This window comes from Pseudomonas sp. yb_5 (genome assembly GCF_043103865.1).
Lineage (GTDB): Bacteria > Pseudomonadota > Gammaproteobacteria > Pseudomonadales > Pseudomonadaceae > Aquipseudomonas > Aquipseudomonas putida_Y.
Map to the genome: position 1 here is coordinate 1 of NZ_JBICKE010000034.1, position 57,671 is coordinate 57,671.

Consider the following 57,671-nt stretch of genomic DNA (forward strand, 5'->3'; position numbering starts at 1 on the left):
CAGGAAAAACATCAAAAAAAACCCCGGCGCAGAGGCCGGGGTTTTCGTGAAACAGGCAGCAGTTTCAGCGAGCGTAGGTCATCAGCACGTCCGCAGCAGTCTGGCTGTCCACACCCATCATCACGCTCAGGGCAGTAACGGTGAGGATGGAGAAGCCGAACACCTTGCGGGCCCACTTGCTGTCGTCCTCGGCCTTGTAACCACCCCAGGCCATGTACAGCCAGTACAGGCCCATGGCTGCTGCCACGGCCAGGTAGCCGAGGCCGGCGTAACCGCCGAGGGTAAGCATCAGGGTGGCGAGCACGAAGGCCAGCACGTACAGCACGATCTGCTTTTTCGCCGCGAGGATGCCACGTGCCACCGGCAGAACCGGAATGTTGGCAGCGCTGTAATCCTTGAAGCGGAAGATCGCGATGGCAAAGCTGTGCGGCATTTGCCAAAGGCTGAACATCACCAGCAGGGTTACCGCAGCCAGGTCGAAGCTGTTGCTCACGGCGCAGTAGCCGATCACCGGAGGCATGGCACCCGACAGGCTGCCGACCAAGGTGCCGTGCACCGACTTACGCTTCAGCCACAGGCTGTAGAAACCGACGTAGACGACAAAGCCAATCAGTGCGCAGAACGCAGACAGCGGGTTGGCCTGGACATACAGCAGGCTGAAACCCGCCACCCCGAGCAGGGTGGCGTAGATCAGCGCGAGGGGCAGCGACATGCCGCCCTGAACCATGACACGGTTCTTGGTGCGCTCCATCTTGTGGTCGATGTCACGGTCGATGCAGTTGTTGAACACGCATCCGGACGCAACCACCAGAGAAGTACCGATCACCACCGCCAGGAACAGGGCGAAATCCACATGGCCCTTCGAGGCAAGGAAGAAACCGCCTGCCACGGAAAGCACGTTACCGAAAATGATCCCCGGTTTGGTGATTTGGATAAAGTGCTTAACGGACATGCAGTCTTACCTCACTTGGCCAACATTTCGAAGTGGATGCTGAACATGATCCACAGCGACAGGCCGACAAGCAGAGCGATCACCAGGGTGGTGAACAGGAACGTCGAAACGTTGTTGCGTTGCTCTTTCGAGCGGTCCATGTGCAGGAAGTAAACCAGGTGAACAACCACCTGGATCACGGCCATGGCAACAATGATCAGAACGGTCAGGTTCTTCGGCAGGCTGGCGGTCATGGCCAGGCCGAACGGGATCGCAGTCAGGATGATCGACAGTACAAAACCGATCATGTACGACTTGACGCTGCCGTGATTACCTTCGTGATGAGTGTCGTGTGCGTTAGCCATTACAGAACCCCCAGCAGGTAAACGACGGTGAATACGCAGATCCAGACCACGTCCAGGAAGTGCCAGAACAGGCTCAGGCAGCTCATGCGGGTCTTGGCGGTCGGCGTGATGCCGTGCTTGTTGATCTGGTACATCATGATTGCCATCCAGATCAGACCAGCAGTCACGTGCAGACCGTGGGTACCTACCAGGGCGAAGAAGCCCGACAGGAAGCCACTGCGCTGCGGGCCGAAGCCCTCGCTGATCAGGTGATGGAACTCATAGATTTCCATCGCGATGAAGCCTGCACCGAACAGGAAGGTCACAGCCAACCAGCCCAGTACGCCAGCTTTCTTGCCATCGAACATCTTCAGCATGGCGAAGCCGAAGGTGATCGAGGACAGCAGCAGGAGCAGCGTTTCAACAGCTACGAAATCGAGCTGGAAGATGTCATGACCCGACGGGCCGCCGGCAAAACTGCCGGACAGCACCGCGTAGGTGGCGAAGAGCGACGCAAACAGGATGCAGTCGGTCATCAGGTACAGCCAGAAGCCCAGTACGGTCATCTGGCCCGAGTCGTGGTGGTGGTCGTCGTGCCCATGGTCGTGACCATGAGCAGCGCCGTGCATTACTTGACTGGACATTGATTACACCCGCTCAAACGATTCGACACGTGCGCCGGCAGGCAGAGCACCTGCTTTGGCCAGCGCTTTCATACGCTCGCCTTCGATGCGCGCCACTTCTTCGGCCGGAACCATGTAGCCCTGGTCGTCACGTGCAGCGTGGCGAACGAAGACAGCGATGGTTGCAACCAGGCTCGCGCCAACCAGCCACCAGATGTGCCAGATGAAGGCGAAGCCGAAGACGGTCAGGAACAGGCCCATGAACAGACCGGTAGCGGTGTTGCTCGGCATGTGAATGGCTTCGTACTTGGCCGGAGCCTTGTACGCAACGCCTGCTTCCTTGGCTTCGTGCCAGCAGTCCAGGCCAACTTTCTCAGGCATGTGAGCGAAGTTGTAGAACGGAGGTGGCGAAGAAGTCGACCATTCCAGGGTACGGCCGCCCCATGGGTCGCCGGTCACGTCCAGGTTCTGGTTGCGGTCGCGGACCGAAACGACGATCTGGATCAGCTGGCAAGCGATACCGAACAGGATCAGCACGGCGCCGACAACGGCTACGTACAGGTAGGGTTCCCATAGTGGGTTGTCGGAGTGGTTCAGACGACGGGTCATGCCCATGAAGCCCAGGGCGTACAGCGGCATGAACGCAACGTAGAAGCCCGACAGCCAGAACCAGAAGGCAGCTTTGCCCCACTTCTCGTTCAGGGTGAAGCCGAAGGCTTTCGGGAACCAGAAGGCGAAACCGGCGATGTAGCCGAATACCGCGCCACCGATGATCACGTTGTGGAAGTGCGCAATTACGAACAGGCTGTTGTGCAGGACGAAGTCAGCACCCGGAACAGCCAGCAGTACGCCGGTCATGCCACCGATGGAGAAGGTGACCATGAAGCCCAGGGTCCAGAGCATCGGTGCGGTGAAGCGCACACGGCCTTGGTACATGGTGAACAGCCAGTTGAACAGCTTCACACCGGTCGGAATGGAGATCAGCATCGTCGCCAGGCCGAAGAAGGTGTTGACGCTGGCGCCGGCACCCATGGTGAAGAAGTGGTGCAGCCATACAGCAAAGCCGAGGATGGCGATCGCGCCCGATGCGTAAATCATCGAGTGGTGGCCGAACAGGCGTTTGCCAGAGAACGTCGAAGTTACTTCCGAGAACACGCCGAAGGCCGGCAGGATCAGGATGTAAACCTCAGGGTGACCCCACGCCCAGAACAGGTTGACGTACATCATCGGGTTCCCACCAAGCTCGTTGGTGAAGATGTGGAAGTCCAGATAACGGTCAACAGTCAGCAGAGCGAGTGCAGCAGTCAGGATCGGGAACGAAGCGACGATCAGTACGTTGGCCCAGGTGCAGGTCCAGGTGAAGATCGGCATGTCCATCAGCTTCATGCCAGGTGCGCGCATCTTCATCACGGTGACGAGGAAGTTCACGCCGGTAAGTGTCGTACCCAATCCGGATAGCTGTAGCGCCCAGATGTAGTAGTCGACACCCACCCCAGGGCTGTACTGAATGCCCGCGAGCGGCGGATAGGCAACCCAGCCGGTCTTGGCGAATTCACCAACGCCCAGCGAGATGTTGACCAGCAGCACGCCTGCCAGCAGCAGGTAGAAGCTCAGGGAGTTCAGGAACGGGAAGGCAACGTCACGTGCACCGATCTGCAGAGGAACCGCCAGGTTCATCAGGCCGGTGAAGAACGGCATCGCCATGAAGATGATCATGATCACACCGTGAGCGGTGAAGATCTGGTCATAGTGTTCAGGCGGCAGGTAGCCTTCGGAGCCGCCGGTTGCGGCAGCCAGCTGGGTACGCATCATGATGGCGTCGGCGAAGCCGCGCAGCAGCATGACCATCGCGACGATGATGTACATCACGCCGATCTTTTTGTGGTCGACAGTAGTCAGCCACTCGCTCCACAAGTAGGTCCACTTGCGGAAATAGGTGATAAGACCGACGACAGCGATACCGCCGAGCGCGATCATGGCAAGCGTCACCATGACTATCGGCTCGTGATAGGGTATCGCCTCCAGGCTTAGTTTACCGAACATCTCTTACTCCTCTGCACCGGCAGCTGGTTGCATACTCGATTCCACACCCTTGGTTGTGGCCAGATCTGTGCTGCCTGCTTCTTCGTGGCTACGACCGCGGTTCATGCCTTCGTACTTGTCGACGATCAGCTGGAACTGCTCAGGCGAAGCCTCGCTGTACAGCGCGACCGGGTTGTTTTCGCTTGGTTTGGCCAAGGCGGCATATTCGGCCTTGTCCAGCTTCTTCGGCGACTGCTTGACTTCAGCGACCCACTTGTCGAAGTCTTCCTGAGAGGTGGCAGTAGCCTTGAATTTCATGCCGGTGAAGCCAGCACCGCTGTAGTTGGCGCTGATACCGTCGAATTCGCCATTTTCGTTGGCGATCAGGTGCAGCTTGGTGGTCATGCCGGCCATGGCGTAGATCTGGCCGCCCAGGCCCGGGATGAAGAACGAGTTCATCACGGCGTCGGAAGTGACGCGGAAGTTGACCGGGGTATTAGCCGGGAAGACGATCTTGTTGACCGTGGCAATGCCCTGCTCCGGGTAGATGAACAGCCACTTCCAATCCAGCGCGACCACGTCGATCTGAACCGGCTTCACGTCCGAATCCAGCGGACGATAAGGGTCCAGCTTGTGGGTGGAGTGGTAGGTGACGTAACCCAGGGCGATGATGATCAGGATCGGGATGATCCACACCGCGGCCTCGATCTTGGTCGAGTGCGACCAGTCCGGGGTGTAGGTGGCTGCCTTGTTGGAAGCACGGTACTTCCAGGCGAACGCCAGGGTCATGATGATGACAGGAATTACCACCAGCAGCATCAGGCCGGTAGCGATCAGGATCAGGTTCTTTTGCTCAATGCCGACCTGGCCCTTCGGGTCGAGCAGGGTCCAGTTGCACCCACTGAGTAAAAGCATGCCTAAAAAGGGCAATATGCCAAACAGTCTGGGGTAACGCTTTTTACTCATCTCACGACCTCTAGATCAGCTTGCTTCAATGCAATTTGTGTTTTGGTAGCCAACACTTCGTCCTGCCAAGTGAGGCATTTCGCGCCCGTACTCACTCCTGCCTGGGGTCCGACTGCAGGACCTTGGCTTCAAGCGGGTTAGCGGTGCTTATGGTTTCGTAGGCAACAGGCCTGTACTTCAGACCAAGTCCATTTGGTGCGGGAAAACGCGGAGGGGTGTCCGCCCGGTATCGCCGTTGGGCGAAACTTGACGAAGTCAGCAAAAAGGAGCGCTGAGGCTTCCTTCAATCCTGCGACTCGCAAGCAGTGCCGAACGGAAATTGGGGGCGATTGTAGATAGGTCGCCAACCCTTGACTATGACTTATTGAGCAACAGTCTTTTACAGAATCCGTAACAATGCTGCTCAAGAATTCAACTTCGCGACAGTTTGTCGCACCCCGCTTGCCAGGCCTCAAAGCCGCATTCTGCAAGGCTTAGGGATTGATCTGGATCAAGCGGTGCGCAACTTTTCCCTCTCCTCATGCGGTGCAAAAGACCCCATGCAATTCGGGACTTTTGTCTAAACCTGGCGTCGGTTGCGGTAGATACCGAGCGGAACCAGGACGGCGGTCAGCACGAACGCCACAAGTGCCCATTGCGCCAGCGACAGACCGAGGATCGGCGGGTAGGGCGTGCTGCAGAAGCCGTCGACCTGAAATGCCAGTGGCCACAGCTTTGCCAGTGGCAGGTCATCCACGATCGGCTGCAAGGTATCGATACCGCAACTGACCATGGGGTTGGCGAGTATATACACATGGTTGCCGGCCGCAACGATTCCGCCAATTGCACTGATCACCACCAGCGCTTCGAAGAAGGTCAGGCTGCGGCGCCCGGGCATCGCCGCCGCGATGAAGGCAAACACGGCAATGAACAGCAGTGCATAACGTTGCAGGATGCACAACGGGCAAGGTGCCTCGCCCAGCACCACTTGCATGTAGAGGGCACCGCCGATCAGCGAGAGGCAGATCAGGCCCAACAGCACCAGAAAGCGCCGTTCCCGATTTAGGCGCGATGTTTGTTCGTTCATTGCCGGTTCCTTCGATGGATAGTGGCAGCGTGGTCCGCCTGCCTGGGCGCAAGTCTACACGCTGGGCAGGGCCTGTGAGCGTGCCGAGGAAGCGGTGCGATAGCACTGCGCAGGACTATCCGGTGTGGCTGAGACCGGCCGCAACGACGTCGGTTCAACGCCAGGCGGCAAAAAACGGCTGCCCAGGTGCCGCGCAGGGGCAAGCCCCTCGACACCCGGGAGTGAAGGATAACGTGATTAAAGGACGATTAAGGATGAAAGCTGCGCAGGTGTTTTCATCTCTTCTTTATATATAGGCAGAGAGGTGTGCTGCAGCGGGGGACGAGTACTCTATAGGCCTGTACCGGCCCTTTCGCGGGTAAACCCGCTCCTACAGACGGCACCACATTCAAGACCGGTGCAATACCTGTGGGAGCGGGCTTGCCCGCGAAGAGGCCGGCACAGGCGCTACATCACTCCAGCGCTGCCGCCGGCCCGAAGAACTCGTAGCGGCTCTGCTGCTCCGGCACGCCCAAGCCCTTCAACTGACGCTTGACCGCCGCCATGAAGCCCTTGGGCCCGAGGAAGTAGGCATCCACGTCACGTTCCCGCGGCAGCCACTCTGCCAGCAGGTCTTCACTCAGCAAACCCACCGCATCGGCTGCAGCGCCCCCTTCCGGCTCGGCATAGCAGTAGAAGCGCTTGAGCTGTGGATGACGCGCCGCCAAGCCATCGATCCAGTCGCGGAAGGCATGCACCGCGCCGTTACGCGCACAGTGGATGAAATGCACCTCGCGCCGGGTTTGCAGTGCTGCCTGCAGCATTGCCAGGGTCGGGGTAATGCCCACCCCTCCACTGATCAGCACCAGCGGCTTGTCGCTGGCTGCCAGGGTAAAGTCCCCCGCAGGCGGGAACAGTTGCAGGGTATCGCCCACCACCAGCTTATCGTGCAGGTAGCTGGAGACCTTGCCGCCCGCCTCGCGCTTGACGCTAATGCGGTATTCCTTGCCGTCGCACAGCGCCGACAGGGAATAGTTACGGCGCTGCTCGACACCGTCAATGTCAAGCTTCAGGCCGATGTACTGGCCAGGTTCTGCCTTGAGCACCGGCATGCCGTCCACCGGGGCGAAGTAGAACGAAACGATCTCGCTGCTTTCCTGCTCACGGCGTACCAGGCGGAATTCACGTGTACCGCGCCAGCCACCCTCGGCCTCTTCCTTCTCTTTATAAAGGTTTTCTTCAGCGCCAATCAGAATGTCGGCCAGCTGGCCATAGGCCGCGCCCCAGGCGTCGATCACCGCAGGGGTGGCAATGTCCTTGCCCAGCACTTCTTCGATGGCGCGCAGCAGGCAGCTTCCGACAATCGGGTAGTGCTGCGGCAGAATCTGCAGGGCAACATGCTTGTTGATGATCTGCCCGACCAGGCCGCCCAGTTGCTCCAGTTGGTCGATATGGCGGGCATACATCAACACGCCGTTAGCCAGCGCACGCGGCTGATCGCCGCTGGCCTGGTGGGCCTGGTTGAACAGCGGCCGTACCTCGGGGTACTCGCTGAGCATCATCTTGTAGAAGTGGGTGGTCAGTGCTTCGCCGCCGCTTTCCAGCAGGGGTACAGTGGCCTTGATGATTACACGTTGTTCGGCATTGAGCATTGCAACAACTCCTGAGCCTGTGGCTTCAAATGACTGCCCATGCCATTACAGCAATCGTGCCAACTTTTAACGCCAGCAAAATCAGGGGCTTGATGCAGGTCATGTCAAAAAGACCTTCCCCCGCGTATAGTCATATCGACCCATAGGAGTCCATATGACTACAAAGCCACTGCTCACCGCCCTGCTGCCTCTGGTCAGCGACCTGTCCCGCGATTTGCCCGACCAGGAACGCTACCGCCGCCTGTTGCAAGCCATGCGTGGCCTGCTGCCGTGCGATGCCGCAGCACTGCTGCGACTGGATGGCGAATGGCTGGTACCGCTGGCAGTGGATGGCCTTAGCCCCGACACCCTCGGCCGGCGCTTTCGGGTCAGCGAACACCCGCGTTTCCAGATACTGCTCAGCCGCCCGGAGCCCACCCGTTTCGCCAGCGATTCCGAACTGCCCGACCCCTACGATGGTTTGGTCCACGCCCCCGATGCGGACCTCGAAGTGCACGACTGCATGGGCTGCCCGTTGATGGTCGATGAGCGCCCATGGGGCCTGCTCACCCTCGACGCCCTCACCCCCGGGCAGTTCCAGAGCCTGGAACTGGATGCCCTGCAGGCTTTTGCCAGCTTGGCGGCCGCCACCGTTACCGTGGCCGAGCGTATCGAGCACCTGGCCCTGCGCGCCGAGAACGAGCACCATCGCGCCGAGCTCTACCGCCAGGCCAGCAGCCAGAATAGAGAGCTGATTGGCCAGAGCCCCGCGCACAAACGCCTTGTGGAAGAAATTCGTCTGGTCGGCAGCAGCGACCTGACCGTGCTGATTACCGGCGAGACCGGCGTCGGCAAGGAGCTGGTGGCCCAGGCCCTGCACCAGGCCAGTAGCCGCTCCGACAAGCCGCTGATCAGCCTCAACTGTGCCGCCCTGCCCGACACCTTGGTGGAAAGCGAACTGTTCGGCCATGTGCGCGGCGCCTTCACCGGTGCGCATGGCGAGCGCCGCGGCAAGTTCGAGCTGGCCAACGGCGGAACACTGTTCCTCGACGAAGTGGGCGAACTGCCGCTGACGGTGCAGGCGAAGCTGTTACGCGTGCTACAAAGCGGCCAACTGCAGCGCCTGGGTTCGGACCGCGAGCACCGGGTCGACGTGCGTCTGATCGCAGCGACCAACCGCGACCTGGCTGCCGAGGTGCGTACGGGCAACTTCCGCGCCGACTTCTATCACCGCCTCAGCGTATACCCGCTGCACGTGCCACCGTTGCGCGAACGTGGGCGAGACGTGCTGCTATTGGCGGGCTACTTCCTCGAACAGAACCGTTCACGGCTGGGCCTGAACAGCCTGCGCCTGAGCCATGAGGCCCAAGCCGCGTTGATCGACTACGACTGGCCAGGCAATGTGCGCGAACTGGAACACCTGATCGGCCGCTCGGCCCTCAAGGCGCTGGGCCAGCACCCTGACCGGCCACGTATCCTCACCCTAGACGCCATCGACCTGGACCTGCGCGTGTCGGCAGCGACGCCAGGCACGCTGCCCTCCCCCGCTGCACCGCTGCAAGTGGTCACCCCGCCTGAAGGCGGCTTACGTGAAGCCGTCGATATTTACCAGCGACAGGTGATCGAAGCCTGCCTGCAGCGGCATCAGGACAACTGGGCAGCAGCGGCCCGCGAACTCGGTCTGGACCGCGCAAACCTGAGCCGTTTGGCCCGCAGGCTTGGGCTTCGCTGAGGCTTTTCTACCAAAGGATTAACCCAGAAAGCCATCTGGTTGCTTGCCCCCCGGCTGCTATATCTCCCTAACCACCCATTTGTCGACTGCCTGGTCGAGGCTGTGCGTAAAAACCCTGAGAGGGCTCTGTTACGTCGGTCGTGGCCCAAATGTCGGGCCGGGGGATCCGGATATCAGCAGGGAGCATCCATGGACAACATCGTCGTCGCCGATAAGCAATCCGAAGTCGCCACTCAGAGCGCCTGGGGCAATATCAATCTCAAAGCACCAAGCGTCGTTCAGATACCGGTATCTCCCGACAAAGTGGCCACCGTTACCCAACGCGGGCAGGACCTGATCGTCACCCTGAAGTCGGGTGAAAAAGTCACCATCGGTAACTTCTTCGCCGTGGACCAGGCCGGCGTCGGCAGCGATATGGTCTTCGTCGGCGAAGACGGCACCCTGTGGCATGCCCAGTACGATGCGGCAGCGTTCACCGGTTTCACCTTCGAAGAAGTGGCCTCGCTGGACGAACTGGTTGCGGGCATCGGTACTGCAGGCAGCGCCATGCCAACTTGGGCGATTGCCGGGCTCAGCCTGCTCGGCGTGGGCGGCGCGGCAGCAGCGGCGGACAATGGAGGCGGGGGCAGCAGCGGCGGTTCCGACCCCGACACCAGCGCACCAGCCACGCCGATCGACCTGCTGGTTTCACCGGATGGCCTGCGTCTGACCGGCCGTGGCGAAGCAGGCACCACGGTGAACATCCGCGACGCCGCCGGCAACCTGATCGGCAGCGGCACAGTGGGTGCCGACGGCAACTTCGACGTGACGTTGAGTGCGCCGCAGATCAACAGCGAAAACCTTGATGTCACCCTGACCGACGCCGCCGGCAATGTCTCGGCGCCTGGCACTGTCACTGCGCCGGACGCAACGGCACCACTGGCGCCGACCGACCTGGCTATCAATGAACAGGGCACCACGCTCACCGGTCGTGCCGAGCCCGGCTCGACGGTTTCCGTACGAGGCGCAGGTGGCGTATTGCTGGGCACTGCTGTGGCCGGTGTCGACGGCCAGTTCAGCATCACTCTGCAACCGCCACAAATCGACGGCCAGGCCCTGGAGATCAGCGCCGCAGACGCGGCTGGCAATAGCTCGCCAGTTGCCAGCATCACGGCACCGGACGTCGACACCCCTGATACTACAGCCCCTGAACAACCGACCGACCTGGCCCTGGCCGAAGGCGTCACCTTCACGGGTCGCGGTGAGCCCGGCGCTACCGTGCAGGTACGCGATGCCGGCGGTGCTGTCATCGGTACTGGTGTCGTCGGGGCCGACGGCCTGTTCAGCCTCACCCTGTCGCCGGCCCAGGCCAATGGTGAAGCACTCGACGTGCGTCTGGTGGATGCCGCCGGTAACAGCTCTACCCCACTGCAATTCGATGCGCCGGACATTACCCCGCCCGATGCGGTGAGCAGCATTGCCGTCGACGCTGACGGCCTGGCCCTGAGCGGTCGCGGCGAACCCGGCGCCACTGTCGAAGTGCGCGACGCCAATGGCACCGTGATCGGCACAGGTGTTGTGGGAGCCAATGGCACCTTCCTGATTGATCTGGATCCGGCGGTGCAGCCGGGCGAGCAGTTGAGTCTGGTACAGGCCGACCCAAGCGGCAATGCGTCCGTGGCTACCGAGTACGACGTCCCACTGACCTCCGCGCCCGACAGCCCAAGCAATCTGGCCATCGATGCTGATGGCATCACCCTCACCGGTACCGCGCCAGCCGGCAGCCGTGTGCAGGTGCATGATGCCAACGGCACGTTGATTGGCAGTGCCATTGCCAACGCCGATGGCAGCTTCAGCATCGAACTGAATCCCGCACAAGCCAACGGCGAACTGCTGGACGTGGTCGCCATCGATGACGGCGGCGTTTCCTCTCTGCCCGCACAAATCACCGCCCCCGACATCACCGCCCCTGCCGCACCGACCGAGTTGGTGATCAATGCCGACGGCAGCGTGGTCACCGGCCGCGCCGAACCGGGCAGCACCGTACGCGTGCTGGCCGCCGACGGCACCACTGTGCTGGGTAGCGTGGCAGTGGGCGCTACCGGCAGCTTCAGCATCACCCTCGACCCGCCACAGGTAGACGGCGAGGTGCTGCAAGTCACCGCCACCGATGTGGCAGGCAACGCCTCCACCGCCGGCAACCTTACCGCGCCGGACATCGACGGCGGCGACACAACGCCACCGGAGACCGCGACCAATCTGGTGATCGGCCTTGCCGGCAGCCAACTCAATGGTCGAGGCGAAGTGGGCACCACCGTGCAGGTGCGTGACGCGGCCGGCAACATCCTCGCGACTGGCACTGTCGCCGAGGATGGCACCTTCACCGTCACCCTGGACCCTGCCGTGAACGACGGCAGCACCTTGCAGGTCACCCTAACCGACGCCGCCGGCAACGTATCGCAACCGGGCTCGGTCACCTCGGCAGACCTGCTGCCGCCCGCACAACCGACTGACCTGGCCCTGGCCGATGGTGTCACCTTCACCGGTCGCGGTGAGCCTGATGCTACCGTGCAGGTGCGCGATGCTGACGGTAACCTGATTGGCACTGGCTTGATCAACGAAGACGGCACCTTCAGCGTCACGCTGTTCCCCGCCCAGGCCAATGGTGAAGCTCTGGACATTCGCGTGGTGGATGCCGCAGGCAACGCCTCGGCACCACTGCAATTCGATGCGCCGGACATTACGCCGCCCGATGCGGTCACCGACATCCTGGTCGGCGCTGACGGCCTGGCCCTGAGCGGTCGCGGCGAGCCTGGCGCCACCGTCGAAGTGCGCGATGCCAATGGCACCGTGATCGGCACGGGTGTCGTGGGTGCCAATGGCACCTTCCTGATCGACCTCGCCCCGGCCGCACAGCCGGGCGAGCAACTGAGCCTGGTGCAGACCGACCCAAGCGGCAACGCATCCTCGGCACTGCAATTCGAAGTCCCGGTCACCACTGCGCCTGTCAGCCCCAGCGAACTGGTGGTCGCCGAAGACGGCAGCAGCATCAGCGGTACCGCACCTGCCGGCAGCCGCGTGGAAGTGCATGACGCCAACGGCACACTGATCGGCACTGTGGTGGCTGGCCCCGACGGCAGCTTCACCGTAACCCTCGACCCGGCCCAGGCTAACGGCGAACTGCTGGACGTGGTGGCCATTGATGACGGCGGCGTTTCCTCGCTGCCCGCACAGATCACCGCCCCTGACATCACCGCCCCTGCCGCACCGACCGAACTGGCCGTGAGCGCGGAAGGCAGCGTTATCACCGGCCGTGCCGAACCGGGCAGCACCGTGCGCATCCTGGCTGCCGACGGCACCGAACTGGGCGCTACCGTGGTCGGCCCGACCGGGGCGTTCAGCATCAACCTCACCCCACCGCAGATTGATGGTGAAGTCCTGCAGGCCACCGCGACCGATGCCGCTGGTAATGCCTCCGTAGCCAGCTCGGTCACCGCCCCGGACATCGATGGCGGCGATACCACCCCGCCTGAAGCCCCGACCAATCTGGTGATCGGCCTTGCCGGCAGCCAACTCAGTGGCCGAGGCGAAGTGGGCACCACCGTGCAGGTGCGTGACGCGGCCGGCAACATCCTCGCGACTGGCACCGTCGCTGCAGATGGCACTTTCACCGTCACCCTGGACCCTGCCGTGAACGACGGCAGCACCTTGCAGGTCACCCTCACCGACGCCGCCGGCAACGTATCGCAACCGGGCTCGGTCACCTCGGCAGACCTGCTGCCGCCCGCACAACCGACTGACCTGGCCCTGGCCGATGGCGTCACCTTCACCGGTCGCGGTGAGCCTGGTGCTACCGTGCAGGTGCGCGATGCCGGCGGTAACCTGATTGGCACCGGTGTCGCCGGGGCCGACGGCCTGTTCAGCCTCACCCTGTCGCCTGCTCAGGCCAATGGTGAAGCACTCGATGTACGTCTGGTGGATGCCGCCGGTAACAGCTCTGCTCCATTGCAATTCGATTCGCCGGACATCACTCCGCCTGAGGCAGTAACCAATATTGCCGTCGGCGCTGATGGCCTGGCCCTGAGCGGTCGCGGCGAACCCGGCGCCACCGTCGAAGTGCGCAATGCCAATGACGCCGTGATCGGCACGGGTGTTGTGGGAGCCAATGGCACCTTCCTGATCGATCTGGATCCAGCCGCGCAGCCAGGCGAGCAGTTGAGCCTGGTGCAAACCGACCCAAGCGGCAATGCTTCCGTGGCTACTGAGTACGACGTCCCACTGACCACCGCGCCCGACAGCCCGAGCAATCTGGTCATCGATGCTGACGGCACTACCCTGACCGGTAACGCGCCGGCCGGCAGCCGCGTGGAAGTGCATGATGCCAACGGCACGCTGATTGGCAGTGTGGTGGCTGGCCCCGACGGCAGCTTCACCGTAACCCTCGACCCGGCCCAGGCCAACGGCGAACTGCTGGACGTGGTGGCCATCGATGACGGCGGCGTTTCCTCGCTGCCCACCCAGATCACCGCCCCCGACATCACCGCCCCTGCCGCACCGACCGAACTGGTGATCAATACCGACGGCAGCGTGGTCACCGGCCGCGCCGAACCGGGCAGCACCGTACGCGTGCTGGCCGCCGACGGCACCACGGTGCTGGGTAGCGTGGCAGTGGGCGCTACCGGCAGCTTCAGCATCACCCTCGACCCGCCACAGGTAGACGGCGAGGTGCTGCAAGTCACCGCCACCGATGTGGCAGGCAACGCCTCCACCGCCGGCAACCTTACCGCGCCGGACATCGACGGCGGCGACACAACGCCACCGGAGACCGCGACCAATCTGGTGATCGGCCTTGCCGGCAGCCAACTCAGTGGTCGAGGCGAAGTGGGCACCACCGTGCAGGTGCGTGACGCGGCCGGCAACATCCTCGCGACTGGCACCGTCGACGCGGATGGCACTTTCACCGTCACCCTGGACCCTGCCGTGAACGACGGCAGCACCTTGCAGGTCACCCTCACCGACGCCGCCGGCAACGTATCGCAACCGGGCTCGGTCACCTCGGCAGACCTGCTGCCGCCCGCACAACCGACTGACCTGGCCCTGGCCGATGGCGTCACCTTCACCGGTCGCGGTGAGCCTGGTGCTACCGTGCAGGTGCGCGATGCCGGCGGTAACCTGATTGGCACTGGCTTGATCAACGAAGACGGCACCTTCAGCGTCACGCTGTTCCCCGCCCAGGCCAATGGAGAAGCCCTGGACATTCGCGTGGTGGATGCCGCAGGCAACGCCTCGGCACCACTGCAATTCGATGCGCCGGACATCACTCCGCCCGATGCGGTCACCGACATCCTGGTCGGCGCTGACGGCCTGGCCCTGAGCGGTCGCGGCGAGCCCGGCGCCACCGTCGAAGTACGCGATGCCAATGGCACTGTCATCGGTACCGGCACTGTCGGCGCCAACGGCACCTTCCTGATCGACCTCGCCCCGGCCGCACAGCCGGGCGAGCAACTGAGCCTGGTGCAGACCGACCCAAGCGGCAACGCATCCTCGGCACTGCAATTCGAAGTCCCGGTCACCACTGCGCCTGTCAGCCCTAGCGACCTGGTGGTCGCCGAAGACGGCAGCAGCATCAGCGGTACCGCACCTGCCGGCACCCGCGTGGAAGTGCATGACGCCAACGGCACACTGATTGGCACTGTGGTGGCTGGCCCCGACGGCAGCTTCACCGTACCCCTCGACCCGGCCCAGGCCAACGGCGAACTGCTGGACGTGGTCGCCATCGATGACGGCGGCGTTTCCTCGCTGCCCGCACAGATCACCGCCCCTGACATCACCGCCCCTGCCGCACCGACCGAGTTGGTGATCAATGCCGACGGCAGCGTGGTCACCGGCCGTGCCGAACCGGGCAGCACCGTGCGCGTGCTGGCCGCCGACGGCACCACTGTGCTGGGTAGCGTGGCAGTGGGCGCTACCGGCAGCTTCAGCATCACCCTCGACCCGCCACAGGTAGACGGCGAGGTGCTGCAAGTGACGGCCACCGATACGGCAGGCAACGCCTCCATCGCCGGCAACCTTACCGCGCCGGACATCGACGGCGGCGACACAACGCCTCCGGAGGCCCCGACCAACCTGGCGGTCAACACTGCCGGTAGCCAGCTGACCGGTCGCGGTGAAGCCGGTTCCAGCCTTCAGGTTCGCGATGGCGCAGGCACCGTGGTTGCCACGGGCACGGTCAACCCAGATGGCACCTTCGCCATCACCTTGAACCCGGCCATCACCGATGGCAGTACCCTGCAAGTGACCCTGACCGACGCTGCCGGCAATGTCTCGCAACCCGGTTCAGTCGCCGCGCCAGACTTGCAGTCCCCGGCGCAGCCAACCGAGCTGGCCTTGGTTGATGGTGTGACCTTCACCGGCCGCGGCGAGCCCGGTGCCACCGTACAGGTGCGCAATGCCATCGGCAGCCTGATCGGCACAGGCCTGGTCAACGAAGACGGCACCTTCAGCGTCACGCTGTTCCCCGCCCAGGCCAATGGTGAAGCACTGGACATTCGCGTGGTGGACACCGCCGGCAATAGTTCGACGCCGCTGGCGTTCACTGCACCGGACATCACGCCGCCAGCTACTGTCAGCAACATCGTGGTCGGCGCCGATGGCCTGGTGCTCAGTGGCCGGGGCGAAGCGGGTGCTACCGTACAAGTACGTGATGCCAACGGCACTGTCATCGGTACTGGCACCGTCGGCGCCAACGGCACCTTCGAGGTCGACCTGGACCCGGCTGCCCAGCCGGGCGCTCAGTTGAGCCTGGTGCAAACCGATGCGAGCGGCAACGCCTCCGAGGCCCTGCAATATGAAGTTCCGGTAACCACTGCGCCCGCCAGCCCAAGCGACCTGGTAGTTGCTGAGAACGGCGTCAGCATCACCGGTACAGCCCCGGCAGGCAGCCGCGTGGAAGTACACGATGCCAACGGCACACTGGTCGGCAGTGTCGTGGCAGGTGTCGATGGCACCTTCACCGTCATCCTCAACCCGGCCCAGGCCAACGGCGAATTGCTGGACGTGGTGGCCATCGACGGCAGCGGCGCTACATCGCTACCCGTGCAGGTCACCGCACCGGACATCACCCCGCCGGTCACCCCGAGCGAACTGGTGATCAATGCCGACGGCAGCGTGGTCACCGGCCGCGCTGAAGTGGGCAGCACCGTGCGTGTGATGGCCGCCGATGGCACCACCGTGCTGGGTAGTGTGGTGGTCGACGCCACTGGCAGTTTCAGCATCCCCCTCGACCCGCCACAGGTAGACGGCGAGGTGCTGCAAGTCACCGCCACCGATGCGGCAGGCAACACCTCCACGGCCGGCGACATCACCGCACCGGACATCGACGGTGGCGACATCACCCCACCGGATGCCGCGACCAACCTGGTAGTCGACCTGGCCGGCGCCCAGCTCAATGGTCGCGGCGAAGCCGGTGCCAGCGTGCAGGTGCGCGATGCCCAGGGCAATGTACTGGCCAGCGGCTCGGTCAACCCGGACGGTACCTTCCAGATCACCCTCGACCCACCGGTGAAAGATGGCAGCAACCTGCAAGTGGTGCTGACTGATGCCAGCGGCAATGCTTCTGCACCGGCGTCGGTGGCTACCCCGGACTTGCAGGCCCCGGCCCAGCCGACCGGCCTGGCCTTGGCCGACGGCGTGACCCTGAGCGGCAACGGCGAGCCTGGCACGACAGTGCAGGCCTTCGATGCCTCGGGCAACTTGCTCGGCACTGGTCTGGTCAATGAAACCGGCAGCTTCAGCATTACCCTGTCGCCAGCCCAGGCCAATGGCGAAATCCTCGATATCCGTCTGGTCGATACCGCCGGCAATGTCTCTTCACCCCTACAGTTCGATGCCCCGGACATCACCGCACCTGCCGTGGTCAGCAACATTGTGGTCGGCGCCGACGGCCTGACCCTGGGCGGTCGCGGCGAAGCCGGTGCAACCGTCGAGGCGCGCGATGCCAATGGCACGCTGATCGGTACCGGCACAGTGACCGCGAACGGGACTTTCCTGATCGACCTCGATCCAGCTGCGCTGCCGGGTGAACGCCTGAGCCTGGTACAGACCGACCCGAGCGGCAACGCCTCTGAAGCGCTGACCTACGACGTGCCACTGGTGGTCACGCCTACCAGCCCGAGCGAACTGGTCGTGGCCGCCGATGGCAGCAGCATCAGCGGCTCTGCTCCGGCAGGCAGCCGTGTGGAAGTGCATGATGCCAACGGCACGCTGGTCGGTAGCATCGTGGTGGGTGCCGAAGGCACCTTCACCGTGGTGCTCACACCGGCCCAGGCCAATGGCGAGTTGCTGGACGTGGTGGCGATCGACAACAACGGCACCTCGTCGTTGCCAGTGCAGGTCGCCGCACCAGACATCACCCCGCCTGTGGCACCCAGCGATCTCGCAATCAGTGGCGATGGTAGCGTCGTCAGTGGCCGCGCCGAATCAGGCAGCACCGTCCGTGTGCTGGCCGCCGACGGCACCACGGTGTTGGGCAGTGTCGTGGTGGGGGCCAGCGGCGCTTTCAGCATCGACCTCACTCCGCCACAAGTGGCAGGCGAGCAGTTGCAGGTGACGGCCACCGATGCCGCAGGCAACGCCTCCACGGCCGGTAGCGTCACCGCACCGATCGTGGACAACGGCGGCGACACCACACCGCCGGAGCCCGCTACCGAGCTGGCCATCAGTAACGATGGCCGCACAGTCTCCGGGCGCGGCGAAGCGGGCGCCACCGTGGAGGTGCGCAACGATCAGGGGCAGGTGCTGGTGAGCGGCACCGTTCAGCCCGATGGCAGCTTCAATGTACAACTGCCCACCCCGGTGGTGGATGGCTCGTCCCTGCAAGTGACCCTGACCGACGCCGCCGGCAACGTCTCTACACCTACCCCGCTGACAGCGCCGGACCTGGTGGCACCGCTGCAACCAACCGACCTGGTACTGAGCAATGGCGACAGCCTGGTCGGCACTGCAGAAGCAGGCGCCCGAGTGGAGGTTGAAGATGCCTCGGGCAACCTGATCGGTAGCGCCATTGCCGAGCCGGATGGCAGCTTCAGCCTGACCCTCGACCCGCCACAGGCCAATGGCGAAACCTTGTCCATCACGGTGATTGATGCAGCAGGTAACACTTCGGTGCCGCTGAGCTACGTGGCCCCGGACATTACCGCGCCAGCGATCGTCGCCGACGTGGTGGCAGGCGATGGCAGCCTGGCCGTCTCGGGCCGTGGCGAGCCCGGTGCCACGGTGGAAGTGCGTGATGCCCAAGGTGCAGTCATCGGTACCGGCACCGTGGCGCCAAACGGCACCTTCGTGGTCGATCTGGAGGCACCGCTGGCCGCCGGAGAGAACCTCGTGCTGGTGCAGACTGATGCCGCCGGCAATACCTCGGCAGCGGTCAGTGTGACCGTTGCCGATACACCGCTGCCCGAAAGCCCGAGCGGCGTGGTGGTGGCCGGCGACGGCTCCAGCGTTTCCGGTACCGCACCGGCAGATACGCAGGTGCAAGTGCGTGACGCGCAGGGCAATGTCCTGGGCAGCGTCCAGGCCGGCCCGGATGGCAGCTTCACCATCGGCCTGACCCCCGCACAGGCCAACGGCGAGGCACTGGATGTCGTGGCGATTGACGGCGCTGGCAACAGTTCGCTGCCTACCCAGATCACCGCCCCCGATATCACCCCGCCCAATGAAGCCAGCGAACTGCAACTGAACGCCGAGGGCGACCTGCTCACCGGTCGCGGTGAACCGGGCACCACCGTGCAAGTCATCAGCGCCGACGGTACTGTGCTGGGCAACGCCCAGGTCGGTGCCGACGGTGTGATCAGCGTGGTCCTGAACCCACCGCAGACCGACGGCCAGGAACTGGACGTGGTATTGCGCGACCCGGCTGGCAACACCTCGACCGCCACCATCGTGGCGCCCGATACCGACGGCCCGCTGCAACCCTCCGGGCTGGCCATCGATACCGCTGGCATTCACCTCACAGGCCAAGGTCAAAGCGGCTCCATCGTCACCGTGCGTGACGCCGAAGGCAACGTGCTGGGCACTGCCACCGTGGGCGGTGACGGCCGATTCGACGTCACCCTCAACGCGCCACAACGCAATGGCGAAAGCCTGACCGTGGAAGCTACCGATAACCTGGGCAACAGCGCAGGGCCAGTGGACTTCACTGCACCCGACTCTACCCCACCGCAAGTGGTCACCAGCCCGGCCATCGACGGCACCGGCACCACGATCACCGGCAACGGCGAACCAGGTGCTACTGTCACCGTGCGCGGACCGGACGGCAGCGTGCTGGGCAGCACAGTGGTCGGCGCTGGCGGCGCTTTCGAAATTACCCTCGACACGCCGCAGACCAACGGCCAGGCACTGACCGTGGAGCAACGCGACGCGGCCGGCAACCTGTCGGCGGCGGTCGACCTGTTGGCACCGGATACCCAGGCACCCGATAGCCCCACCGATTTGGTCCTGGCTGGCGACGGCAGCAGCCTGAGCGGCAGCGGCGAGCCGGGTGCGCAGGTGACCGTGACCGGCACTGGCGGCGCAGTACTGGGCACCGCAACGGTCCAGCCCGATGGCACCTTCCAGGTGGCAATCGACCCGCCACAGCTCAATGGCCAGACGCTGTCTGTCACTCAGGCGGACAATAGCGGCAACGGCTCGCCCGCTGGCACCGTGACCGCACCTGACCTCGAGGCACCGCTGCCGGCACAAGGTCTGGGCCTTGACCCTACCGGCACACTGCTCAGCGGGCAGGGCGAGGCAGGCAGCACCGTAGAGGTACGCAACGCTGCGGGCGACCTGCTAGGCACCCTCCCGGTGAATGCAGACGGCACGTTCGAAGTGGCACTCTCCCCCGCACAGACCAACGGTGAAGTGCTGTCGGTGGTGCTGATCGATGGCGGCGGCAATGCCTCGCCGTCGGCCACTTTCACCGCTGACGACAGCACTGCGCCAGCTGCGCCTGCCGACCTCACGATCACCTCGGGCGGCAACGCCATCCAAGGTACAGGTGAAGCTGGCTCCACGGTGGAAGTGAAGCTTGCCGACGGCACGTTGGTCGGCACCACCGTCGTGCCCGCTGGCGGTAGCTTCACGGTCCCACTGTCGCCCGCACAGCTGGACGGCCAGCCCCTGGATGTGACGCTGACCGATGCGGCCGGCAACATTTCGCAGCCCAGCCAGATCATTGCGCCAGACATCACGCCACCGGCACTGCCCACCGACGTTGCAGTCAACGGCGATGGCACCGCTGTGACCGGTAACGCACCGGGCGCCAGTTCGGTGACTGTGAGCGATGAGGCCGGCAACGTGATTACCGTTGCGGTCAACCCGGATGGCAGCTTCAGCGTGCCGTTGGATATCCCGCAGAACAACGGCCAGACCGTGACCGTGGTGGTGACGGACGCAGCCGGCAACGATTCGGCACCGGTCTCTGTGACTGCGCCGGACACAACCAACCCGGAGCCCGCCACCGGCCTTACCGTAAGCCCGGACGGCAGCTCGGTCGGCGGCACAGCCGAACCTGGCAGCACAGTGGAAATCCGCAACCCGGATGACACCGTGCGCGGCACTGTAACTGCAGGGCCGGACGGCACCTTCGTGATACCGGTCGACCCACCCCTGGCATCAGGCGAAACCGTCGATGTGGTGGTGATCGATCCTGCCGGCAACGAATCGCCTGAAATACCACTGACTGGCCCGACAGGTGCCGAAGTGGCCACGCCTTCGGCCCTTGCCATCAGTGCCGACGGTTTCCTGCTGACCGGTCAAGGTACGGTCGGCTCGCTGATTACCGTGACATCCGGGGGCGCCACCCTGGGCAGCGCTACGGTCGGCAGCGACGGTACTTTCCGAGTGTTCTTCCAGGACGCCCAGCTCAACGCCCAGACCTTGCAGGTCAGTGCCAAGGCTACCGCCGATGGCCAACCTTCGGTGCCGGCCATTATCGTGGCCAATGACACCACGGCACCTGACGCGCCGACGCAGGTAAACCTCAACGCCACCGGCAGTACGCTGACCGGCCAAGGCGAAGTGGGCGCAACCGTGCGCGTGACAGACGCACAAGGCACCTTGCTGGGGACTGCAACCGTGGACAGCAATGGCCTGTTCAGCGTCAGCTTCTCGCCGGCCGTGGCCAATGGGCAGAACCTGATCGTGACCCAGGCTGATGCTGCAGGTAACGTTTCGCTCGCGGCCACCCTGCAAGCGCCTGACCTGCAGGCACCACTGGCGGCCAGCAACCTCAGCCTCAACAGCGCAGCCACCGTGCTCAGCGGCCAGGGCGAAGCCGGTGCCAGCGTCACCGTGCGCGACGCCAGCGGCGCCATCCTCGCCACTGGCACCGTCAACCAGAGCGGCCAGTTCCAGATCACCCTGCCCAGCGCGCAGGTCACCGGTAGCCCGCTACAGGTCACCCTCAGCGATGCCGCGGGCAATGTGTCAGGCCCGGCCAGCCTGGCCACGCCAGACCACACACCGCCGGCGGCCATCAGTAACCCGGTGTTGAGCCAGGACGGCCGCCAGCTTTCCGGCAGCGGTGAAGCGGGCGCCACGGTACAGGTACGCAATGCCGCCGGCGCCTTGCTCGGCACAGCCACGGTGGGCGCAGACGGTCGCTTCACGGTGACTTTCGACACGCCACAAGCAAACGGCCAGGTCATCGGCGTGACGCAAGTGGATGCCGCCAGCAACACCTCGCCTGCGATCAATGTGACAACCCCGGACCTGACCCCACCCGCGCCTTTGACCAACGTGGTGCTGAACAGCAACGGCCTGACCCTGACCGGCCTGGGCGAAGCCGGTGCCACGGTCACCGTTCACGGCCCGGACGGGACCATCATCGGCACCGGCCTGGTAGCGACCAATGGCAGCTTTACCCTCACCCTGAACAGCGCCCAGCTCAACGCCCAGCTCCTGAGCGTTACGCAGACCGACGCGGGCAACAACACCTCCACCGCCGTGGCGGTCACCGCACCGGACTTCACCCCGCCTACGGCACCGACAGCACTCGCCCTGTCGGGTACCGGGCTGCAACTGACCGGTAACGCCGAAGCCAACAGCACCGTGACCGTACGCGATGCCAGCGGCAATGTGCTGGGCACAGCGGTAGCGGGCAGCAACGGCACCTTCCAGGTCACCCTGAACAGTGCCCAGACCAATGGCCAGACGCTGCAGGTAACCGCCACCGACGCAGCCGGCAACGTGTCGCCGGCCGCACCTTACACCGCAGCCGACACCACGCCGCCGGCTGCCGTGACCAACCTGGCGGTGTCCGCCAATGGCGCCACCCTCACCGGCGATGGCGAAGCAGGCGCAACTGTGACCGTACGGGCACCAGACGGTACCGTGCTAGGCAACGTTACAGTGGCGGCTGACGGTCACTTCAGCGTGTCCCTGTCGCCGGCAGCGATCACGGGTGAAAGCCTGAGCGTGGTCCAGGTCGATGCCGCACAGAACATCTCCCCGGCACAAAGCGTGACTGCGCCAGGGGTGCTGGCACCGGCCACGCCGGACAACCTGATATTGGCCGCCGACGGCTTGTCAGTGACCGGCACCGCTGAGGCGGGCAATACAGTCAAGGTCTACGGCCCCAACGGCGTATTGCTCGGCAGCAGCCCGGTCGGTAACGATGGCACGTTCACTGTCAATCTGGGCAGTGCACAGGCCAATGGCGAAGTGCTGCAGGTCAGCGCAACGGGCACCGATGGCACCGTATCGCTGCCCGCTACCCTACAGGCACCGGACACCACGGCACCGCAGCCACTGACCAATCTGGTGTTGTCCAACGACGGCCTGATACTCAGTGGCCGCGGTGAAGCAGGTGCCACCGTTACCGTGCTTGGCGAAGGCGGTATCGACCTGGGCACTGCCGTGGTCGATGCCAATGGCGACTTCAACGTCGACCTGAGCGCCGCTCAAGTCAACGGCGAACAGCTCAGCGCCAGCCAGTCCGATGTGGCCGGCAACGAGTCCAACAGCATCAGCCTGACAGCCCCTGACCGCGTCGCGCCGGATGCTGCCGGCAACCTGGCCTTCGCCGGGGGTGGCAGCTTGCTGAACGGTACCGGCGAAGCAGGTGCCGCCGTGCGTGTGCTCGCCGCTGATGGTTCGGTGCTGGGCAGTGCAACGGTGCGCGCCGACGGCACCTTCCAGGTCAACCTCACATCGCCGCAGGCCAACGGCCAACAGGTGCAAGTGGTGCTGACCGATGCGGCTGGCAACCAGTCTGCCGCCAGCGCCATCACCGCACCCGATACCACACCGCCAACGGCACCAGGCGAACTGGCCGTTTCCGGTGATGGTGTCACCCTCACCGGCCGCGGCGAAGTAGGCGCGCTGGTGACCGTGACCAACCCGGCAGGCGAGGAAATCGGCAGCGCCACCGTCGATGCCAGCGGCCACTTCACCATCACGCTGAGCCCGGCACTGGGCAACGCCGAGCTGCTCAGCTTCACCCAGGCCGATGCGGCCGGCAACGTCTCGGCAGTGGCAACCCTGCAAACCCCGGACTTCACTCCACCCGACCCGCTCACCCTAGTGGTGATCAACGCCGACGGCAGTGTGGTCAGCGGCCTGGGCGAGGCCGGCGCCACCGTAATCGTCAGTAACGCAGCCGGTACCGTACTGGGCACGGGTATCGTGCTTGCTGATGGCAGCTTCAGCGTCGAATTGTCACCTGCACAAATCAACAACCAGACCCTGTCGGTGCTGCAGGCCGACCCTCCCGGCAACGTCAGCCTGCCGGTCAACGTGCAAGCGCCGGACCTCACGCCGCCAGCTGCGGCAACCGAACTGCGGCTCAATGCGGCAGGTGACGAACTGGGCGGTATCGGCGAAGTGGGCGCCACCGTGCGCGTGTACGTCGGTACCACGCAGGTCGGTACCGGCACAGTGGGCGCCGACGGGACCTTCATCGTCGAGCTGGATGCAGCGCAGCTCAATGGCCAGGTGCTGCAGGTAACCCTGACCGACGCAGCCGAGAACATCTCGCCAATCAGCTCGGTCACGGCGGCGGACACCACACCACCTGCCACCGTGATCGCCGTCATCAACGACAGCGGTACCCAGGTGACCGGTACCGCCGAAGCCGGCACCCGCGTCACCGTGGTCAACAACAACGGCGACCTGCTGGGCCAGGTAACGGTGGAACCGGACGGCACCTTCGTCCTTGACCTGAACCTCCCGCAAATCAACGGCGAAACGCTGACCATCGTCGCCCAGGACGCCACTGGCAACCCGTCGGTACCACTGGCAGTGACTGCGCCAGACCTGACCCCACCAGTGCAGCCGACCGACCTGCTGCTCAACGCAGCCGGTACATCGATGACGGGTACGGCCGAAGCCGGCACCACCATCACGGTATGGGGCCCGGACAACAACATCGTGGGCACGGTGGAAGTGGATGAGAACGGCCAGTTCACTGTGCCGATCAGCCCGGCACAGAACAATGGCCAGTTGCTGACGGTGGTGTCCACGGATGATGCCGGCAACGCTTCGGTGGCGGTCCCTTACCAGACCAACGACACCTCGCCACCCGACCTGGTAACCAACCTGGCGATCAACAACACCTTCAACGTGCTGACCGGCAAAGGCGAAGCCAATGCCACGGTCACCGTCAGCCTCGACGGAAGCGTGATCGGCACCGGCGTGGTGGATGCCGCTGGCAACTTCCAGATAACGCTGGTGCCGGCGGCGGGCTCGCTCGCCACCCTGGAAGTGACACAGTCCGACGGTATCAATACGTCTGCGGTCGCGACCTACGTCACACCCTTGATCGCACCACCCGTGCCGCCAACCGACGTGACCTTGGGCAGCGACGGCCTGACCCTGACAGGCAGTGCACCAAGCGGTGTGGGCATTCGCGTGTACGATGCCGCAGGCAACCTGATCGGTACAGGCAGCGCAACCCTGGACGGCTCCTTCACCCTGACGCTGGACGCAGCCCAGCTCAACGGCGAGCACATTTCGGTAACAGCGGTGGCACTGGTCGGCGGCGAATCGCAGCCGACCTTCCTGCAAGCAGCTGACATTACGCCACCGGCCAACCCGGTGGTGACCAGCCTCTCTGTCAATGGCCTGGTGCTGAGCGGCACGGGTGAAGCCGGTGCCACGGTGACAGTGCGTGATGCCAGCGACAATGTGCTCGGCACGGCGGTGGTGAATGGCGGTGGCGTGTTCACCGTCAACCTGAACGCCGCGCAGCTCAACGGCCAGGTCCTGGGCGTGAGCCAGGCTGACGCTGCAGGCAATGCGTCCGGCAGCACAAGCTACACCGCCGCAGACCTGCAGCCACCTGCCGCCCCTACCAACATCGCCATCGATGGCGCGGGCACCGTGCTTACCGGTAGCGGTGAAGCGGGCGCTACCGTTACCGTCCAGGGCCCGAACGGCCAGGTCGGTACCGGAGTGGTACAGGCCAACGGCACCTTCAGCATTACCCTGACCTCGCCACAGAACGACGGGCAACTGCTGGTGGTACGCCAGGCCGATGCTGCCGGCAACTTGTCCGCCAGCACCAGCCTGACTGCGCCGGACACCACCCCGCCAGCTGCCCCGCTGGCCACCATCAACGCCAACGGCACCTCGGTCAGTGGTTCTGGCCAGATCGGCAGCACGGTCACCGTGCGCAACAGCACCGGTACCGTACTGGGTACCGCAACGGTGGGCAGCAACGGCCTGTTCGTGGTCAGCCTGGCCGCGGCGCAGATCGACAACCAGGCGCTCAGCGTCACCCTCACCGACAGCGCCGGTAACGTGTCCACAGGCACTGCGCTGACCGCACCGGACCTGACCCCGCCTGCGGCTGCCGGCAACCTGCTGTTCAGTGCCGATGGCAGTACCCTCACCGGTACGGGCGAAGTGGGTGCCACCGTAACCGTACGCAGCGCCGGCGGTACCGTGCTGCAAACCGCAACGGTGCAGGCGGACGGCACCTTCACCGTGACCCTGAGCCCGCCTCAGGACAACGGCCAGATCCTGTCTGTGACCCTCAGCGACCCGCGCGGCAACGTGTCGGGCAACGTCAACGTCACGGCACCGGATGTGGATGCAAATGCACCGGTCATCGCCAGTGACAACCTGGCCACGGCCACGGTCAACCTGGAAGCGGTCAGCGCCACGGAGACCTACACCGACAGTTTCACCACGCTGCTGTCGGGCTTCTCCAAGACCTACACCTGGACGGTGGCAGCAGGCAGCACGGCCGACCCTACCCTCACACTGACCACCAACAGCGTGCTGGCACTGCTCAACAACACCAGCTTCACCCTGCAGGTGAAGGACGCCAGCGGCGCTTGGGTGACCATCGCCACCGGCAACACTCAGGGCCTGCTCGACCTGATCGTGCTGCCGATCGGCTTGCAGGTGGACATCGGCGTGCTGCAAGCCGGTGATTACCGACTGACCGTGGGCAGTGGCGGCATCGGCCTGGTCACCGAAGTGAGCACCACGCTGGACATCGTCTCCACCAGCCTGACCCAATTCACCGGCAGCGGCATTGCTACCTCCGGCAACGTCATTACCGACGTGGGTACCGATGGCGCGGTGGATGCCAGTGGCCCGGACAGCGCCGCCGTGCTGCAAGTACTAAAAGACGGCAGCTACGTCTCGGCCGGGACCGCCACGACGGTTCAGGGCCAGTACGGCACCCTGGTGATCAGTGCGGACGGCAGCTACACCTACACGCCCAACGGCAGCCCGAACAGTGTGGGCAAGGTGGATGTGTTCAGCTACCAGCTGGTGCACCCGAACGGCCTGTCCGATACCGCCAACCTGTACGTGCGCATCGACAGCCCGCAAGCCACGGAAATCTGGAGCGACACCAACTACGGAGCACCGGCCACGGTGGTCGACGCAGTCAACGACGTTGGTAGCAGCCAGGTCACCCTGGACAACCGCGTGGACACCAGCAGCAGTACGCTGGGCTCGCTGAACCTGCCATTGATCGGTACCCGTCAGGCCACCTACACCACCACGGTTGCCGCCGACACCACGGCCGACCTGCAGGTGGTGGTCAACTCCGCCAACCTGTTGAGCCTGCTCAACGGCACCACCATCGAGCTACTCAAGCTCAACCCGGCCACTGGCCAGTACGTTTTGGTGCAGTCGGTACCGGGTGGTTCGCTGATCAGCGTGCTGGGGGGTGGCGCCGGGTATACCTTCGAGAACCAGGGCGCCGGTACCTACCAAGTCCGTGTCACCGCCGGCGGCATTGGCTTGCTCAGCTCCATCACCACCAGCCTGAACACCACCACAACGTACCTGACCGAGTTCGTGGTCAGTGGCGCGACAGCAGCCACCGGCAACCTGCTGACTGACGACAACATCGGTTCGGCCTTGACCGTGCTGAGCGTGCTGACAGCGGCCAACACCTACACCATCCCAGGCTACAACGGGGTGAGCGTGGCCGGCACCTACGGCACGTTGCTGGTGCATGCCGACGGCAGCTACACCTACACCCTCAACGCGGGGCTCACCTCGGCGGTGGTCGGCCAGCAAGACACCTTCACCTACGAGCTAAGCCACCCGAACGGCACCACCGACACCGCAACCCTGACCATCAACGTGGACGATGCTGCCGGCCTCACCACGACCACATCGCTGCTGGCCGATACCGGCGACGAATCAGTGGCACTCGCCAGCCTGGCAGCGGCCACCGACGTGATCGCCGGCACCGACGGCAACGACCAGCTCGATGGCAGCCAGGGTGGCCACATCACCCTGCAGGGAGGGGCGGGTGACGACACGCTGTTGGTAGTCGACCAGAACTTCGCCAGCGTCGATGGTGGCACAGGTACCGACACCCTGCTGTGGGGCGGCGGTGATGCCAGTATCGACCTGGGCAACCTGGCCGAGCGCGTGCACGACATCGAAATCCTCGACCTCAACGACACCAGTTCGGTGGCGCTCACCCTCAACCTGGGGGACGTCGTGGCAATCACCGAAACCGGTACCGACACACTGATCATCAAGGGGGACGACAAAGACTCGGTTCACATGACGGACAACTGGACGCTGGTCGGGAACCAAACTGCCGACGGCATCGACTATAACCAATACACGGCCCAGGAGGATCCAAGCCATCACCTGTGGGTACAAAACGGTATCCATGTGGTTTGAGGCCGCTGCAAACCCGCCGGGTGAATGCCCGGCGGCATGGACGACCAGCAGTAAGGGAACTATGTGAAGCGAAGCAGTCCGCTGTCACCGCTGTTGCTGGGAGCCTTCGGGTTCCTGGCCCTGAACTTCCACCCGGTTGCCCAGGCAGCCGATGATATAGACCCCCACCTGCGCCAGATCGGGCCATCTCTATTACGCGATGCGCCCGAGGCGGTGCCCGCCCGCCCGCCCATCGGCATGGCCCCGGTCGCCAGTGGCGAACGGCTGAGCCTTACCGACGCGGTGCTGCAGGCAGCGCAATGGCACCCGAGCATCGCTGAGGCCATCGGCAACCTTTACAAGCAGGGCGAAGGCATCAACGTCGCCCGTGCGGGGTACTACCCACAGATTTCCGGCGGTATCCGCACCGGTTATGACACCGGTTATGGCGGCGACCGCAATAGCCAGGCCCTGAACCTGTCGCTCAAGCAAATGCTCTATGATTTCGGCAAGGTCGACAGCGCCGTCAGTGCGGCCCAGGCTGCTGCCGCCCGCGCCCAGGCCAATATCCTGCTGGTGGTCGACGATCTAGCCCGCGACACAGCCTATGCCTGGATCGAAACCCGCCGCTACGAGCAACTGATGACGATTGCCCGCGACCAGATTCGCGGCGTGGGCGACATTGCCGGCATGGCCCGTCAGCGTAGCGACATGGGCGCCAGCACCCGTTCCGACGTGGTGCAGGCCGAGTCCCGCGTGGAAAGCGCCCGTGCCACCCTGGAGGAGTACCAGTCACAGTACGAGCGCTGGCGCTCGACCCTGGCGGCGCTGATGGGCCGCGTTACCCCTCCGGCACTGGCCGAGGGCTCACCCGCCGAGCTGAACCAGGCCTGCAAGCGCCCTGCACAGGGTGATGACCGCCTGCCCGCCGTGCTGATGGCCTTGGCCCAGCGCGCACAGGGCCAGGCCGAGCTGGCCCAGGCCAAAGCGGAGGCCTACCCCACCCTGTCGCTGCAACCGCAGGTCAATCATTACCTGGACGACGACTACAACCGCGATAACGCACGGCTGGACCGCACCCAGGCGGGCATCTACCTGAACGTCGAAGTCCCCATCTACCAAGGGGGCTCCATCAGCGCCCGTACCCGCGCGGCCAGCCACGCGCTGACCGCCGCCGACTCCGCCGAGGACGCCGCACGCCTGCAGGCGCGTCGGGGCCTGGCCGAGGCCATGGCGCAAACCTCCGGGCTGGGCCGCCGGCTGACCTCGCTGGAAGCACGCCAGGCCAGCATTCAGGAGGCACGCATGCTCTACGGGCGTCAGTACCTGGACCTGGGCACACGGCCACTGCTCGACCTGCTCAACGCCGAGCAGGAGATCTACCAGTCACGCTTCGAACTTGCCGGCACCCGCTCCGACCTGCTGCGCCTGGATGTCGACTGCCTGTACAACACCGGTGCCCTGCGCACGGCCTTTGGCCTTGAGGGGCGCAACCTGCAAGGTGTGGAGATCCAGCCATGAGTGATTCGATCGATGTGACCCTGCCCAACCAGGCGCCCGCGCCGGAGCAGGCCGCCGCGCACCGGCCAGACCTTGGCCCCTGGCTTGAGGTGATATTGCAGGTGGCGCACCACTACCGCCTAGACGTATCACCCCAGCGTATTCGCCTGGCCGCTGTGGAGGATGCCCGCCCGTTGAATGAAATCCTCCGCCACATGGCACGTCAGGCGGGGCTGGCACTGCGCTTCGTGCACTTCGATGCCAAGGGCCTGCGGCAATGGCGCACGCCGCTGGTGCTGGAGCTGGACGACGGGCAGTTGGCGGTGGTCGAGTCGGTGACCGAAGAGGATGACCTGGCGGTAGTGTTTGCCGGTGACCAGGGCCTGACTTCGCGCCTGCCCCGCGACACCCTGAAGGGCCGCATCAACCGCGTTGCCCTGCTGCGCCCGGCCCGGCCACTGCGCGATGTGCGCACCGACGACTACACCGCGCCTTACGACCGCCACTGGTTCGCCCGCATCGTACTGCGTGACCTGCGTCCCTATGGGCAGGTAATGGTCGCGTCACTGGTGGCCAACGTGCTGGCGCTGGCGGGCGTGCTGTTCTCGATGCAGGTGTACGACCGAGTGATACCGGCCGAATCCCTGCCCACCCTCTACGTCCTGTTCGGCGGTGTGGTGTTGGCACTGGTGTTCGACTTCAGCATGCGCCTGCTGCGGCTAAAGGTGACCGACCTGCTCGGCAAGCGCGCCGACCTGCGGGTGAGCGACCTGGTGTACGGCCATGCCCTGCGCCTGCGCAACTCGGTGCGGCCGAAGTCCACCGGCTCGTTCATCTCGCAATTGCGCGAGCTGGAATCGATCCGCGACCTGATCACGTCCAGCACCGCTACGGTGCTGGCCGACCTACCGTTCTTCCTGCTGTTCCTGTTCGTGTTCTGGCTGATCGGCGGCGTACTGGTGTTCATCCCGCTGGTCGCGCTGCTGGCCATGGTGTTGCCTGGGTTGCTTGCACAACGGCGCCTGGCACGGTTGGCTAACGCCTCGATGCGTGAGTCGGCGCTGCGCAACGCCATGCTGGTGGAAAGCATCCAGGGCCTGGACGAAATCAAGGCACTGCAGGCAGAGGCACGCTTCGAACGGCAGTGGAACCAGTACAACGCGGCCTGCGCGCACACCAACCTGCGCCTGCGCACCCTCACCAACGGCCTGGTGACCTGGACGCAGAACGTGCAAGGTGCAGTGTTTGCTGTGGTAATCGTGATCGGCGCCCCCATGGTCATCGCCGGCGACCTCACGACAGGTAGCCTGGTGGCGGCATCCATGCTTTCGTCGCGAATGATGGCACCGCTGGCCCAGCTGACCCATGTGCTGACCCGCTGGCAGCAGGCCAAGGTCGCGCTGCAAGGCCTGGACAAGCTGATGCAGTCGCCGGTCGACCACCCCGAAGGCGAAGCCCGCGTGCACCTGCCGGCGATTCACGGCGAGTACCGCCTGCGCCAGGCCAACTTCCGCTACAGCGAAGAGTACCCGCCAGTGCTGAACATTGGCCGGCTGGATATCCAGCCGGGCGAGCGCATTGCCGTGCTGGGCCGCAACGGCGCCGGTAAATCAACCTTGCTGCAGGCGCTGGGCGGGGCCATGGACCTGGTACAGGGCGAGATCAGCCTGGACGGCATCGCAATGGCCCACCTCGACCCGGCTGACCTGCGCCGTGACGTCGGCCTGCTGCCGCAGTACGCGAGGCTGTTCCACGGCACCCTGCGGGAAAACCTCACCCTCGGCGCCGGCCAGGCCAGCGACCAGGAACTGGTGGCCGCGCTGGCCGCCACTGGCGCACTGGACTTCGTCCGCCGCCTGCCCAAGGGCATGGACCACTTGATCCTCGAAGGAGGCCTGGGCTTGTCTGGCGGTCAGCGCCAAGCCTTGGTGCTGTCGCGCTTACTGGTACGCCAGCCGCAGGTGCTGCTGCTGGACGAGCCGACCGCGTCACTGGACGACATGACCGAGCGCAAGCTGCTGGATAACCTGGAGCGCTTCTGTCAGGGCCGTACACTGGTGATCGCAACCCATCGCCTGAGCGTTCTGCAGCGGGTCGATCGGATCCTGGTGCTGGACGCCGGGCGTATTGTCATCGATGACACGCGCGATGCCGCGCTGGCCAAACTGCAAGGAGCCCAGGCATGAGCGACCATGAACTTCCAGCCTCCTACCTGGACGGGCAGGACGACCAGGCGGTATTCCGTGCCGGCCGCCTGATCACCCTGTGCGCGTTGATGCTGGCGGCGTTCCTGGCCTGGGCGGCCTGGTTCGAGGTGACCGAGGTGTCCACCGGCACAGGCAAGGTCATCCCCAGTTCGCGAGAGCAGGTAATCCAATCGTTCGAGGGCGGTATCGTCGCGCAGATGAGCGTGGCCGAAGGCGACTTGGTCGAGCGCGGCCAGGTACTGGCCCAGCTCGACCCCACCAAGACGGCGTCGAGCGTTGGTGAAAGCGAAGCCAAGTACCGCGCTGCCAGGGCCAGCCAGGCCCGCCTGCAGGCAGAGGTGACCGGCAAGCCACTGACCTTTCCGGCGAGCCTGCGCGACTCTCCTGACCTGATCGATGCCGAAACCGCGCTGTACCAGACCCGCCGCCACGGCCTGGAACAGACCCTGGCGGGTATTCAGGACTCGTTGCAGCTGGTGCGCAGCGAGCTGAAGATCACCGAGAGCCTGGCGAAGATGGGTGCCTCCAGCCGGGTCGAAGTGATCCGCCTGAACCGCCAGCGTTCCGAGCTGGAACTCAAGGCCAACGAGGCGCGCTCGGACTATCTGGTGCGCGCCCGGGAAGAACTGGCCAAGGCCAGCGCCGAAGCGGACGCCCTGTCGGAAGTGATCCGCGGGCGCAGCGACTCACTTACCCGCCTGACCTTGCGTTCGCCGGTGCGCGGCATTGTGAAGGACATCGAGGTCAACACCCTGGGTGGCGTGGTGCAGCCCGGTGGCCAGGTGATGAAGATCGTGCCGATGGACGAACGCCTGCTGATCGAAACCCGCATCGCGCCACGGGACATCGCCTTCATTCACCCCGAGCAGGCGGCCAAGGTCAAGATCAGTGCCTATGACTACTCGGTGTACGGCGGGCTGGACGGCAAGGTGGTGGGCATCTCGCCGGATACCCTGCAGGACGAGGTCAAACCGGAAATCTACTACTACCGCGTGTTCATACGCACCGAACAGGACAGCTTGCAGAACAAGGCCGGCAAGCGCTTTGCGATCGTGCCAGGGATGATTGCCACGGTGGATATCCGAACGGGCGAGAAAACCATCCTCGATTACCTGATCAAGCCGCTGAACCGGGCCAAGGAAGCCCTGCGCGAACGCTGATCCAGGCGTTTACACACATCACTTGTGTGTGGGCATACCCGCTCCCACAGGGTCCCAAGCATTGCTGGGTTCTGCGCAAAATGTCTAAAGCCCGACCAAAACAGGCCGATAACCAGTTATCCCCCTGCACCCCACCGAAGGTCACCATGGCCACGCAAAATGCCCGCGCGGATTCGCTATCCCTGCTGCTGTTCACCCTGCGCAGCGGCAAGCTGATGGCAATCAACCTGCTCAAGGTCAGCGAGATCATCCCCTGCCCGCCGCTGACCAAGCTGCCCGAGTCGCACCCCCACGTAAAAGGCGTGGCAACCCTGCGCGGCCACTCGCTGTCGGTCATCGACCTGTCCCGCGCCATCGGCGAACAACCACTGGCCGACCCACAGGGTGGCTGCCTGATCGTTACCGAGATCAGCCGTTCGCGCCAAGGCCTGCATGTACAGGCGGTCAGCCGCATCGTGCATTGCCTGAGCACCGACATCAAACCGCCGCCCTACGCCTCGGGCACCCGCTCGTTCATCACCGGCGTGACGCGCGTCGACAACACCCTGGTGCAGGTGCTGGACATCGAAAAAGTCATACACGCCATCGCCCCGCCCGTCGCCGAGCCAGCACACGGCACCTTGAACGAAGAAGATGCCAGCCTGCTGGCCGCGGCCAATATCCTGGTGGTGGACGACAGCCAGGTGGCCTTGCAGCAGTCGGTGCACACCCTGCGCAACCTCGGTATCGAATGCCACACTGCGCGCAGCGCCAAAGACGCCATCAACGTGCTGCTGGAACTGCAAGGCACCGCGCAGGAGATCAACATCATCGTCTCCGACATCGAAATGAGCGAAATGGACGGCTACGCCTTCACCCGCACGTTGCGTGAAACCCCTGACTTCCAGCACCTGTACGTGCTGTTGCACACCTCGCTGGACAGTGCCATGAGCAGTGAAAAGGCGACCCAGGCCGGGGCCAATGCCATCCTTACCAAGTTCTCCTCGCCAGAACTGACCGATTGTCTGGTGGTGGCCGCGCGTACCGTGGTGTTCGCCGAGCACTGATATATTCAGCGACAAACTCCCCGGCTGGCCGCCGGGGGTGACTCGGGCATAATTCGCGCCCCTCGCAAGAAAATTGCCGGAATCACATATGAAGCTTCTCAGCGCTATCCTGATCAGCTGTGCCCTCTTCAGCGGTATTGCCCAGGCCTCCAGTAGTCGGGCCTGGAACGAGCAGCGCCAGCAGATGCTCAAGGCCTGCCTGACCGCCAGCCAGTTCAAGGACGCCCACGCCCGCGGCAAGCCCGCCGAGTTCGATGACCAGGCAGGCATGAGTGCCCTGCTGATCGAAGGCGTCTATCCACAAAAGCATATGCAGCAGCGCACCGGCACCGAGCTGTGCCTGTACGACCGCCAGCACCAGCGTGCCTTCGTCAGCGAATGGAGCCCGGAAGCCAAGTGACCGACCGCTTACGTTTCGGCTGTACCGGCTGCGGCAAATGCTGCACCGGCCACCATGTGCCACTGACGCTGGCCGAAGCTCGTCGCTGGGCGGACGATGCCGGCCAGGTGGTGGTATTGATCGAGGCCTTCGTCGTGGACGGCCCTGGCATGCCGCTGGAGCAGCGTGACCATGTGCTGCGACGCTCCCATCCGGTGAATTGCGGCGAGGGCGAGGCACGTATCTCGGTGACCTTTGCTGCATTCAACCCCGGACGTTGCCGTAACCTCGACGCCAACGACCTCTGCACCATCTATGAGCATCGCCCGCTGGTCTGTCGCATCTATCCGGTAGAAATCAACCCACATATTCCACTGCGGCCAGACAGCAAGGACTGCCCTCCGGAGGCCTGGCAACAGGGGCCGGAGCTGATTCACGGCACGCAACTGGTCGATGTGGAACTGCAGGCGCTGGTACAGGCTTCGCGCCAGGCCGACCGTGATGACATTGCGGCCAAGGTGGCGGTATGCCAGGCATTGGGCATGACTACCAGTGCGCTCAAGGGTAACGGGTTTACCGCTTACTTGCCGGACATGGGGGCGTTTGCTGCGGCGCTGGCGCAGGTGCCGGGGAATGAAGGGGCGCAGTGGACCTTGCATGTGCAGGATGAAGCGCTGACGGCGAGCTTGCAGGCACTGGGTTTGCGCACGACCCATGAAACCCCGGTGTATTACGCCTTTATCGGTTTCTAGCCTGACCATCTTGCCCAGGGCGGCGCACTGTGCAGGTGCTCTAGCACGGGACTTTCGCCGAAAGTCCCATTATTTCACCCAACGATCGTTACCTTTTGCGCAACAGTGCTTATCGCACTTCGCTCTGTTTCGAGTGCACTGAAAGGACTAACTTTACCCCTGTCCTCATTAGCACTTGCACCGCAAGAAGGTAGTTTCAAATGTCCAACAGTATGGGTATTGCCAGCGTCTTCGTCCTGTCTTCCCTGTTGTTGTCGCCACTGGCCATGGCCGAAGAATCCCCGGCTTTCGTTGCCCGTAATGCAGAGCTCGCGGCGGTCCATCAAGAGGCCCGTGACGCTGTAGCCGCAAATAAATCCGACACCGTAAAAGACGCGAAACAGACAGCTTCCAAAGTCACCGTCGACACCAGTGCCGACAGCTGATCAAACGCTGTCACTGCTCCTGTTTTCCCTTGGCTACGCCATGGGCACCTCCGGTGCCGATATGTTAGCCTTTTAAAGGCCGCTGCCAATCAGCGGCTTTTTTTATGTGCTTCAACTCTCAGCCTGGTTGTAACGTCCACCTATAAAAAAGATGCACATTCAAAAATAAAAACTGCCCCACCGTCAGACCAAAGGAGCTAGTACCGGTGCCTTCCGCGTTTCGCTTTACCCCGCTTTTCATTGCGTTGACTGCAACGATCCCTTTCGCCGCTCAGGCAGATGAAGACAAGGCTGATGGCTTCATCGAAGGTTCGTCGTTCAACCTGCATTTCCGTAATGCCTACTTCAACCGCGACAACCATAACGCCGGCGTGCGCGACACCCGCGAGTGGGGCCAGGGCGCGGTGGCACGCTTCGAGTCGGGCTACACCCCCGGTGTGGTCGGTTTCGGCCTGGACGCCCATGCCATGCTGGGCCTGAAGCTCGACGGCGGTGGCGGCCATGCCGGCACCAGCATCCTGCCCGAGCACATCAAGGACGACGGCGAGCTGGGCGCAGCCCCGCACTCGTTTTCCACTGCCGGTGCCGCGGTCAAGCTGAAAGCCTTTGACACCGAGCTGAAAGCCGGGGACCTGTTCCTCACCAACCCGGTGATCGCCGGTGGTGAAACCCGCATGCTGCCGCAGACTTTCCGTGGTGTGAGCCTGACCAACACCAGCATCGACGGCCTGTTGCTCGAAGGCGGCCAGGTCAGCTTCACCCACCCGTACAACCAGAGCGGCCACCGCCGCATCGACACCTACTACGGGTCACTGGACGAGCACGACAAGAGCAAGCACCTGAACTGGGCCGGCGCGTCGTGGAGCGGCACCGAGCACATCACCGCCAACCTGTACGCCGCCGAGCTGAAGGACATCTGGAACCAGTACTACGCGGACTTCGACTACACCTATGTGGTCAATGACCTGGTCAGCCTGAATCCGGGCGTGCACTTCTATCACACCCAGGACACCGGCCAGGCCCTGCTAGGCAAGATCGACAACAACACCTACAGCGTGCACTTCACCGTCAACGCTGGCTTCCACAGCGTCACCGCCGCCTACCAGCGAGTGAACGGCAACACGCCATTCGACTACATCAACCTGGGCGATAGCGTGTACCTGGACAACTCGCGCATGTACTCGGACTTCAACGCGCCGAACGAGCGCTCGTGGAAACTGCAGTACGGCTATGACTTCGCCGGTGTCGGCGTGCCTGGTTTGAGCACTTCGCTGTCGTATTCGCGCGGTGAGGCCGACCTGACCAAGGCCACTCAGGACACTACTCACTACGACTACTACCGCGAAGATGGCAAGAACGCCATGCACTGGGAACGCGACCTGGACGTGAAATACGTGTTCCAGGAAGGTGACCTCAAGGACCTGTCGGTGCTGGTGCGCTATGCCACCCACCGCGGCAGCCAAGGTTATGCGTCGATCGACAGCAACAGCGACAACGATGAAGTGCGGGTAATCGTCGACTACCCACTGAACGTGTTCTGATCTTGCGCTGCAAGCATCGCCTATAACCCTGTGAGAGCGGGTTCACCCGCGAAGAAGGCACCGCGGTGTTGGGCACCGGCTGCGCCGATGTTCGCGGGTAAACCCGCTCCTACAACGGCCTGTGTCCATTCCCCGGTGTGTGTCCCACCGCAGATCAGTGTTGTAGGAGCGGGTTTACCCGCGAATACGGTAGTGGCGGCAACGGTGAACGGCGGGTGGAGATTGGCCAGCAGGGCCGGCCTCTTCGCGGGTAAACCCGCTCCTACAACGGCCTGTGTCCAATCCCCGGTGTGTGTCCACCGCGGATCAGTGTTGTAGGAGCGGGTTTACCCGCGAATACGGTAGTGGCGGCAACGGTGAACGGCGGGTGGAGTTTGGCCAGCAGGGCCGGCCTCTTCGCGGGTAAACCCGCTCCTACACGACGGCCAATCGAAAAGTACGGTACACCGTGCTTCCGTCGGACAAATCTTGTCCGACAATGCCCGCTTCCCTAGAATATTGCCGCCGCGAATGGCCCTGCCCACGCAGTAGCGAGCATGCCCACCCAGTCCCCGCGTTTCGCAGTCTACAGGTCGCACCCCGAGCTGATCCTCAACCTGGGCAGTTGCCTTGCCGTGCTCGCCATCGTGGCCATCGTCAGCTACCTGCTTGCTCGCGAGCGCGAAAGTGTCGAGCAGTCGGCGGTGCGCTCGTCGAACAACATCGTCCAGCTGATCGAAAGCGACATCCTGCGCAACGTCGAACTCTACGACCAGTCACTGCAAGGCCTGATCTGGGCCGTCGGGCGCAAGGAACTGCCGGAGGTCTCCGGTCCGATACGCCAGCGCCTGCTGTTCAATGAAGCCTTCATCGACCGCAAGCGCGGTGACGTGCTGTGGCTGGACAAGCAAGGCAATGTCGTCGGCGACTCCACCAGCAGCGTGCCACGCAAGGCCAACTTCGGTCACACCGGGGTGTTCAAGGCTCACCAGCAGAATGCCAACCTCGGTTTGCTGGTGGGCCCCCCTTTCAAGGCCAAGCTCGGCGACCTGGACTGGTGTATCAGCTTCAGCCGGCGCATCTCCGGCCCCAATGGCGAGTTCGCCGGGTTGGCAGCGGGTGCGCTGCGCCTGTCGTACATCAGTGAATTGTTCCAACGCCTGGACATTGGCCACGACAGCAGCATCAACCTGTTCAATACCGACGGGCAGTTACTTGTCCGCCAACCCTACCGCGCGCAGGACCCACTGATTGGAACCTCCTACACCGAACGGCCCAATTTCAAGCGCATCATCGCTGAACAGAGCGGTAACTTCACCGCCCGCTCCGACATCAACGGCAAACTCCGCATGTTCACCTTCGCCCGAGTCGCGCAGTTGCCCCTGATCGTGCTGGTGGTGCACTCGGCCGACGAGGTGTTCGAGTCCTGGCGCCGTACCGCCATTGTCGTCAGCGTCGCCACCGGCGCTCTGTGCGTGGGCATTCTCTGGCTGACGTTGCTGCTGGGCCGCGAACTGCGCCGCCGCCACGAAGCAGAAGAAGACCTGGCCATGCTCGCTTCCACCGATAGCCTGACTGGCCTGGCCAACCGCCGCAAGCTGGACCATGTGCTACGCCAGGAATGGGCCCGCGCCCAACGTAACCGTAAGCCGCTGGCGATATTGATGGTGGATGTGGACCACTTCAAGGCATTCAACCAGCGCCATGGCCACGCCGGTGGCGACCATGCCTTGCGCGAGGTGGCCCGGGCCATCGAAGCATGCATTCGCCGCCCGGCGGACCTGGCCGCGCGTTACGGTGGGGAGGAGTTTCAGGTGGTGCTGCCGGAAACCGATCTGGCCGGGGCCCAGCTACTGGCTGAACGCATCCGCACCAGCGTCGAGGCGCTGGCGCCGTTTGCGGATGATGCTCACGCCGTGACCGTGAGCATCGGTATCGGTCTGTCCGGCACCCAGCAGGACCTTGGCAGGCTGCTGGGTGCTGCGGACGAAGCGCTCTACCGGGCCAAGGCCAATGGCCGCAATCGGGTAGAGGGCCCGCTCGATTAGGAGCGGGCGCGAGCGGCGTTGCGCAGGGCCTTGACCTGGTCATGGTTGCGCTGCACGCCTTGCAGCTGCTTCTCCACCAGGCTGTAGGTCATGTCGCTGGCAGTGCGGCCCAGTTTCACCAGTTTCTCACGGGCTTCCTTGTAGGCCTTGAGGGCGTGGTCCTCGCCACGTTCCACCTCGTTCAGCACCGCCTCCTCGTCCTTGCCGGTGACCATCGACTTGAGGTTGACCCAGCCGCGGTGAAGGTCGCCACTGATGCTGGTGGAGGTTTCCGGGTCGCCGCCCAAGCGACGGACTTCGCCCTGCAATTCACTGGCAGCGCTGGCGCACTCACCCGCGCGCTGGACGAAGAACGCTTTCAGCTCGGGGTTCTTCACATCATCGGCCGAAGCCTTGAAACCTTTCTCGCCATCCTTGCTGTACTCGATCAGGTCGTTGAGTACGTCGATCACGTCTTTGTTGGGGTTGCTCATGGTCGAACTCCTTGGCAGGTGATAGTCCTCTAGGGAAATGCAGCGTTCGTGCCACGCTTAACACAAAAATAAATTTCTTTTTATTCAATGACTTACATACAAGAGACGACAGCTGGTAACGGCGTTCTGCATGATTGCCGCTTGGGGCTTCGTGCAGATTGCAGTATGGTCGGCGCCTTTCCACAGCCAGGTGCGCGCAGATGAAGCCGGAAACCCTCGAACTACTGGTGACCCGCAGCATGCCGTTCGGCAAGTACCAGGGGAGAATCATTGCGGATCTGCCGGGGGACTACCTGGCGTGGTTTGCGCGCAAGGGCTTTCCGGCAGGGGAACTGGGTGGGTTGCTGGCGTTGATGCATGAGATCGATCACAACGGGCTGGGTGATCTGCTGGTGCCGTTGCGGCAGAAGCATCGCCGTTGAAAGGCCAACGCGGGCTCTGTGGGAGCGGCCTTGTGTCGCGAAAGGGCTGCGAAGCAGCCCCAGATTTTCAGCTTCGCAACTTAGATTGCCGGGGCCGCTTTGCGGCCCTTTCGCGACACAAGGCCGCTCCCACAGAACGAGGTCTGCTCATACACTTTTAGCAGGCGCCACGGCCAACTCCACACGCTCGCTCTTCTTGATAACCGCATACACCACCGCTGTCACCAGGCTACCCGCCACAATCGCCAGCAAATACAGCAACGCATGGTTGATCGCGTTGGGGATCAACAACACGAACAAGCCGCCATGCGGCGCCATCAGCTTGCAGCCAAAATACATCGACAATGCCCCGGTCAACGCACCACCGGCGATACTGGCCGGGATCACCCGTAACGGGTCCTTGGCGGCAAACGGAATCGCCCCCTCGGAGATGAAGCACAGCCCCAGCGCCAGCGCCGCCTTGCCCGCCTCGCGCTCGCTCTGGGCGAACTTGCGCCGGGCCAGGAAGGTGGCAATGCCCAAGCCGATCGGCGGCACCATGCCGGCGGCCATGGTCGCCGCCATTGGCGCGTAGCTCGACGAGGCCAACAGCCCCACCGAGAACGCATAGGCGGCCTTGTTGATCGGCCCGCCAAGGTCGACGCACATCATGCCGCCCAGCAACAGCCCCAGCAGGATGGCATTGGTGGTGCCCATGCTGTCGAGGAAGTGCGTCAGGCCTTCGAGCATCGCTGCTACCGGCTGGCCGACCACGTAGATCATCACCAGGCCAGTGAACAGACTGGCCAGCAATGGAATGATCAGGATTGGCTTGAGCGCCTCCAGGCTGCTGGGCAAGCGCGCCCATCGGGCAATGGCCTTGGCGCTGTAACCGGCAAGGAAACCGGCGACAATGCCACCGATGAAGCCGGCACCCAAGGTGCTGGCCAGCAGGCCGCCGATCATGCCGGGGGCCAGCCCGGGGCGGTCGGCGATGGACCATGCGATATAACCCGCCAGTAGCGGCACCATCAGTTTGAAGGCGGCTTCGCCGCCAATCTGCATCAACGCCGCCGGCAAGGTGCCCGCCTCTTTGTAGGCTTCGATACCGAACACGAACGACAGGGCAATCAGCAGGCCGCCGGCCACCACCATCGGCAGCATGAACGACACGCCGGTAAGCAAATGCTTGTACACGCCGGTTTTCTCGCCCTTCGTCGGCGTGGATGCCGCTGCGGCGTCGGCGCCGTTTTCCACCGCGGCCTGCGCCAAGGCCTTGTCCAGAGTGGCGCGGGCCTGCTTGAGGGCAATGCCGGTACCACAACGGTAAATACGTTTGCCGGCGAAACGTGCAGTGGGAACTTCAATGTCGGCGGCCAGCAACACCACGTCCGCCGCAGCGATGGCTTCAGCAGACAAGGGATTGCGCGCACCGACCGAGCCCTGGGTCTCGACGGTCAACTGGTAGCCCAGTTGCTGTGCGGCTTGCTGCAAGGCTTCTGCGGCCATGAAGGTATGGGCTACGCCGGTCGGACAAGCAGTCACGGCAACGATGCGGGTACCAGCACTGCCAGCGGCGGCCGGGCCATCTGTCACTGCGGCCAGCAGCTCGGCGTTGGCCGCCGCTTCGTCGAGAAAGCCTTCGCGATCAGCCAGCGCCTGGGATGGCGTGCTTTGGTACAGGCGCTTGCCGACGAAGCGGGCCAGGTCCACCGGACCGGTGCTGACCACAAGCACCCAGTCAGCCTCGGCGATCTGTGCGGCGCTCAGCTGCCGCTCGGGGTGTTCAGTATTCTGCACTTCGACGCTGGTGCTCCAGCCGCGCCGCTGGGCAGCGGCGGACAGCAAGCGTGCGCTCAGTACACTCGATACCTGGCCATTGGGGCAGGCGGTGACTATGGCAATGTTCATCGGCAACCCTCTTGTTATTCTGTCAGTTGCACGGCCGCTTCCAGTTGCACCAGGTGCTCGCGGTCACGGATACCGAAGCCAACCTGGGTAACGGCCTGGGCGGCGATGGCAGTGGCTCGGGTCAACGTCTGCGCAGGCGCCTCGGCCAGCAGCAGGCCGTGGACCATGCCGGCCACCAGCGAATCCCCCGCCCCCACCGTGCTGGCAACCCGCACCTTGGGTGGGCGGGCGTGCATGGCCAGGTCACGACTGAACCAACTGACGCCCTGCTCGCCCGCAGACACCACCACGTGTTCAACGCCACTGGCCAGCAGGCGCTTGGCGGCAGCCGTCTGTTGCGCCAGGTTATCCACAGGCAGGCCCAGCACTTCGCCCAGTTCTTCGGTATTGGGCTTGACCAGCCAGGGCGCGCTCTGCAAACCGACACGCAGGGCTTCACCACTGCTGTCCAGGACAACCTTGAGGCCTTGAGCCTTCAACAGTTCGAGCAACTGGCGGAACCAGTCGGCACTGATCCCGCGCGGCAGGCTACCAGCCACCACCACGGCATCGTGACCTGGGGCAATCTGTTGCAGTTTGTGCAGCAAGGCGTTGCGTGCCGCCTCGTCCACCTCCGGGCCTTGCCCGTTGATGTCGGTAACGCGGCCATCGGCCTCGACCAGCTTGATATTACTGCGGGTTTCGCCCGGCACACGGACGAAGCAGTCGGTAAAACCGCGACCGTCGATCAGCGCCTCGAAGGGCTGCAGATTGTCGCGCCCAAGGAAACCGCCAACGGTTACGCTGTGCCCCAGGTCGGCCAGTACCTGGGCAACGTTCAGCCCCTTGCCCGCGGCGTGACTGTGCTGCGCCTGGCTACGGTTGACCTGCCCGGGGCGCAGAGCGTCCAGGCCGATGGTGATATCCAGCGCCGGGTTCAGGGTGAGAGTGAGGATCTTGGCCATTCAGTAACGCTCCACCAGCGCGCGAACTGCTGCGGCGCTGTCCTGTTGCAGGGCCTCGCGCGCCAGGGCGCGGGCTGTCTGATGATCGGCCTGGCGAACCAGTGCCTTGACTTCGGCGATGCTGCGCGCGGAGACGCTGAGTTCGTCCACGTCCAGCCCCAGCAGCACGGCCACCGCCTGCGGGTCGGCCGCCAGCTCGCCACACACGCCCACCCACTTGCCGTGGGCATGGGCGGCGCGCACGGTCATGTCGATCAGGCTCAACACCGCCGGGTGCAGGCCATCGGCCTGTGCCGAGAGGCTGGGGTGGCCACGGTCGATGGCCAAGGTGTATTGAGTCAGGTCGTTGGTGCCGATGCTGAAGAAGTCCACTTCGCGCGCCAATTGCGCTGCCAGCAGGGCCGCTGAAGGCACCTCGACCATAATGCCCAGTTGCAGGTCGGCTACCGGGATTTCTGCACGCAGGCGCTCCACCATGGCCCGAGCCTCACGCCACTCGTGCACCTGGCCAACCATCGGGAACATGATGCGCAACGGGCGCTGGTCGGCGGCCCGCAGCAACGCGCGCAACTGGTCTTCCATCACTTGCGGGCGCTGCAGGGTCAAACGCACGCCGCGCACGCCGAGGAAGGGGTTCTCCTCGGCAGCGATCGGCCAGTAAGGCAACGGTTTGTCGCCGCCAACATCAAGGGTACGCACCACCAGCGGGCGCCCATCGAGGCCATCGAGCACGCGGCGGTACTCGGCTTCCTGGGTGGCCACATCCGGCGCTTGAGGGTGGGCCATGAAAATCAGTTCGGTGCGCAGCAGGCCCACACCCTCGGCGCCCTGCTCCACCACCTTGGCGATACCGTTGCCATCACCGATGTTGGCAAACACCTCGACGGCATGCCCATCCCGGGTGACAGCCGGCTCGAAGCGGTTGGCCCAGGCGGCCTGCAGGCGTTGCTCGCGCAGGTCGCGCTCGGCCAGCGCCCGCTGCAGTTCATCCGCTGGCGGTGCGACGCTAACCACACCACGCTGGCCATCGAGCAACAGCGGCGTACCATTGTCCAACAGCAGTATCGACGCACCCGCGCCGACCACCGCTGGTATACCCAAAGCACGGGCGACGATGGCACTGTGGGCCGTGGCGCCGCCCTGGGCGGTGACAATGCCGGCAACCCGGCTGGGGTCCAGGCGAGCGACATCGGATGGACCGACTTCGGTCATCACCAGCACATAGGGTTGCTCGGGTTCAGCCTGCGCCTGCACACCACACAACTGCGCCAGCACGCGGCGGCCGATATCGCGCAGGTCGGCGGCGCGCTCGGCGAGCAGCGCATCGTGCAATGCCTCTTGCTGACGGGCCGCTGCGTCGATCACGGCCATCCACGCAGCCGCAGCGCTTTCGCCCTGGGCCAGGCGCTGCTCGACATCGTCGGTCAGGGCCGGGTCGGCAAGCATTTCCTGGTGGGTGACGAAAATTTCGCCAATGGCCTTGTCGCTGCGCAGGACCAAAGCCTGCAGTTCGCCATTGACGATGGCCAACGCTTCGCGCAGCTTCTGCCGCTCCTGGGCGCACGATTCACCCCGCAAGGGATAGTCGAACTCACGCTCGACACAGACATGCGCCGGGCCGCTGGCAATGCCGGGGGCGGCACCCACACCCTGGATACGACTGCCGGCCGCTGGCGCTTGCAGTACTTCGGGTACGTCATCGGCAATGGGCGTGACGCTCTGCGGTAGGGGTTCCACCTCCTCACCCAAGCCTTGTTCGATAGCGGCCAGCAACACCGGCAAGGCATCGGCAGCGATGCTCGGCTCGGCGACCAGCTCCAGTGCCTGACCACGGCGGGCGCCGAGGCTGAGCAGCTTGCTCAGGCTCTTCACCGATACCGCTGGCTGCGCGCTATCGACCAGGCGCACACGAATTTCCCCTTCAAAGCCTTTGGCCAGTTGTGCAAGCACCTTGGCCGGGCGGGCATGCAAGCCATGTGGATTGGCCAGCACGACACGTGCGCTGGGCCAGTCCGCCGGCGCTTCGCCGCCCAGTACTTCCAGTACCGCACGGCTGTTGGTGGCCTGGTAGAGCATCTGCCCGCGGCCTTCGATCAGCACTTCGCACAGACGCTCAAGCAGGGCCTCGTGAGCGGCGCCAAGGCTGGCCAGGCAGAACAGACCGTTGAGCGGCTGGTCGCGGTAACGCAGCGGCTGCTGCGGGGTGATAAAGGCGAGGCCCGGCTGACGAACCTGGCGCTCGCTGTGCAGCCACCACAGGCCCTCGCCCAGCGGCAGAGGCTCGGCCTGCTGGAGCACGGCGGCAAAGCCACTGTCGACACAGTCGGCACGTTGCAACAGGCGCGCACCGCGCCAGGCCAGTTCGTCGAAGTCTTCAGCCGGCAAGTTCAGCCCCACCAGTTGCGCATCCAGCGCCAACGCTTGTGGCGCGCCCTGCAGCAGCTTGAGCAGCGCTTCGGCTGAGCTGGCCCGGCGCAAGGCTTCGGCCAGGTCGGTCTCGCCCAGCGCACGGGTCAACAGCTGCAGCAGGCGCAGGTGTTCGTCGGAGCGGGCGGCAATACCAATGGCCAGGTAGACCATTTGCCCGTCACCCCAGTCTACCCCCTCGGGAAACTGCAGCAGCCGCACGCCGGTGGCATACACCAGATCGCGTGTTTGCGGCGTACCATGGGGAATGGCGATGCCCTGGCCAAGGAACGTGGAGCCTTGTGCCTCCCGGGCCTGTAGCCCTTGCAGGTAACCCTCGGCGACCAGGCCGTCCGCAACCAGTCGATCCGCCAGAAGGCGCAATGCCTCATCCTTGTCGGCGGCCTTCTGGCCCATGGCTATCTGCTCATTGGCGAGCTCGAGCATGACCTTCTCCTTTTGCAGTTCCCGTTCGGGTACTGGAGTATTGTTGTGAAATTCACATAAAGGGCCAGTTCAGCAACCTTGCACGGGTGGAGCCGAGGCAGAAAAATCGGCGGCTGAAACGTTTAATCTGACCAGACGGCCACGTTACTCGATAATCTGCCCAGTAAAAAGCCCCATCCTGTCGGACAATTGCGACAATGGTCGTCTGCGCGTGATGCCTGTACCGGGTCAAACTACCCGGTCCGGCCTTACAGCCAGCCCCGGTAATAACAAGGAAAATTCGGTGAAACTCAGCGATATCGCCCGTCTGGCCGGTGTGTCCGTGACCACTGCCAGCTACGTCATCAATGGCAAGGCAGAACAGCAGCGCATCAGCAACAGTACTGTCGAGCGGGTACGCGCGGTGGTCGAAGCCCACGGCTTCACCCCCAACCCGCAGGCAGCTGGGCTGCGCAGCCGGCATACCCGCACCCTGGGCTTCATTCTCCCGGATCTGGAGAACCCCAGCTACGCCCGCATTGCCAAGCAACTGGAGCAAGGCGCCCGCGCCCGCGGCTACCAGTTGCTGATCGCCAGCAGCGACGACCAGCCAGACAGCGAGCGCCAACTGCAGCAGCTGTTCCGTGCGCGGCGCTGCGATGCGCTGTTCGTTGCCAGTTGCCTGCCGCCAGAAGATGACAGCTACCGCGAGCTGCAGGACAAAGGCTTGCCGGTGATAGCCATCGACCGCCGCCTGGACCCCGCACACTTCTGCTCGGTGATCAGCGACGACCGCGATGCCAGCCGCCAGCTGGCCGCCAGCCTGCTCAGCGCGGCCCCACGCAGCATCGCCCTGATAGGCGCACGCCCCGAGCTGTCGGTTAGCCAGGCGCGTGCCGGCGGATTCGACGAGGCCCTGCAAGGCTATGCCGGCGAAGTGCGCCGCTATCAGGGCGAAGCCTTCAGCCGTGAGTGCGGCCAACGCCTGATGCAACAACTGATCGACGACCTGGGCGGCCTGCCGGATGCTCTGGTGACCACGTCGTACGTGCTGTTGCAGGGCGTGTTCGACACCCTACAGGCGCGCCCGGTCGACTCGCGCCAACTGCAGCTGGGTACCTTTGGCGACAACCAGTTGCTCGATTTCCTGCCGCTGCCGGTCAATGCCATGGCCCAGCAGCACGGCCAGATTGCCGCCACCGCGCTTGAACTGGCACTGGCCGCCATCGAGGAAAAACGCTATGAACCCGGCGTTCATGCTGTTGGCCGCACCTTCAAGCAACGCATCTCAGCGGCCTGAACATGCGCCTGATCGACACCCACACCCACCTGGACTTCCCCGACTTCGACGCCGACCGCCCGCGCCTGCTGGCCAACGCGGCGGCGCGTGGGCTGGAGCGGATGGTGGTGCTGGGGGTGTACCAGGCGAATTTCCAACGGGTGTGGGAACTCGCCTGCACCGAGCCGCGCCTGTTCGCCGCGCTTGGCCTGCACCCAGTTTACCTCGACCAGCATCGACCTGAGCACCTGCTGCAACTGCGCGAGTGGCTGGAGCGCCTGCGCGACAACCCGCGGCTATGTGCCGTGGGTGAGTTTGGCCTGGACTATTACCTCACAGACCTCGACAAGACCCGCCAGCAGGCGCTGTTCGAAGCGCAACTGCAGATGGCTTGCGACTTCGAACTACCGGCCCTGTTGCACGTGCGCCGCAGCCATGCCCAGGTGATTGCCACGCTCAAGCACTACAAGCCTGCGCGGGCGGGGGTGATTCATGCGTTTGCCGGCAGCTACGAAGAGGCCCGCGAGTACATCAAGCTGGGGTTCATGCTGGGGTTGGGCGGTGCGGCTACCTGGCCGCAGGCACTGCGGCTGCGCAAGACCCTGGCGCGGCTGCCACTGGACAGCGTGGTGCTGGAGACTGATGCACCGGACATGGCACCGGTGATGTACCCGGGGGTACGCAACAGCCCGGAGCATCTGCCGGACATTGCCGCGGCACTGGCGCAAGTGATGGGACTGGATGTCGAGGTGCTGGCACAGGCCAGCACCCGCAATGCTTGCGCGTTGTTTGGCTGGTGAAACTCAGGTGAACGGGATTCCCGTGGGATGCGCCTGGTCCCGATTCAGACCAGCACGGTCCACAGCGCGAACCCTGCATACCACAGCACTGCACAGCGCAACAGCAGTTCCCACAGGCTGTCCAACCGCCCCAACCCGCGCTGGCTGTCCTCTTCCTCGGGAATGTCATCGGCAATGCGCCCGACCCGAGCCACCAGGTGCCCGGCGCTGATGTGCCAGTTGAGCACCTCGTGCAGCATCACCCGTGTCACCGCGAGGAAGTTGCCCACCAGGGCAAAGCTCAACGCCAGTGCTCGCACCGGCAACCAGTCCATGATGTGCCGCAACTGCTCGGCACGCACCTTCAGCGCCGGCTGCCTGCTGTGTTCACCACACAGCGCCAACATTCGATAAGCCAGCGCAGCGCCTGGGCCCAGTACGAAATACCAGAAGATCACCGCAAAAAAGCCCTGGTACACCTGCCACAGCAAATTACCCTGCACCCGCACCAGCAGGCTGTGCGGTTCATCGGCCACCAGGCCCAGGTCGCGCTCGGCCACGTGCAGCGCCGCCTGATCGTCCCCCCGCCGCCAGGCATCACGAAACGCCCCCAGCGATGCCTTGGCATCGCCGCGGCCCAGGCTGTAGATCAGCACCAGCAGGTGCACCGGCAACGCCAGCAAACCATAGGCCACCGGCTCCAGCACATGCAGCAGCAACACCAGCAGCGCTACCGGCGCCAACACCAGGATGGCCAACGTCCACCATGGGTGCACCTTGCCGCTGCGCTCCAGACGCACCAATTCGCCAATAAAGAACCCGTCGCGCTGCACCTGATGACGCAGCGCCGAAAACTTCTCGACCCACAGCGCCAGCACCAACACCAGAAAACTCATGCCTTGTCCTCGTTGTGCTGCAGCGCCTGGCGGTAGCGCGGCCAGTCGAAGGCCGGGCCGGGGTCGGTCTTGCGCTGCGGGGCAATGTCGCTGTGGCCCTGAATGCGGTTCAGGTCGATGGCCGGCCAGGCACTGCGGATGTGCCGGGTGAGTTGCTCCAGCACAGCATACTGGGCATCGGTATAGGGCAGGTCGTCGGTGCCTTCCAGTTCGATGCCGATGGAAAAGTCGTTACAGCCTTCGCGCCCGTCAAAGCTCGACACACCCGCATGCCAGGCACGGTCATGCAACGACACGAACTGAGTCACCGCGCCGTCACGCTCGACGAACAGGTGCGCTGACACGGTCAGGTGGTTGATGCTGGCAAAATACGGATGTTCATCAGGGGCCAGGCGGTTCTGGAAGAATTGCTGCACCTTGCCCGTGCCGAAACAGGCCGGGGGCAGGCTGATGTTGTGAATCACCAGCAGGGAAATCGATTCGCCTTCGGGGCGCGCATTGAAGTTCGGCGAGGGGCAATGGGTGATTCCGATTCCGTGGAACCAGCCAGTGGCACGGTCCAATTGCATGGGGCAGATCCTGAAAAACGCCGTGAACATGCCCACAGTATGCCCTGCGGCCAACGCCGTGTGCATGTGAATGATTGTAATGCGTCAGCCTATTGCGCCTGCCCTTGCCGCAAGCTCTCAAGAACCGCCTCCAGCGCCCGTTCGAATAACAGGCGGTCATCCAGCACGCGCACTTCATGCCGCTGCAGTGCCTGGGCCAGGCTGGCGCTGCTCCACTCGCGCACTTTCATGCCGGTGCGGTTGGCGAACACCAGCCTATCGCTGCTTTCAATGCGCGCGACCAGCTTGCAGCGCAGTGGCTCATCCTCATCGAGAACCTCGACCCAGGTGCCGATACGCAAGCGTTGCGCCTGGCGCAGCGCTGCAGCCTGCCCATCGGCAGCGTGCAGGGGCACGCAGGCGGGCTCTTCGGCAATCGCCAGCACAATCTCTTCGGCCACCCGCACATCGCCCAAGAATTGACCTTCCCCTCCCGGCATTTCGTCTTTACCTGCGCAGGCGCGCAGGTGCAACTGTTCCAGTTGCAGGAAGAACTCGCGGGTCGCCACCGCGTCCAGGGCTACGCTGGCCAGGCCATCGCGCAGCGCCTTGAGCAGGGCTGGCACCTGCTGCAGCAAGGCTTGCGGCTCATGTGGCGGGGTAATGCTGGCCAGCAGCATGTCCATCGTCTGCAATGCGTCGCGCCAGGCCGCAGAGGCCTCGCCCTGTTTCAACCAAGCCAGCAGCAGTACCTGGCTCCAGGCCTGCACCAGCATTTGTACTACCACCTGCGGCAACACCCGGCCTCGCAGGCGCTGGTTGAGCACGTGCTGCACCTGCTGTCTGGCCTGCAGTGCCCGGGCACGGCCTTCTTCGGCGTCGCGAGTGCGTTGTTCGAGCAACTCGTTGCGTCGCCGTTCGTCCTGATTGAATGCGAGGAAGTCGTCGAGCAACTCGGCGAACAGGCTTGCATCGTCGGCAAAATCATTGAGCAGGCGCTGAACGACACGCTCTACCCGCAAATGCAAGCTGTCACGCCGGCCTTCGCTGCCGCACTCCCAGCCAATCGCGGCGCCGGCGATTTCGTTGAGCAGCCGACGCGCCGGGTGGTTACCTCGGCTGAACAGCCCCTTGTCCAGTAATGCCACCTTGAGCAGGGGAATATGAAGGCGCGTAATCAACGACCGCAGGCTGGCCGGCAGGTTGTCGTCGTTGTGGATGAACGCGAACAGCAGGCCAACCAGGTTGATCATGTCTTCGTCATCCACTTCAAGACGCCGACGCGTGCCGCTGCGCACACTCACCCGCAACAGCAGTTGCTCAAGCTGCTGGCCGAGCTCGAAGTCATCGGCCTCGTGGGTGGCGGGCACGTAGCGCTGCAAATGCGAAAGTAGCCGGAGCAGGTCGGCGGTACTGATCGGCTGGGCGGCAGCCACCGCGTGCAAGCGCGGCGCGAACTGCCCGCGCACCGGCGCTAGCAGTACCTGTAACGAGGCAAACAACGCCTGCCCTGCGGCATCCGCCCCCACGTCCTGGCCGAGATTCGCCGGTCCTGGGCGCGCACGCATGCGCCGGTCTTCGGCACGCCGGCGCGGCGCCGGTTGCAGTTCGGGCAGTACGCCGGCAGCGGCCAGCAACTGGTTGGCTTCGCCATAGATCACATCGACATCGCGCAGCACATAACGCTCGAACAGCTTCAGCAGCACCAGCTTGACCCGCAGGCCAACGCCCAGATTACGCCCGGCATCGAGGAAGTAACGACACAGCGCGGCTGGCCCCAACGGGTTGTGCTGCTCGTACAGGGGGCGGTCGAGCAGCGCCTGCAGGCGCAAACCCAGTTGCTGCAGGGCAATGCCATCGCGTGACAGCACCCGCGCCACCATGCCCTCGATGGCGGCGGCCCGCTCCATTTGAGCCTTGCTACGCGGGGGGCCCGGCTGGGCCAGGTTTGCCAGCAAGTCGACCTGGCCGGTTCGGAGGAAAGCATCCTGGAACGTATCCAGAAAACCACGCTCAATGCTCTTGCGCTTCAGGCGCAGGTCACGCATGGCCTCGAAGTACAGGTTCTGGTCACCGCGGTCCAAGGCCTTGTCGGCCATTTCGAAGAGCGTGTCATCGGCATTGTCGAACAGATCCTGCAGGCCCTGACGCAACTGCAACGCGGCCTTGTCGCGCACCTGCAGCAGCACGACCGGAAGGCAAGGCAGAGGCGTAAGCCCCCCTCGGTCGATGGCTGCCGCCAGGGGCACCACCTTGCCTTCCTTTTGCATCCTGGACTCCTTGCAGGGTGTCTTGCCCGAAAGGGCTGAAAATCGTCAAAGCCATGGCGCCAAATACCAGTCGCCATTATCGGTAAAAAACCGTATGCCTGCCAGCGCCGTTTCGCTGACTGGCTAATGACCCTGATCTGCTCGGATTACTCATGACGCCCGACCAAAGGTCAGCACCAAGGCGGCTGTACACACCGGCCCCCTGCCCTATAATCGCGGGCACCTAGCTTGTGGAGCCGACCATGCCGAACCTACGCCTTGCCGACCTGACCGCTGAAATTGAAGCCAACGTGCGCCGCGCGCTGTTGGAGGACATCGGCAGTGGCGATATCACCGCGCAACTGATCCCGGCCGAGCGCCTGGCCAAGGCGACCATCATCACCCGCGAAGACTGCGTGGTCGCCGGTACCGCCTGGGTCGATGCCGTGTTCCGCCAGCTTGACCCGCGCGTTGCAGTGCACTGGCAGGTGGCCGACGGTGAGCAGGCCACTGCCAATCAACCGTTGTTCCACCTGGAAGGCCCGGCCCGTTCGCTGCTGAGTGGTGAGCGCAGCGCACTGAACTTCCTGCAGATGCTTTCGGGGGTCGCCACCCGTGCGCGCTTCCTTGCCGACTTGGTAGCAGGCACCCAGGTGCGCCTGCTGGACACCCGCAAAACCCTGCCCGGCCTTCGCCTGGCGCAAAAGTACGCGGTTACCTGCGGTGGATGCGACAACCACCGCATAGGCCTGTACGACGCCTTCCTGATCAAGGAAAACCACATCGCCGCCAGCGGCGGCGTAGCCGAGGCCGTGGCCGCAGCGCACCGCATTGCGCCGGGCAAGCCGGTTGAAATCGAGGTCGAAAGCCTGGATGAACTGCGCCAGGCGCTGGCCGCTGGCGCGGACATCATCATGCTCGACGAGTTGAACCTGGACGAGATGCGCGAAGCCGTGCGCATTACCGCTGGCAAAGCCAAGCTTGAAGCCAGCGGCGGCGTAAACGAAACGACCTTGCGGGTAATTGCCGAGACAGGGGTGGACTACATCTCGATTGGCGCCATGACCAAGGATGTGAAAGCGGTGGACCTGTCGATGCGACTGAGCCTGTGAACTGATTGCAGGCAATAAAAAACCGGCGCTTGGCCGGTTTTTTATTGGGGGCGCTTTGCACCCCACTCACAGTCGCAACAGGCTGCATATCCTTGCAGGCGCAACCTTGTGCTGCGAATGAGCCGCAAAGCAGCCCCGGTTTTCAGATCAGAACGAGGCGTTGGCCAAACCGTCCAGGTAGCGCTCGACATCCAGCGCCGCCATGCAGCCCGCACCGGCCGAAGTGATGGCTTGGCGGTAAACGTGGTCAGCCACGTCGCCAGCGGCAAACACACCCTCGACGTTGGTCGCGGTGGCATTGCCTTCGCGGCCGCCGTTGACCACCAGGTAGCCGTCTTTCAAGGTCAGCTGGCCTTCGAACAGCGAAGTGTTCGGGGTGTGGCCAATGGCGATGAACACGCCGTCGACCTTGATTTCGTCGCTGCTGCCGTCGTTGTTCTTCAGACGCGCACCGGTTACGCCCATGTTGTCACCCAGCACTTCGTCCAGGGTGGCGTTGAGCTTGAGCTCGATCTTGCCTTCGGCCACACGGGCGTTCAGCTTGTCGACCAGGATCTTCTCGGCGCGGAAGGTTTCGCGACGGTGTACCAGGGTCACTTTGCTGGCGATGTTGGCCAGGTACAGTGCCTCTTCCACGGCAGTGTTACCACCACCGACCACGGCGACCGGCTTGTTGCGGTAGAAGAAACCGTCACAGGTGGCACAGGCCGAAACACCCTTGCCCATGAAGGTTTCTTCCGACGGCAGGCCCAGGTAGCGAGCGCTGGCGCCAGTGGCGATGATCAGCGCATCACAGGTGTACTTGCCGCTGTCACCCTGCAGGGTGAACGGCTTGTTGGCCAGGTCGACAGCGTTGATGTGGTCGAAGACGATTTCGGTTTCAAAACGCTCGGCGTGCTCTTGCATACGCTGCATCAGAGCCGGGCCGGTCAGGCCGTGGGGGTCGCCCGGCCAGTTGTCGACTTCGGTGGTGGTGGTCAGCTGGCCACCCGCCTGCATGCCGGTGATCAGCAGCGGCTTGAGGTTGGCACGGGCGGCATACACCGCAGCGCTGTAACCGGCAGGGCCGGAACCGAGAATGATGACGCGCGAATGACGTACTTCAGACATGTCGAACTCCTGTCGAGCGGGCCGCAGGGCCGGCATCGGTGTACCGGCTGCGCCAGCCAAGAAATTAAAAAGGACCCACGCAGCACTTGGGGAAGGCTAAAACGCGCAGGCCCGCAAAGCGAAAAGTTGAGCGCACTGTAGCGAGGTCGCAAAGATTAAGGAAATATCCTTAGACAATCCACCTCATAGGCATCGCCTATGCTGCGATTTCATCGATAAACACGCGCTGCGCGCTTTTGTTACATCCCGTTTCCCGCCCACTGCGTGCCTTTCGTCGGCGCGGCAAACTCGGTAAGGTCAGCGCGTTTTCCTTCTCTGCGGAGTATCTAGATGCAAGCCCCTGTCCTCTCTGGCCCCCAATACTTGCGCGAAGGCCTGAAACTGGTGCTGAGCCCCAACCTGCGGTTGTTCGTGCTGCTGCCTCTGGCGGTCAACCTGTTGCTGTTCGGTGGCCTGATCTACTTCGCCGGCCACCAGTTCGGCCTGTGGCTCGATGCCCTGATGCCCACGCTGCCTGACTGGCTTAGCTTCCTCAGCTACATCCTCTGGCCGCTGTTCGTTGCCTTGCTGGTGCTGATGGTGTTCTTCACCTTCACCTTGGTGGCCAATATCATTGCCGCGCCGTTCAACGGCTTTCTGGCGGAAAAGGTCGAGGTGGTAGTGCGTGGCGAAGACACCTTCCCAGCCTTCAGCTGGGGCGAGCTGGCAGCCATGGTACCGCGCACCTTCAGCCGCGAAATGCGCAAGCTGGGCTACTTCCTGCCACGCGCCATCGGCCTGTTCGTCCTGTCGCTGATCCCGGTGGTCAACGTGGTGGCTGCGCCGCTGTGGCTGATCTTCGGCGTGTGGATGATGGCCATCCAGTACATCGACTACCCGGCGGACAACAACAAGATGACCTGGCAGGACATGCTCGCCTGGCTGCGCCAGAAGCGCTGGCAGAGCCTGGGCTTTGGCGGCATCACCTACCTGGCGCTGATGATTCCGGGGGTGAACGTGCTGATGATGCCGGCGGCGGTGGCCGGGGCTACGCTGTTCTGGGTGCGGGAGCGGAGCTGAAGGAGCGTGGGGCTGCAGGGCAGCCCCTTTTTGCAGATTGTTTTTTTAGAAGTCGGAGAAACTGTAGGGTTCGAGGGTGGCAATCTGAGAAAGCAGTATTAGATGCTCCACTGCCTTAACCTTCTCGAGGTTAGCAAGGTCGCTTGACCCGCCGAACGCCAAGGCTGGAACGAACCCATACATTTCATCATGCTTTAGCATACCCAGTTTTTTCTTTGCTGGCTCGAACATGCCATCAAAGTCAACAGACGCCTTCTCTTTGCCAAGGAAGAAACCTTGCACTTCCCTGTCCATATCCGCCGCCGTCAACTCATATTCACTGCCCCTGTATCGTGAAATATGAGCCAAAATCTTTACTGAGAAACCCGTTTGCTCTCCAAAGAGATACAGGTCACCAAATGCGCCGCGAGCGATAAGGTGGTATCTATCTCGCTTCTCCAATATTGTGCCTTCGATAAGCGAGGCAGTTACCCCTTCATATTCCTGGGGATTGACAGTCCAAAATATCCCGTCACCATACCCGCACCAACCGTGCTCACTCCAATACTCTAACAATTTGTTCGGCAAGATGCCTCTGTATCGATCCAGACTTGAGGGAGGAACCTCCTGTCGAAAAAACGGCTCACCAACTTGTTCTACAAACAGGAAAAAAACCTCATCCACGGCGAAACCCTCAAGCGACTAGTATTCATGGATTATGCAAAGCTGCGAGAGATGACAGGGTTTTCCTTTGCCTGCTTCACCGAGAGCTTTCTAGCTTCAATGGCATTCATAGTTCTCATAAGATCTCTCAGAATTCTCTCCTGCAGCTTAGAAGTTCAGCTGTTCAGTTGTTACCGTGGGTAAGGCTGGAGATTTTTATCGTTCTTTAGATCGAGCGCCGCGCAGGCGAAACTCGATCCCATGGCCATTACAAATTATCAAAGACTCAACCGACTGGAAAACTGTTCCGCCACATCCATCACCCGGGCGATTTCCTCGGTGGCGGTGCTGGTTGACTGCGGCATTAATCTGGCTGCTCGGAGAAGGCGTAAGGTTGAAGATCTGTCAATTGCGCCAGAAAGATCAAGTGTTCAACAGCACTGACTTTTCTAAGATGTTGCAGGGAGTCTGCCCCGCCCAGCATGAGCGCGGGGAAAAAGCCGTACATCTCGTCATGTTTAAGCCTACCCAGTTTTTCCTTGGCGGGATTGAAGAGACCATTGAAATCCATTGACTCCACTTCTCTTGACAAAATAAAGCCTTGAAGCTCAGTATTTAGTTGTTCCTTTGTGAATTCAGTTCGATAAAATATGTACTGAGACCCAACGCTTGTTATCTCCAATGAAAATCCAGTTTTCTCTCCCCAAAGATACAAGTCTCCGAAGGCACTTCTTGCAACCAAATGATAGTTGTCGTGCGAAGCAAGTGCCGTGCCTGCAATCCAGCAGGAAACTACGGCGTCATATTCTTGCGGATTGACTAGCCAGAATATGCCCTCACCGTACCCCCCCCATCCATGCTCGGACCAATATTCCAAAAGCTTGGGAGGAAGCTTGTCTGTGTATCTTTCGATTGTGGAGCCAGGTACTTCCCGGCGGTCAATCGGCGGACCAAAACTCTCAATCAAACTGGCAAATACTTTATCCATTTCAACCTTCTCACCTTAGCACTTATGTAATTTGACATTCATGCGGATTGAGCCTCTGGACTCCAGGGGTACCGTTTCGGCCGCTTTCTTTAAGTTAGGTATCCTGGTTTTCCATTGGGCGCCTATCACTGAGTTTACCTGGCGGTCCCCAAAGTCCGATATGACGTCTCTACCTCCGGCGACGAGATCCGGATTGTGCAGTGCTGCTGTAATTGACATCCGGTTTCTGGCTTTTTCTATTGCAACCCGTTGCGCTTCAAATGGGCCCATGGTTTTCCTGAGCTCTTTTTCAATTTTTTCCTTGATAAATTCTTGCTCCTTTTTTCTCGCTCTCTGGGCGAGCCCTTTATTGCGCTGATTTGGGTTTTCAACTTTTTCCAAAAATTCTTCAACGGTCATCCAGTTGAGCCCGTCTTCCTGGCCATTCAACTGTCGTTTGAATTCGCCTACTTTGTATTCCGGTACTTTATCAGCTTTGAAACATTCAACGTTATGCAATGCCATCGTGCCCGGATGGGGCTTCGCTGGTGCTTTCCTGGGCTGATTCGGGCTAACGGGCTGCGGATCATCCATCGCCCCCTTGCGCCGCTCCGGCACCTGCAGATCCGGCCGTTTCTTCAACCCCTCTTCATGCTGGAGCATCCATTGCCCCAGCCGCGCGCCTTTGCGGCTGGCCGCCATTTCCTGGGCCAGCACCCGGGCATCGCCGCGCCCGCGGGTGAGGTACGACACGATCGCCCCCAACAACAGCACCACGACTTCCACATGGCCTTGGGCAATCTGATGCGTGGCCCGGGATATCGCATACGGATCGTCCCGGCAGAACGGGCCGGTGCCTTCATTGCCGCAGGTGCCTTCCCAGGCGAAGCGGATGCCATCGACGTAGTACTCACCGATCCGCGGCAAGCCCCCGATGAAGAACTCGGCAATGGAAGCCAGCCCCAGCGCGCCAAGGATCCAGCCGCTGACCTTGAGGCCCATGACCGCGCCTGCGCCAGCGAACGGTATGGTTC

At 63.3% G+C, this 57,671-nt stretch carries 34 protein-coding genes (1 of these 34 running past the window's edge); 16 read left to right on the top strand and 18 right to left on the bottom strand.

Features of this window, described 5'->3' with window-relative positions; all coding sequences use genetic code 11:
- Positions 1-64: 64 nt before the first annotated feature.
- From cyoE to hmpA, 7 genes are all read right to left on the bottom strand, one after another.
- Positions 65-952 (bottom strand): heme o synthase, encoded by an 888-nt coding sequence (gene cyoE / locus ACF8GF_RS04395; RefSeq protein ID WP_003248596.1) that lies wholly within the window; start codon positions 950-952, stop codon positions 65-67.
- 11 nt (positions 953-963) lie between these two features.
- Positions 964-1,296: a cytochrome o ubiquinol oxidase subunit IV gene (gene cyoD / locus ACF8GF_RS04400; protein WP_003248599.1), complete on the bottom strand. Its 333-nt coding sequence runs from the start codon at positions 1,294-1,296 to the stop codon at positions 964-966.
- Entirely contained in the window at positions 1,296-1,919 is a 624-nt protein-coding gene (gene cyoC, locus ACF8GF_RS04405) for a cytochrome o ubiquinol oxidase subunit III (RefSeq protein ID WP_019436939.1), read from the bottom strand. The genes cyoD and cyoC overlap by 1 nt, the downstream gene beginning before the upstream one ends.
- A gap of 3 nt (positions 1,920-1,922) precedes the next feature.
- The gene (cyoB, locus tag ACF8GF_RS04410) at positions 1,923-3,941 is read right to left on the bottom strand and encodes a cytochrome o ubiquinol oxidase subunit I (protein WP_010952047.1); all 2,019 of its coding nucleotides are present in this window, start codon (positions 3,939-3,941) and stop codon (positions 1,923-1,925) included.
- Positions 3,942-3,944: 3 nt separating this feature from the next.
- Positions 3,945-4,886 carry a ubiquinol oxidase subunit II gene (gene cyoA, locus ACF8GF_RS04415; protein WP_176685511.1) on the bottom strand — a complete coding sequence of 314 codons (942 nt, stop codon included), beginning with the start codon at positions 4,884-4,886 and terminating at the stop codon, positions 3,945-3,947.
- A 559-nt stretch (positions 4,887-5,445) separates the two neighbouring features.
- The gene (locus ACF8GF_RS04420; protein WP_176685510.1) at positions 5,446-5,952 is read right to left on the bottom strand and encodes a disulfide bond formation protein B; all 507 of its coding nucleotides are present in this window, start codon (positions 5,950-5,952) and stop codon (positions 5,446-5,448) included.
- A gap of 452 nt (positions 5,953-6,404) precedes the next feature.
- Positions 6,405-7,583 carry an NO-inducible flavohemoprotein gene (gene hmpA, locus ACF8GF_RS04425; RefSeq protein WP_392487730.1) on the bottom strand — a complete coding sequence of 393 codons (1,179 nt, stop codon included), beginning with the start codon at positions 7,581-7,583 and terminating at the stop codon, positions 6,405-6,407.
- 154 nt (positions 7,584-7,737) lie between these two features.
- Between hmpA and norR the strand changes: the two genes are divergently transcribed.
- The 11 genes from norR (at position 7,738) to ACF8GF_RS04480 (ending at position 39,435) form a co-directional block, all read left to right on the top strand.
- Positions 7,738-9,294, top strand: a complete 1,557-nt coding sequence (norR, locus tag ACF8GF_RS04430; protein ID WP_176685508.1) for a nitric oxide reductase transcriptional regulator NorR — start codon at positions 7,738-7,740, stop codon at positions 9,292-9,294.
- Between the two features lie 189 nt (positions 9,295-9,483).
- Positions 9,484-28,419 (top strand): BapA/Bap/LapF family large adhesin, encoded by an 18,936-nt coding sequence (locus tag ACF8GF_RS04435; protein ID WP_392487731.1) that lies wholly within the window; start codon positions 9,484-9,486, stop codon positions 28,417-28,419.
- Between the two features lie 63 nt (positions 28,420-28,482).
- On the top strand, positions 28,483-29,919 hold the full coding sequence (locus ACF8GF_RS04440) for a TolC family outer membrane protein (RefSeq protein ID WP_176685705.1): 1,437 nt from the start codon (positions 28,483-28,485) through the stop codon (positions 29,917-29,919).
- Positions 29,916-32,084 (top strand): type I secretion system permease/ATPase, encoded by a 2,169-nt coding sequence (locus ACF8GF_RS04445; RefSeq protein WP_339444567.1) that lies wholly within the window; start codon positions 29,916-29,918, stop codon positions 32,082-32,084. The genes ACF8GF_RS04440 and ACF8GF_RS04445 overlap by 4 nt, the downstream gene beginning before the upstream one ends.
- Positions 32,081-33,265 (top strand): HlyD family type I secretion periplasmic adaptor subunit, encoded by a 1,185-nt coding sequence (locus tag ACF8GF_RS04450; protein WP_176685703.1) that lies wholly within the window; start codon positions 32,081-32,083, stop codon positions 33,263-33,265. Before ACF8GF_RS04445 ends, ACF8GF_RS04450 begins: the two co-directional genes overlap by 4 nt.
- A gap of 146 nt (positions 33,266-33,411) precedes the next feature.
- Entirely contained in the window at positions 33,412-34,311 is a 900-nt protein-coding gene (locus ACF8GF_RS04455) for a chemotaxis protein (RefSeq protein ID WP_021781736.1), read from the top strand.
- Between the two features lie 88 nt (positions 34,312-34,399).
- A complete protein-coding gene (locus ACF8GF_RS04460) occupies positions 34,400-34,711 on the top strand; it encodes a hypothetical protein (protein WP_176685702.1) in 312 nt (103 codons plus the stop codon).
- The gene (locus ACF8GF_RS04465) at positions 34,708-35,442 is read left to right on the top strand and encodes a YkgJ family cysteine cluster protein (RefSeq protein ID WP_176685701.1); all 735 of its coding nucleotides are present in this window, start codon (positions 34,708-34,710) and stop codon (positions 35,440-35,442) included. The genes ACF8GF_RS04460 and ACF8GF_RS04465 overlap by 4 nt, the downstream gene beginning before the upstream one ends.
- A gap of 200 nt (positions 35,443-35,642) precedes the next feature.
- Positions 35,643-35,867, top strand: a complete 225-nt coding sequence (locus ACF8GF_RS04470; RefSeq protein ID WP_176685700.1) for a hypothetical protein — start codon at positions 35,643-35,645, stop codon at positions 35,865-35,867.
- Positions 35,868-36,073: 206 nt separating this feature from the next.
- Positions 36,074-37,408, top strand: coding sequence for an OprD family porin (locus tag ACF8GF_RS04475; RefSeq protein ID WP_003247305.1), 1,335 nt, complete (start codon positions 36,074-36,076; stop codon positions 37,406-37,408).
- Between the two features lie 536 nt (positions 37,409-37,944).
- Complete coding sequence (locus ACF8GF_RS04480; protein WP_392487732.1) at positions 37,945-39,435, top strand: sensor domain-containing diguanylate cyclase; 1,491 nt, start codon at positions 37,945-37,947, stop codon at positions 39,433-39,435.
- Here the strand turns inward: ACF8GF_RS04480 and ACF8GF_RS04485 are convergent.
- Positions 39,432-39,908, bottom strand: coding sequence for a PA2169 family four-helix-bundle protein (locus tag ACF8GF_RS04485; protein WP_176685006.1), 477 nt, complete (start codon positions 39,906-39,908; stop codon positions 39,432-39,434). The genes ACF8GF_RS04480 and ACF8GF_RS04485 overlap by 4 nt on opposite strands.
- A gap of 200 nt (positions 39,909-40,108) precedes the next feature.
- Here ACF8GF_RS04485 and ACF8GF_RS04490 point away from each other — a divergent pair, with 200 nt between their 5' ends.
- Positions 40,109-40,330 carry a DUF3820 family protein gene (locus ACF8GF_RS04490; RefSeq protein WP_003247308.1) on the top strand — a complete coding sequence of 74 codons (222 nt, stop codon included), beginning with the start codon at positions 40,109-40,111 and terminating at the stop codon, positions 40,328-40,330.
- 147 nt (positions 40,331-40,477) lie between these two features.
- Here ACF8GF_RS04490 and ACF8GF_RS04495 read toward each other — a convergent pair whose 3' ends face one another.
- Genes ACF8GF_RS04495 through ptsP form a run of 3 tightly spaced genes read right to left on the bottom strand, consistent with a single transcriptional unit; the run spans position 40,478 to position 46,017 of the window.
- Positions 40,478-42,220 (bottom strand): PTS fructose-like transporter subunit IIB, encoded by a 1,743-nt coding sequence (locus tag ACF8GF_RS04495; protein WP_176685005.1) that lies wholly within the window; start codon positions 42,218-42,220, stop codon positions 40,478-40,480.
- Between the two features lie 14 nt (positions 42,221-42,234).
- Positions 42,235-43,164 (bottom strand): 1-phosphofructokinase, encoded by a 930-nt coding sequence (gene pfkB / locus ACF8GF_RS04500; RefSeq protein ID WP_392487733.1) that lies wholly within the window; start codon positions 43,162-43,164, stop codon positions 42,235-42,237.
- Entirely contained in the window at positions 43,165-46,017 is a 2,853-nt protein-coding gene (gene ptsP, locus ACF8GF_RS04505; RefSeq protein ID WP_176685003.1) for a phosphoenolpyruvate--protein phosphotransferase, read from the bottom strand.
- Between the two features lie 283 nt (positions 46,018-46,300).
- Between ptsP and cra the strand changes: the two genes are divergently transcribed.
- Positions 46,301-47,296 carry a catabolite repressor/activator gene (cra, locus tag ACF8GF_RS04510; protein ID WP_176685002.1) on the top strand — a complete coding sequence of 332 codons (996 nt, stop codon included), beginning with the start codon at positions 46,301-46,303 and terminating at the stop codon, positions 47,294-47,296.
- Positions 47,297-47,298: 2 nt separating this feature from the next.
- Positions 47,299-48,075, top strand: coding sequence for a TatD family hydrolase (locus ACF8GF_RS04515; protein ID WP_392461997.1), 777 nt, complete (start codon positions 47,299-47,301; stop codon positions 48,073-48,075).
- A 44-nt stretch (positions 48,076-48,119) separates the two neighbouring features.
- Here the strand turns inward: ACF8GF_RS04515 and ampE are convergent, their stop codons facing one another.
- The 3 genes from ampE to ACF8GF_RS04530 all read right to left on the bottom strand — a co-directional run bounded on the left by ampE (position 48,120) and on the right by ACF8GF_RS04530 (position 51,768).
- On the bottom strand, positions 48,120-48,950 hold the full coding sequence (ampE, locus tag ACF8GF_RS04520; RefSeq protein WP_392487734.1) for a regulatory signaling modulator protein AmpE: 831 nt from the start codon (positions 48,948-48,950) through the stop codon (positions 48,120-48,122).
- Entirely contained in the window at positions 48,947-49,519 is a 573-nt protein-coding gene (gene ampD, locus ACF8GF_RS04525) for a 1,6-anhydro-N-acetylmuramyl-L-alanine amidase AmpD (RefSeq protein WP_004575862.1), read from the bottom strand. Before ampD ends, ampE begins: the two co-directional genes overlap by 4 nt.
- A gap of 89 nt (positions 49,520-49,608) precedes the next feature.
- On the bottom strand, positions 49,609-51,768 hold the full coding sequence (locus tag ACF8GF_RS04530; protein ID WP_392487735.1) for a DUF1631 domain-containing protein: 2,160 nt from the start codon (positions 51,766-51,768) through the stop codon (positions 49,609-49,611).
- A gap of 242 nt (positions 51,769-52,010) precedes the next feature.
- Here ACF8GF_RS04530 and nadC point away from each other — a divergent pair, with 242 nt between their 5' ends.
- Positions 52,011-52,859 carry a carboxylating nicotinate-nucleotide diphosphorylase gene (gene nadC, locus ACF8GF_RS04535; RefSeq protein ID WP_021781721.1) on the top strand — a complete coding sequence of 283 codons (849 nt, stop codon included), beginning with the start codon at positions 52,011-52,013 and terminating at the stop codon, positions 52,857-52,859.
- A 147-nt stretch (positions 52,860-53,006) separates the two neighbouring features.
- Here nadC and trxB read toward each other — a convergent pair whose 3' ends face one another.
- Complete coding sequence (trxB, locus tag ACF8GF_RS04540) at positions 53,007-53,969, bottom strand: thioredoxin-disulfide reductase (protein ID WP_003247318.1); 963 nt, start codon at positions 53,967-53,969, stop codon at positions 53,007-53,009.
- A 330-nt stretch (positions 53,970-54,299) separates the two neighbouring features.
- Here trxB and cysZ point away from each other — a divergent pair, with 330 nt between their 5' ends.
- The gene (gene cysZ, locus ACF8GF_RS04545; RefSeq protein ID WP_103463248.1) at positions 54,300-55,028 is read left to right on the top strand and encodes a sulfate transporter CysZ; all 729 of its coding nucleotides are present in this window, start codon (positions 54,300-54,302) and stop codon (positions 55,026-55,028) included.
- Between the two features lie 45 nt (positions 55,029-55,073).
- Here cysZ and ACF8GF_RS04550 read toward each other — a convergent pair whose 3' ends face one another.
- The 3 genes from ACF8GF_RS04550 to ACF8GF_RS04560 all read right to left on the bottom strand — a co-directional run.
- Positions 55,074-55,691 (bottom strand): GAD-like domain-containing protein, encoded by a 618-nt coding sequence (locus ACF8GF_RS04550; protein WP_392461993.1) that lies wholly within the window; start codon positions 55,689-55,691, stop codon positions 55,074-55,076.
- A 343-nt stretch (positions 55,692-56,034) separates the two neighbouring features.
- Positions 56,035-56,658, bottom strand: a complete 624-nt coding sequence (locus ACF8GF_RS04555) for a GAD-like domain-containing protein (protein WP_392461991.1) — start codon at positions 56,656-56,658, stop codon at positions 56,035-56,037.
- A 15-nt stretch (positions 56,659-56,673) separates the two neighbouring features.
- A protein-coding gene (locus ACF8GF_RS04560) for a DUF6861 domain-containing protein (protein ID WP_392487736.1) crosses the window boundary here: on the bottom strand, positions 56,674-57,671 show its 3' portion. Its footprint extends 340 nt past the window's final position; only the last 998 of its 1,338 coding nucleotides appear in the window; its start codon lies beyond the right edge, outside the window; the stop codon is at positions 56,674-56,676.

What these genes read in the sequence shown, in the direction of transcription:
- cyoE (WP_003248596.1), bottom strand. Translation starts at nt 952, where the DNA reads ATGTCCGTTAAGCACTTTATCCAAATCACCAAACCGGGGATCATTTTC.
- cyoD (WP_003248599.1), bottom strand. Translation starts at nt 1,296, where the DNA reads ATGGCTAACGCACACGACACTCATCACGAAGGTAATCACGGCAGCGTC.
- cyoC (WP_019436939.1), bottom strand. Translation starts at nt 1,919, where the DNA reads ATGTCCAGTCAAGTAATGCACGGCGCTGCTCATGGTCACGACCATGGG.
- cyoB (WP_010952047.1), bottom strand. Translation starts at nt 3,941, where the DNA reads ATGTTCGGTAAACTAAGCCTGGAGGCGATACCCTATCACGAGCCGATA.
- cyoA (WP_176685511.1), bottom strand. Translation starts at nt 4,886, where the DNA reads ATGAGTAAAAAGCGTTACCCCAGACTGTTTGGCATATTGCCCTTTTTA.
- ACF8GF_RS04420 (WP_176685510.1), bottom strand. Translation starts at nt 5,952, where the DNA reads ATGAACGAACAAACATCGCGCCTAAATCGGGAACGGCGCTTTCTGGTG.
- hmpA (WP_392487730.1), bottom strand. Translation starts at nt 7,583, where the DNA reads ATGCTCAATGCCGAACAACGTGTAATCATCAAGGCCACTGTACCCCTG.
- norR (WP_176685508.1), top strand. Translation starts at nt 7,738, where the DNA reads ATGACTACAAAGCCACTGCTCACCGCCCTGCTGCCTCTGGTCAGCGAC.
- ACF8GF_RS04435 (WP_392487731.1), top strand. Translation starts at nt 9,484, where the DNA reads ATGGACAACATCGTCGTCGCCGATAAGCAATCCGAAGTCGCCACTCAG.
- ACF8GF_RS04445 (WP_339444567.1), top strand. Translation starts at nt 29,916, where the DNA reads ATGAGTGATTCGATCGATGTGACCCTGCCCAACCAGGCGCCCGCGCCG.
- ACF8GF_RS04450 (WP_176685703.1), top strand. Translation starts at nt 32,081, where the DNA reads ATGAGCGACCATGAACTTCCAGCCTCCTACCTGGACGGGCAGGACGAC.
- ACF8GF_RS04455 (WP_021781736.1), top strand. Translation starts at nt 33,412, where the DNA reads ATGGCCACGCAAAATGCCCGCGCGGATTCGCTATCCCTGCTGCTGTTC.
- ACF8GF_RS04460 (WP_176685702.1), top strand. Translation starts at nt 34,400, where the DNA reads ATGAAGCTTCTCAGCGCTATCCTGATCAGCTGTGCCCTCTTCAGCGGT.
- ACF8GF_RS04470 (WP_176685700.1), top strand. Translation starts at nt 35,643, where the DNA reads ATGTCCAACAGTATGGGTATTGCCAGCGTCTTCGTCCTGTCTTCCCTG.
- ACF8GF_RS04480 (WP_392487732.1), top strand. Translation starts at nt 37,945, where the DNA reads ATGCCCACCCAGTCCCCGCGTTTCGCAGTCTACAGGTCGCACCCCGAG.
- ACF8GF_RS04485 (WP_176685006.1), bottom strand. Translation starts at nt 39,908, where the DNA reads ATGAGCAACCCCAACAAAGACGTGATCGACGTACTCAACGACCTGATC.
- ACF8GF_RS04490 (WP_003247308.1), top strand. Translation starts at nt 40,109, where the DNA reads ATGAAGCCGGAAACCCTCGAACTACTGGTGACCCGCAGCATGCCGTTC.
- ACF8GF_RS04495 (WP_176685005.1), bottom strand. Translation starts at nt 42,220, where the DNA reads ATGAACATTGCCATAGTCACCGCCTGCCCCAATGGCCAGGTATCGAGT.
- pfkB (WP_392487733.1), bottom strand. Translation starts at nt 43,164, where the DNA reads ATGGCCAAGATCCTCACTCTCACCCTGAACCCGGCGCTGGATATCACC.
- ptsP (WP_176685003.1), bottom strand. Translation starts at nt 46,017, where the DNA reads ATGCTCGAGCTCGCCAATGAGCAGATAGCCATGGGCCAGAAGGCCGCC.
- ACF8GF_RS04515 (WP_392461997.1), top strand. Translation starts at nt 47,299, where the DNA reads ATGCGCCTGATCGACACCCACACCCACCTGGACTTCCCCGACTTCGAC.
- ampE (WP_392487734.1), bottom strand. Translation starts at nt 48,950, where the DNA reads ATGAGTTTTCTGGTGTTGGTGCTGGCGCTGTGGGTCGAGAAGTTTTCG.
- ampD (WP_004575862.1), bottom strand. Translation starts at nt 49,519, where the DNA reads ATGCAATTGGACCGTGCCACTGGCTGGTTCCACGGAATCGGAATCACC.
- ACF8GF_RS04530 (WP_392487735.1), bottom strand. Translation starts at nt 51,768, where the DNA reads ATGCAAAAGGAAGGCAAGGTGGTGCCCCTGGCGGCAGCCATCGACCGA.
- nadC (WP_021781721.1), top strand. Translation starts at nt 52,011, where the DNA reads ATGCCGAACCTACGCCTTGCCGACCTGACCGCTGAAATTGAAGCCAAC.
- trxB (WP_003247318.1), bottom strand. Translation starts at nt 53,969, where the DNA reads ATGTCTGAAGTACGTCATTCGCGCGTCATCATTCTCGGTTCCGGCCCT.
- cysZ (WP_103463248.1), top strand. Translation starts at nt 54,300, where the DNA reads ATGCAAGCCCCTGTCCTCTCTGGCCCCCAATACTTGCGCGAAGGCCTG.
- ACF8GF_RS04555 (WP_392461991.1), bottom strand. Translation starts at nt 56,658, where the DNA reads ATGGATAAAGTATTTGCCAGTTTGATTGAGAGTTTTGGTCCGCCGATT.